This window comes from Streptomyces sp. NPDC007346, assembly GCF_040703535.1.
Classification (GTDB): Bacteria; Actinomycetota; Actinomycetes; order Streptomycetales; family Streptomycetaceae; genus Streptomyces.
In genome coordinates, this window is record NZ_JBEYKR010000008.1 from 1 (window position 1) to 57,671 (window position 57,671).

Here is a 57,671-nt window from a genome sequence, read left to right on the forward strand (position 1 = left end):
ATCTTTTAGCGGACTGTTGTTCCTCTCTTCCCCCGTTCGGTGCGGTTGCTGCGACTGTCCCGGGGCGCGCGCGGGTCTGTCCCCCCCCCCCCACCCCCGTTTTAGCTGGTCAGCAGCTTTACCAGCGGTACCACCGACCGCGACGGCCACCACTTGCGGCGGGCCGGACGAAGAACCCCAGGAGCCACAGCACCAGGACGGTCACGGCTACCCACCAGAGGGCCTTGATGGCGAATCCGGCACCGAAGAGAACCAGAGCGAGCAGAAGAACCAGAATCAGGGGAACCATGGTTATCAACCTCCGGAAATTCAGGTTCCCGGCATCGCTTTCTCTACACGCCGATGGGATATACGGATCGTCCGGGGTGGTAGGAAGGCGCGAGCGGGGCGACGGGACGGAGAGAAGACAGTGTCCGACGAGGTACGGGGATGGCTCTCCCCGAAAGCGGTGGCGGCCGAGGCCGGGGTGAGCGAGGAGTTCGACCTCTCCCAGTGCGTACGGGAGCCGATCCACCTGCTCGGCGGAGTCCAGTCGTACGGGGCCCTGGTCGCGGCCCGGCTGCACGACGCCGTGGTGGACACGGTGAGCCGGAACGTGGCCGACGTGCTGGGACGTGCGGCCGAGGAGCTGGTGGGTCGGCCGGTCACGGAGCTGATCGGCGAGGAGCAGTGGGCGCTGGCGCGGGAGAGCACGGAGGCGGCGGGCCCCTCGGAGGACGGGCCCTCGTCGTCGGCCTCTTCTTCGTCGTCGGCCTCTCCCTCGGCTTCTTCGTCGGCCTTTTCGTCGGACGGGCCCGCCGCCTCCGGGGTGCTGGCCCTCTCGCTGGAGCGGGACGGGCGGGTGCGGCACTTCGACGTGACCGTCCACCGGGTCGCGGAGCTGCTGGTGCTGGAGTTCGAACCGCGGGCGGCGGACGGGCCGTTCGTCTTCCAGAACTTCTTCCCCCGGGTCCGCCGCGCCCTGCACCGGCTCCAGGGCGCCTCCGACGTCACCGAGTGCTGTGCGGCCGCCGTCCGCGAGGTCCAGGCGCTCACCGGCTACGACCGGGTGGTGGCGTACCGGTTCGACGGAGCCGAGGGCCCCGGCCAGGTCGTCGCGGAGGTGCGCGGTGAGGGGCGGGAGCCGTGGCTCGGGCTGTGGTTCCCGGCCAGTGACATTCCGCCGCAGGCCCGCCGCCTCTACGCCCGCAACTGGATCCGGGTCATCGGGGACGTGGACGACGCGACGGTGGGGCTGCTGCCGGAGCTGCGGGAGGGGACCGGTGAGCCGCTGGACCTGTCGGGCTCGATCCTGCGTACCGTCTCCGGCTACCACCTGGAGTACCTGCGCAACATCGGTGTGGCCTCGTCCATGTCGGTCTCGCTCCTGCGCGACGGCGAGCTGTGGGGGCTGATCGCCTGCCACGGCGACGAGCCGCGGCAGCTGACCCCCGAAGTGCGGGCGGCCTGCGAGTTCTTCGGGATCGCGCTGTCGCTCCAGCTGACGGCCGTCGCCGAGCGCGAGCAGGCCGACGAGCTGTCCGGGTACCGCAGGGCGCTCGCCACACTGCTGGCCCGGCTCACCGCCCAGGCGCCGGACGCGCTGATGAGCCCGGACGTCGGACTGGCCGAACTCCTGGACGCGGACGGGGCGGTGCTCCTGAGAGGTGAGGAGGTGTCGGCGACGGGGAGTCCGCTCCCGGCGGCGCTGCCCGGCCTGCTGGAGCGGCTGGCGGGCCCGAGTCCGGTGGGCGAGGTGTGGAGCAGCGACCGGGTGCCGGAGGTGCTGGGGCTCGACCCGGCGGACGCCGAAGCGCAGGGGGTGCCCGCGGGCCTCCTCTTCCTCCCCTTCGACCGGGACGGCGACCTGCTGGCGTGGTGGCGCCGAGAGCAGCCCGCGCCCCGCCAGTGGGCGGCCGATCCGGCGCGCCCGGTGCGTACGGGGCCGGGCGGTGAGCGGCTGACCCCGCGCGGTTCCGCCGCCGTCCACCGGGCCACCGTACGCGGGCGGAGCACGCCGTGGACCCCCGCGCAGCGGGCCGTCGCCGGGGAGCTGTGGCGGGAGGTGGCGGGCCTGCTGAACCGGCACATGGCCGAGCTGGAGGCGCGGAACACGGAGCTCGCCCGGACCAACGAGGACCTGGACTCCTTCGCGCACGCGGCGGCCCACGACCTGAAGGAACCGTTGCGGGGGATCTCGAACGCCGCCGCCTTCATCGTCGAGGACGCCGGTGCCGTACTGGACGCCACCTCGCTGCGCCGCCTGACCACCGTGCGCCGGCTCGCGGAGCGCATGGACGGGCTGCTCGACTCCCTGCTGCACTTCTCCCGCCTGGGCCAAGTGGGCCTGGAGCGCGAGCTGTTGTCGCTGGACGAGGTGGTGGACGACGCGCTGCTCGTCGCCGGTGACCGGCTGGCGGAGCAGGGCGTCACGGTGGTGCGCCCGGCCCCGCTGCCCTCCTTGCGCGCGGACCGGGAGCGGCTGCGCGAGGTGCTGGAGAACCTGTTCGTCAACGCGGCCAAGTACGTGGCGGACGAGGGTGCGGCGGGGGAGCGGCGGGTGTGGGTGGAGGCGGTGCCGGTGGCCGGGCCGGACGGGGACGCGGTGACCGCCCTCGTCGTACGGGACAACGGCATCGGGATCCCCGTCGAGCAACAGGAGGACGTGCTCCAGCTGTTCCGGCGGCTGCACCGGCGCGACGAGCGCGGCGGCGGCTCGGGCGTCGGCCTCGCCGTGGTGAAGCGGATCGTGGAGCGCCACGGGGGGCGGCTGTGGCTGGAGAGCCCGGCACCCGCGCCGGGCGGCGGACCCGGGACGGCGGTGTGGTTCACGCTGGGCGGCTGACCGGGACGGGGCGGGACGGGACGGGGCGATGGGGCCGGTGGGTCGACGGGTCCGGTGGGCGGGCGGGCTACCAGGAAGCCGGCCGGTCGGTAGCCGGCTACCCGGAGCCGGCTATCCCGCAGCCGGCTACCCGGAGCCGGCCGGTCGGTCCTCGGACGTCTGGGCCATCCAGAAGTCGACCGCGCCCCGCAGGACCGTCTGGAACAGCTCGAAGTTGACGGGTTTGTAGATGTAGCTGTCCGCGCCCGCCGCGTAGCAGGCGTCCTCCTCCGTCGAGGAGGTCGACGAGGTGAAGACCACCACGGTCAGGGACGCGCACGCGGAGTGCGCGCGCAGCTCGGACAGGAGCGTCAGGCCGTTCGTGCCCGGCATGTTGAGGTCCAGCAGCACCAGGTCCGGCGTGGGGGCGGCGGGATCGAGCAGGCGGGGCACCACGGCGTCGCTGCGCGGGGCGAACTCCACGTGCAGGGAGGGGTGGGAGCGGGACAGGGCGCGCTGGATGGCCTCGGTGTCCTCCTCCGAGTCCTCCACGACGAGGATCAGTCCGTCACTGTTCATCGGGGCCCTGTCTGTTCGCCGGTTCGGGTACGGGGCGCGGCCGAGCCGGTCGCCGGTTCGGTCAAGGGACGCGGTCCTGCCGGTCGCCGTCTTCGGGTGACGGTCGCCGCCCCGGCGGTCTGGGTGTTCGTCACAGGGCCGCCCGTTCGAGGCGGTGGTCGTGGGGGAGCGGGCCCGCGCCGGGCGGAAGGCCGGTCCAGCGGGCCACGAGCAGGGCGATGTCGTCCTGCCCGGAGTCGCGGAACTCGCCTGCCTGCTGGGCCAGGCTCTCCGCGATGCGGGCGGCGCCGGAGCCGCGCAGGGCGGCGAGCCGGCCGGGCAGGACGCTCTCGAAGAACGCGCCGCCCGCCTCCCGCGACTCGGTGAGCCCGTCGGTGAACAGCACCAGGGTGTCGCCCTGGGCGATGCGTTCCTCGTGGCTCTCGTACGAGACGTCGTCCAGGACGCCGAGGAGGAGTCCGCCGCAGAGCACTTCGGAGACCGTGCCGTCGGCGCGGAGCACCAGGGGCGGGGGGTGTCCCGCGCTGCACGTGCTCAGCAGCGCCGTGCCGTCGGCCTGGGGCGTCAGCGTCGCGACGACCGCGGTGAGGAAGCGGCTCGCCCGCTCCTGGCGCAGGGCCCGGTTGAGGCGGCTGAGGGCGGTGCCCGCGTCGGTGCCCTCCTCCAGCAGGGTGCGCAGGGTGTGGCGGGCCAGGCCGGTGAGGGCCGCTGCCTCCGCGCCGCGTCCGCAGACGTCCCCGATCAGCAGGGCGATGGAGCCGTCGGGCCGGGGCACGGCGTCGTAGAAGTCGCCGCCCACGTCCAGCATGGGGTCGCCGACCGCGTAGCTCGCGGACAGGTCCCACTGGGCGGTCTCCGGGAGCTGCGAGGGCAGCAGGTGCTCCTGGAGGGAGAGGACGGCGTTGCGGCGGAGCTCGTAGAGCAGGGCGTTGTCGATGGCGAGCGCGGCCCGGGTGGCGAGGCTGCGGAGGAAGGCGCTGTTCGGCAGCCGGGCCTCCGGCCGCTGGTAGACGAAGGTGATGCTGCCGACCACCCGGCCCCGGGCGCGGAGCGTGCTGATGCTGACGACGGTGGGGTGGTGGCCCTCCCCGGCGGGGGCGGGTACGAGGCCGGGGCCGGGGTCGGCGAAGGGCGAGCCGTCGAGTGCGGTGCCGCTCAGGAACACCGTGTCCTCGTCCTCGCCCCGCCGCGCGAGCAGGGCCGCCAGCCACGGGTCGTCGCGGCCGGCCGCCTCCAGGGCGCGCTGCTGCTGGACGGCGACGTGCGTGGCCGCGACGAACTCCGGGCCCTCGCTGCGCAGCAGGTGTACGAGAGCGCCGTCGGCGACGGCCGGAACGGCGATCCGGGCCACCCGCCGCAGGGTGTCCTCCACGTCCAGCGACGAGTCCATCTGGAGCGAGGCCTCGGCGAGCAGCGCGTCGTCCGCGCCCCGGCGGGCCTCACGGCCGCGCTGGAGGATGCCGGTGTGGCAGGCGGCGATGACGTCGACGGCCTGCGTCAGGCGGCCCTCGACGGCCGCCAGGTCCGCCGAGGGGTCGACGGCGACCCCGAGCGTGGCCCAGCCCCGGTGGTCCAGCCGGAAGGTGCAGGCCACGACGGAGGCCCCCGGCGTCCGCCGCAGGAACTCCGCCTCCGGCCACACCGCGTCGTCGAGGGCGGCCACGGAGGACCGGGTCACCACGGGTTCGCCGCCCGGTTCCCGTACGGCCGCTTCCGGCATGGACCGCGTGGTCGCGACGATCACCGGGGCGTCGCTCGCGGTGCTCAGGGCGCGCATGTACCGCAGCACCTGCTTCTCGTCCCACCGCGTGCCCACCACCAGGTGGACCCCCGGGGTGGCGAGGAGCGGCGCGTAGACGTCGTCCGCCAGCGCCGCGACCTCCTCGGCCTGCGAAGCGGCCTGCCAGAGCCGGTGCAGCGCACCGGACCAGGTGTCGTCGTCCATGTCCCCGCCCTCCGGTTCCGTCTCGTCTCCCGAACGCGGCCCTGTCTTCCGTGCGCGGCCTTGTCTTCCGTGACTGCGGTGGCTGCCGTGGCTGCTGCTGTCTCGTCCGTCTCGTCCGTCTCGTCCGTCCTCGGCCAGTATGACCGGCGGGCCGGAGTTCATGCCGTGGGAGGAATCACGGGGATGGGGGCCGGGGATGCGGGGAGGCGGGGCCGAAGGGCGTGCTGTCCTGTGCGCGGCCACCCGTTCGTGGGACGCTGGGAAAAGCGGCGTACAGCTGCGAAACCTCCGATCTAGCCTCTCGGCAAGGCCACGGAAGAAGGGACCCGCGATGACCGCAGCGTTCGTCGAGAACGGCCACGCACCGGGTGCGCGCGCGTGGGACTACCTGTTGCAGACCTGGCGTGAACTGGACGTGCCCGAGGGATGGCGCGCCGAGATCGACGAGGGGCAGATCGTCTTGGTACCACCGCCGCACGCACACCACAACGGCATCGCCGCGAAGGTGCAGCGCAGGCTCTACGCGACGTTGCCCGACGATCTGGAGATCTACCAGACCCTCGGCATCCACGTGGCGCCGCTCGACAAGCTGTACGTCCCCGATCTGGTGGTCATGCCGACCGAGCTGATCGCCGCGGCCGATCCGGAGACCAGCGATCCGCTCGACGCCGCCGAGGCGCTGCTCATCGTCGAGATCACGTCGAAGGGCAACGCGCGGGAGGACCGGACGAAGAAGTACCGCGCCTATGCGCGTGCGGGCGTTCCGATGTACCTGCTGATCGACCGTTTCGACACGCGCGGGGCCATGTCCACGCTCTTCACGGAGCCGAACGAGGACGGCACGTTCAAGCACGCGGACGCGGTGCCGTTCGGCAAGCCGCTGGCTCTCCCGGCGCCCTTCGACGTGTCGCTTCCGACGGGGGAGTTCCCGGGGCCCGCCGCCTCGTAGGCGCCGGCCGCTGCCTCGTAGCCGTTGGCCGCTGGCCGCTGGACGCTGCCCCGTAGGCGGCGGCCGCCGGCCACTGGGGTCAGGCGGACGGGCCCCGTCCTCGGCCGTCCTCCGCCCGGCTCTCCTCGCTCCGCTCGGCGATGTAGGCGTCCATGTTCCGGCTCAGGTCGCCGAGCAAGGCCTCGAAGCCGGCCAGTACCTCGGGCGGGTGCCCGGCCATGACGGCGTCCAGGCGGACGCCCAGGGGGCGGAAGAACTCGTCGGCGCGCTCCTGGACGTACGCGCTGCTGCGCAGCGTGATGACCCGCCGGTCGGTGTGTTCCCGGCTGCGGATGATGTGTCCCGCCTGTTCGAGGCGGTTGAGCAGGGCGGTCGTCGCGCTCGGGGAGAGCAGGATCCGCTCGCTGAGGCGGGCCGGTGACAGCGGGGCACCCCGCTCCTCCGCCGCGGCGACCTCCAGCAGCGCGGCCGCGTCCGTGGAGTGCAGGCCCAGCCAGTCGGCGAAGAGCCGGCTCAGCTCGGTGAACTGGCCGCCGTAGGCCCGCAGCCCCTCGATCAGCCGCTCCCGCTGTGCCGCCACACCGCTGGGTGCCGATCCCTTCTCGGCCACGCTGTGTGCCGATTCCTCGTCGGCCACGCTGTGTGCCGATTCCTCCACGGCCAACGCCAACGCCACCCTTCCTCCGGGATCCGGCTCCCCGTGTCTCCGTACGGGCCGACTGGTCCAGGAACGGACCGGACCGGACTGCTCCGCGCCGCGCCTGCGGTCTTTGACAACCTATCGCCCTCAGCTTACTTTCATCATGGAACTATTCCACGATGGAAGGACTTGTTGTGCGTGAACCGTCCGCCACCCGCCAGTGGCTCGGGCTGATCGCGATTGCGCTGGGGGTGGCACTGATCGTGGTGGACACCACGATCGTGAACGTGATCGTCCCCTCGGTCATCGAGGACCTGGACGCCACCTCCGCCCAGGCGCAGTGGATCCAGGAGTCGTACGCCATCGTCTTCGCGGCGCTGCTCCTGCTCACCGGGCGACTGGCCGACATCTTCGGCGCCCGCCGGATCTTCGTCGGCGGTGTCGTCGTCTTCGGGGCGACCAGCGTGCTGGCCGGGCTCGCGCCCAGCAGCGGGCTGCTCATCCTGGCCCGGTTCCTCCAGGGCGCCGGAGCGGCGATGCTGCTGCCGACCTCGCTGTCCCTGCTGAAGGCGACCTTCACCGGCAAGGCGCGCGGCCAGGCGTTCGCGGTGTGGGGTTCGACCATCGGTGCCGCAGCCGCGCTCGGCCCGCTGCTGGGCGGCTGGCTCGCCGAGCACGTCTCCTGGCGCTGGGCCTTCGGTATCAACGTGCCGCTGTCCGTGCTGGTCGGGGCCGGTGTGCTGCTGTACATGGCCCCCTCGCCCCGGACCCGGGGCCGTATCGACGTCCCTGGAGCGCTGCTGTCCGTGGCCGCCCTCGGGCTGCTCGCCTTCGGGCTGGTCGAGGGGCGTACGTACGGCTGGATCACCACCGTGCACCCGCTGGAGGTCCTCGGCCTCAGCTGGTCCGGCGGCCCCTCGCCGGTGCTGGTGGCCCTGGTCCTCTCGGCCGTCAGTCTCTTCGCGTTCGTACGGCGGCAGATCGTCCTCGGCCGCGCCGGTGACCCGGACCGGGTCCTGATGGACGTGAGCCTGTTCTCCATCGCCTCGTTCCGGAGCGGCAACATCGCCACGCTGATCATCGGCATCGGGGAGTTCGGCGTCGTCGCGATCCTGCCGCTGTGGTTGCAGTTCACCCTCGGCTACAGCGCTCTCCAGGCCGGACTGGCCCTGGTCCCCGTGGCCATCGGGTCGTTCGTCGCCAGCGGTGCCAGCTTCGGCATGGCCGCCAAGGTCGCCCCGCTCGGCCAGTTGCGCGTCGGGCTCGCGCTGGAGGTCGTCGGGCTCGCCGGGATCGGGCTGATCGCCGCCCCGGACAGCTCCTGGTGGTCCGTCTCGCTGGTGCTCTTCCTGTACGGGATCGGCGTCGGCTTCGCGACCGCCCAGGTCACCAACGTCGTCCTCAACGATGTGCCCGAAGCCAGCTCCGGCCAGGCGTCCGGGGTCCAGAGCGCCTTCCGCCAGCTCGGCTCCGCCCTCGGTATCGCCGCCCTGACCACGGTGTTCTTCACCACGCTCAGCACCCGGCTGAACGACCGGCTCACCAGCGGCGGCCTGCCCGCGGGCGAGGCGGGCCGGCTCACCGGGGCCGTCACCGACAGCGCGGGAGCCGCGATCGGTCCGCTGGCCGCGAACCCGCAGACGGTCTCCGTCGCGGACGCGGCGCGCGCGGCGATGACGGACGGGGTCGTCCTCGGCGGTTACGTCGCCGCGGGGTTCGTCCTGCTGGGACTTGTCGCGTCCCTCCTCATCCCTTCCACCCCGGTGGAGGCCGCGCCCGCGCCCGGCCCCTCGCCGGACGCGGAACCCGCGCTGCACTGAAGGTCCCCGCGAGCCCCGGGCACACCCCGTCCCGTCCCGTACCGGATCGCCGTCGTCCTGACGGGGCGGGCGTGGGTGGTCAGACCCCGGCCGGGGCCTTCGCCGGGGCGTCGGGGTCCGTACCGCCGGGACCGCCGGGGCCACCGGAGCCGCTGGGGCCGCCGGGGCCGCCGGAGCTGCCGGGGCCGCCGGAGCTGCCGGTGTCTCCGGGACCACCGGTGTCTCCGGTACCACCAGTGTCTCCGGTACCGCCGGGGCCGTCCGCCGCTCCCGTGTCCGGCGCGGGGTGGGTGCCGCCCGTGGCGGCGACCGTGGAGGGGGCCGGGTCCTGGGAGACGTTGAACTCGGTCAGCAGGTCCCTGCTGAAGCCGAAGAAGTACGTCGCGACGAAGCCGGCCACGTACCCGACGAGCAGGCCGCCCGCGTAGATCGCGATCGTCGAGCCCAGGCCGTGGTTGCCGTCCAGGAGCGGGAACAGGGCCCAGCCGGACGGGCCGATGGCGGTCGAGCCGACCGTGTCGCCGAGCTGGTGGAACAGGCCGACGACGCCGCCGCCGAACGCGCCGCCCACGCACGCCGTGATGAACGGGCGGCCCAGCGGGAGCGAGACGCCGTAGATCAGGGGTTCGCCGACGCCCAGCAGGCCCGCCGGGAGCGCGGACCTGATCGTGCGGCGGATCGAGCCGTTACGGGGGAGGCGGAGGTAGACGGCGACCGCCGCGCCCACCTGGCCGGCGCCCGCCATCGCCAGGATGGGGAGCAGGACCGTGTAGCCCTGCTGCTCGATGAGCGTGGTGTGGATCGGGATCAGCGCCTGGTGCAGGCCCAGCATCACCAGGGGCAGGAACAGGCCGCCGAGCACGAAGCCCGCGCCCGCCCCGCCGTTGGAGAGCAGCCAGTCCGCGAACGTACCGATCGCGGACGACACCTCGCCCGCCACGTACATCAGGCCGAAGATGGTCACCAGGCCCGAGATCAGCACCGTCAGCGTCGGGGTGACCAGGACGTCCAGCGCCTCCGGCACCCAGCGGCGGCACCACTTCTCCACGTGCACGGCGAGGACCGCCGCCCCCAGCGCGCCGAGCACACCGCCCTGGCCGGGCGCGAGGGTCTGGCCGAAGGCGTCGATGTCCGCGACGCCCGGGAAGACGATGATCGCCGCCACCGCACCGCCCAGGATCGGCGTACCGCCGAACTCCTTCGCCGTGTTGTAGCCCACGAACACCGCGATCAGCGCCATGAAACCGGATGCCATCGCCGCCAGCGCGGGCGTCACGGCGGGCAGCCACCCCAGGTTGACCAGCAGTCCGTTGAGGCCCGCGATGATGCCGCAGCCGATGAGGGCCGGGATCAGCGGTACGAAGATGTTGGCGATCCGGCGCAGGAACAGCTTGAAGGGGGTGGCGTTCCTCGCCTTCTGCTCTGCCTTGATCGCCGCGCCCTGCGCCGCCAGCTCCTCGGCGGAGACGGGCGCCCCACCGGGCTCGGGCGCCGGCGCGGCCTCGCGGCCCTCCTCCACCAGCTGCTCGAACTCCGGGGTGACCCGGGCGACCGTGCCCGGACCCAGCACGATCTGGTACGTGTCGTCCTCGACCACGCCCATCACGGCGGGCAGGGCCTTCAGCGCCTCGTCGTCGACGAGGGAGCGGTCGTGCAGACCGAGGCGGAGCCGGGTCATGCAGTGGGCGATGGAGCGGACGTTCGCGGCGCCACCGACGAGCGGAAGGATCGCGGCGGCGGTGGCGCGGTTCTTGTCTTCTGTGGCCATGGTGCTCGGTGCCTTGCTGTGCGGGGGGTGTGGTGCCTGTGGTGCCTGTGGTGCTCAGGGGCGCCCGTGGTGTCCGGTGGTGTCCGGGGCGCCCCGGACGGTGGGTCAGGTCGGGCGTACGGCCGTGAGGGCGGCGCGGAGGTGGCCGGACGACTCGGTCAGGAGCCGGGCGGCTGTCGGGGCGTCGACCTGGCCGAGGACGACCAGGATCGCGTTCTTGACCTCGCCGTCGGTGGCGGCGAGCGCGGCCTCGATCTCGGCGTCGGACGCGCCGGTGGCGAGGGAGACGATGTGCCGGGAGCGAGCCCGCAGCTTCTCGTTGGAGGCGCGGACGTCGACCATGAGGTTCCCGTACGTCTTGCCGAGCCGGATCATCGTGACCGTCGAGATCATGTTGAGGACGAGCTTCTGCGCCGTGCCCGCCTTCAGCCGGGTCGAGCCGGTGAGCAGCTCGGGGCCGGTGACGATCTCCAGGCCGTGTTCGGCGGCGGCGGCGAGCGCCGAGTCCGCGTTGCAGGAGAGCCCGATGGTCAGGGCCCCCTGCGCGCGGGCGTGCTCGACCGCGCCGATCGCGTACGGCGTGCGGCCGGAGGCGGAGATCCCGACCACCGTGTCGTCGGCGCCCAGCTTCAGCGCGTCCAGGTCGGCGGCGGCCAGCTCCTTGCTGTCCTCGGCCCCCTCGACGGCCTTCACCATGGCGGACGGGCCGCCCGCGATCAGGCCGACGACCTCGGAGGGGTCGGTGTTGAAGGTGGGCGGGCATTCACTGGCGTCCAGCACCCCGAGGCGGCCCGCGGTGCCGGCGCCCGCGTAGATCAGCCGGCCGCCACGGGCCATGCGCTCGGCGGCGGCGTCGATGGCGGCGGCGATCTGCGGCAGCCGCTCGGCGACGGCGGTGGGGACGGTGGCGTCCTCGCCGTTCATGATCCGCGCCAGCTCCGGCGTGGGCAGCCGGTCGATCTCGGCGAACTCGGGGCGGAACTCCTCGGTGGTGAGCGTGGCCAGTTGGGCGCGGAGTTCGCCGTAGCCCTCGGGGGAGGCGGGGGTGGTGGTGCCGGGGGCGTCGGTGTTCGCGTCGGTGGTGGAGGTCATGGAGGGCGGCTCTGCTTTCTCGTTCTCGTACGGGTGGTGCGGGCGGTGCGGCGGTGCGTGGCCCGATCCGGGGCGGGGGACGGGCGGCGGGCGGCTGGTGCGGGGCGCCGGGTCGGATCCGCGCAGGTCAGGTCAGCGGGTGCTGCGGGGGGTGCGGCGGTGGGCCAGCGCCTCGTAGGAGGCGGCGAGGGCGGGCGCGGCCGTCTCGTACGTCCGCTGGGCCACGCCTATGAACAGGCAGTCCACGACGAGCAGTTGGCTCGTGCGGCTCGACATGGCGGCGGGGCGCAGCTCGCTCTCGCGCGCGGTGGACGTGGTGAGCACGTGGTCCGCGTACTGCGATACGGGCCCGTCGGGCCGCCCGGTGATCGCGACCGTCGTCGCCCCCCGGTCGAACGCCACCCGCAGCGGCTCGATGACGTCACCCGTCGAGCCGGAGTGCGTGATCGCTATCGCCACATCGCCGGCGCGCAGCTGCACGGCGTTGGTCACCGCCAGGTGCGGATCCGTGTGCGCGTGGGCTATGAGGCCGATCCGGAGCAGCTTCTGCGCCAGGTCCTGGCCGACCAGGGAGGAGGCCCCCACCCCGTAGATGTCGATGCGGCGGGCGGTCGACGCGGCGGCCACGGCCGCGCCCAGCTGTACGGTGTCCAGCCCGGCGGCCGTGTCCGCGAGGGTCTGCTGCTCGTCGAAGGCGAGCTTGGCGACCACCTCGGCGATCGGGTCGTCCACCGCGATGTCCGCCGTGACGGCGGGCGACCGGCCCGACTCCTGGTGCGCGGCGAGCCCGGCCAGCGCGAGGCGCAGGTCCCGGTAGCCGGGGTAGCCGAGGAGGCGGGCGGTGCGGACGACGGTCGCCTCACTGGTGCCGGTGAGTTCGGCGAGACCGGTGACGGTGAGGGCGGCACATCCGGCCGGGTCGCCCGCGACGGCTTCGGCGACCAGCTGCATGGAGCGCGTCATGGAGGGCGCGAGCGTCCGCACCTTCGCGGCGAGGGCCGCGGGGGCCGGTGGCGAGTCGCCCCTGAAAATTTCCTTCACGTCTTGGGTCACATCTGAAAGGTATTTTCAGCACCGGGGTCCGTCAACCCCTCCGTGGTCCCTGCCTCCGGCAGCACCTCGTACGCGCGGGCGCACAGCGCTTCTCGCGCGGGCGCACAATGGGGGCATGGAGCTGAACCCCCTGGAGCAGGCGCTGCACACCGCCCGCGCGCTGGTCATGGCCGATCTCGTCGCGGGTGACGTCGCCGAGGCCGACGTCGTCTCGCTCGTCGAGGACGCCGTGACGCACCGCCGGTGGTGGGTCGAGCAGTGGCCCGAGGGAGCGGAGTTCGTCGCCGGGCTGATCGCCCAGGACGTGCAGGACGCCCTGCTGGAGAAGTACGGGCGGTGGCCGCTCTGCCCCGCCTGCACCGAGGACGAGCCGCACGCGCTGGACGTCGAGCCGGAGCTGGGGCCCGACCCGCACTGGGTGTGCGTCAAGGCGGCCGTGGCCGTCGCGCCGGTGGGGGCGCTGGGCGAGGTACCGCGGCGGTGACCCTCTACATCGACCCGCCCACCTGGCCCGGACACGGGCGCCTCTGGTCGCACCTGGTCAGCGACGTGTCGTTCGAGGAGCTGCACACCTTCGCCGCCGCGATCGGCTGCCCGCCGCGCGCCTTCGAGCGCGACCACTACGACGTACCGGAGGCGCATTACGCGGACGCCGTACGCGCGGGCGCGCGGGAGATCGGTTCGAAGGAGCTGGTGCGCCGGCTCACCGCCGCCGGGCTCCGGCGGCCCAAGGGGCGGGCGGCGCCGGGGAAAGCCTGATCAGGGTTGGGACCCTGATCAGGGCTGGGACCGGGGCGAGGAGTAGGACTAGGGCTGGGTGGGGGCGGGGCCCCGCGCTCCCCCCGCTGCGCAGCCAGCCGTCTCGACCCGCGCTGTACGTTCCGGACGCGCCGACTCCGTACGTTCGGGGCGCGCCGACTCTGTATGTTCGGGGCGCGTCGGCTCCGTACGTTCCGCACGCACCGACCCCGTACGTTCCGCACCCACCGACCCCGTACGTTCCGTGCCTGCCGTCCGACCTTCCCCGGCCCCGCTCCGCGCGATCAGCCGCGAACGCGTGACGCCGCCCCCGCCCCGCTGGAGTCGCAGCGACACCGCCACGGCCGCCAGGGCCAGGACCGTCATCCCCGCGCCCGCCCACGCCGTCGCCGCGAAGCCGAAGTCCGCGTCGATCACCGTGCCGCCCAGCCACGGGCCGGTCGTGTTGCCCAGGTTGAACGCGGCCGTCGTCGTGGCGCCGGCCAGCGTCGGGGCCGCCCCGGCCACGTTGAACATCCGGGCGTTGAGCGCGGGGGCCGTGAAGAACGCCGACAGGCCCAGCAGGAACGCCAGCGCGACGACCGCGACCTGGCTGGAGGCGAACAGGGCCAGCGCCGCCAGGAACACCGTGGACGCCGTGATGCCGCTGAGCAGCACCCCGAAGAGGTGCGCGTCCGCGACCCGGCCGCCGATCACCGTACCGATCAGCGCGCCGATCCCGAACAGGCCGAGGATCCACGGCACCCAGCCCGAGTCCAGGCCCGCCACGTCCGTCAGCAGCGGGGCCAGGTAGCTGAACGCGCAGAACACCCCGCCCGCCGCGAGGGCGGTGATCACGATCGCCAGCCAGACCTGCCGGTCCCGGTAGATCGCCAGCTCCTGCCTGAGCTCCGGCTTCCTCTCCGGCAGCGGGATGTACGGGATGCGGGTGACGACCCCGACCAGCGCCACCGCCGACGCCACGCCCACCGCCCAGAACGCCGACCGCCAGCCGAGGTGCTCGCCGAGGAAGGCCCCCATCGGCACGCCCAGCACGTTGGCGATCGACAGCCCGCCGATCATCACGGCCATCGCCCGCGCCCGCTGGTTCACCGGGACCATCGCGATGGCCACCGCCGCCCCGACCGCCCAGAAGCCCGCGCAGGCGAGCGCGCTCACCACACGGGAGGCGAAGAGCACCTCGTACGTCGGCGCCAGCGCACCCGCGACCTGGCCGAGGCCGAAGACCGAGATCAGCGCGATCAGGGTCGTGCGGCGCGGCAGCCGCAGCGTGGCCACGGCGAGCAGCGGGGCGCCGACCACCATGCCGATCGCGAAGGCGGATATGAGGAGCCCGGCCTGCGGGATCGAGACGTTCATGTCGTCGGCGATCGGCGGCAGCAGGCCCGACAGCATGAACTCACTGGTGCCGAGAGCGAAGACCGAGAGGCCGAGGATGTATACGGCCGGCGGCATGGACGTGCGGCGGCGTGAGGTGGAGTCGGGCATGACAGCTCGCAACACCGGAGAGCACCTCCGCATTCCCGGCGCCGCGAGCCGACGGGTCCGCATTCCCGGCGCCGCGAGCCGACGGGCCTGTTCGGCGGGGTGGGTGCGCCCGCTATGCGGGCAGGGCGTGCAGCTTCTTGCCGTGCAGGGCGAAGACGTGCTTGCCGTCGGTGGCCACCAGCCACGCGTGGTAGTCGCCGGACTTGTCGTTGAAGGTCCAGCGCAGGGCGCCGGTCTTCGCGTCGAGGGCGTGGATGCCGCCCTGCTCGTCGAGGTCGGTGGCTCCGTAGAGGGTGGCGCCCACCCGGACGAAGTGCCGGGGAACCTGCGCGCCCGCGTCCTTGAGGGCCGTGGACTGCCAGACCTTCTTGCCGGTCTGCGGCTCGAGGGCCCGGAGCGTGCGGCCGCTGTCCGCGATGTAGAGCACGTCGTCCAGGACGGTCGGCTCCCTGAAGGTGGTGAACTGCTCGGCCTGTACGGACCACTTTTCGGAGCCGTCCGAGAGGGCGAAGGCCTGGAGCCGCTGCCCCTGCGGGACGATCACCAGGTCCTGGTGGACGGCGAAGGGGCCGTAGCTGGTCTTCGTCGTCTTCTGCGTCCACACCTGCCGGCCGGTGGCCGTGTCGCGCACCGTGAGGTTCTTCTTGAAGTCGGTGTAGACGAGGTAGCGGCCCTGTACGACGGCGTGGACGCCGTTCTGCTCGGTGCCTAGGTCGCGCTGTTCCTTCCAGGCGAGCTTGCCCGTGGTGCTGTTCAGCGCGGCGATCACGTTGGTGTGGGACGAGTTGTCGGCCTCCAGGATCTCGGCGATGACGTACACCTGCTGTCCGTCCACGGCGATCGGCCTCGGCTGCCGGTACTCCTTGCCCAGGTGGCTGCGCCAGATCTCCTTGCCGGTACCGGGGGCGTACCCGACGACGCTGCCGTCGTACTTGCCGCTGGCCAGGTACAGGATGCCGTCGCCGAGCAGCAGCGGCGCACCGGGGACCGCGCCGCCCGGCAGCGACCACCGCTTCGCGCCGGTCGCCCCGTCGAGGGCGGCCAGCGGGTCACCGCTCGCGATCACCACGCCGTCCACAGCGACGAGTTCGTCGTTGTCCCCGTAGGTCTGGGCCGAGGTCGACTCCGTCCACAGGGGCGCGGGGGCCTGGCCGTCCTCGGGTGCCTGGCCGCCCTCCGGCGCCTTGCCGTCCTCGGGGGAAGCGCTGGGCGGCGGTGGCGTGCTGCCCGCGCCGCCGGTCGCGAGCTCGTCCTCGCACCCGGTCAGCCCGGCCCCGAGCGCCGCCATCGTGAGCCCGGCCCCGGCCAGTCGGAGTATTCGCCGCCGTGAAGATCTGCCGACCGTCGTGCCGTATCCCGTGGATGTCTTGGACATGGTGTCGCCCCCCATGGAGTCGTCAGAGTGTGTGCAACTGCGATGCCAGACGTTAGCTGGCGTCAGGTGTCACCGGCCGGGGCAGGGCGCGACCGGGACGACACCGTGAAGGAACCGGAACATTTGCCGGTCGCCCGTCATGAAGAGCCGGACTCCAGCAGCTCCAGCTCCGTCGCCAGATTGTGCCGGGCCCGCTCCTCCCACGCGGCGGCCCCGTGCGGCGTACGGAACAGCCTCGGCAGCGCGAGGAGTTGCCGCAGCACCGCCGCCCGCCCCGCCCGGAACGCCTCGTCGGGGACGAAGCCGTACTCCTCCCGCACCCGCGCCGCGTAGTCCGCGTACTCCTGCGGGCCGCTCGCCAGGACCGCCAGGTCCGCGTCGCACAGCACCTCGCCGTTGCGGTCCCCGTCGGCCGGGTCGTGCGTCACGGTGAGCCGGACCAGCCGCGCGACCTCCGCCGTCACCGCCTCCGGCACCCCCGCCTCGGGCAGCGCCCGCTCGGCGAGGGCGGCGCTGCGCTCCTCGTTCTCCGTGCGGTCGGGGCGGTACACCGCGTCGTGGAACCAGGCGGCCAGGCGCACCGCGTGCACATCGGCGGCGTACCCGGCGAGCGTGTCGACGTGGTCCAGGACCGCCGTCAGGTGGGCGGTGGTGTGGTAGCGCCGCTGCGGTTCGGCCCAGCGGGCCAGGAGGTTCTCGGCGTACGGCAGCGGGTCCGGGCCGGAGTCGGGGGTGGGGCCGGGGTTGGAGTCGGAGCCGGGGCCGAGGTCGGAGTCGGGGTTGGAGCCGGGGCCGAGGTCGGGGCCGGAGCCGGGGGCGGCCGTCCCGGAGCGTGCGGCGATGAGCGTGTCCCGCCAGCGGTCGGGCAGGGCGCGGGCGTCGCGGGGGCGGGGGCTGTCCGTCATGGGGACGACCTTAGAGGCCGGCTACGGGAAACCCCCGGCGGCCCGGTCCGGCCCTTGTCGCACCGGAGCGCAGTCAATAGCGTGCGCCTGTGAAGATGGACCTGAACGCGGACCTGGGCGAGGGCTTCGGCCGCTGGACCCTGACCGACGACGAAGCGCTCCTGGCCTGTGTCACCAGCGCCAACGTGGCGTGCGGCTTCCACGCGGGCGACGCCTCCGTCATGCGGCGGGTCTGCGACGCGGCCGCGGTGAACGGGGTACGGATCGGGGCCCAGGTCTCCTACCGGGACCTGGCCGGTTTCGGGCGCCGCTCGATGGACGTGCCGCCCGACGAACTGGCCGCCGAGATCGCCTACCAGATAGGCGCCCTGCGGGTGTTCGCCGAAGCGGCCGGCTCCACCGTCTCGTACGTCAAACCGCACGGCGCCCTCTACAACCGGACCGTCCACGACGAGCAGCAGGCCGCCGCCGTCGTCGCGGGCGTCCGGCTCGCGGGCGGCGGCCTCACCGTCCTCGGGCTGCCCGGCTCCCACCTGCTCGCCCACGCCTCCGCCGCCGGGCTGCCCGCCGTGGAGGAGGCCTTCGCCGACCGGGCCTACACCGCGCGGGGCACCCTGGTCCCGCGCGGCGAACCGGGTGCGGTGGTGCACGACGCCGACGACGTCGTACGCCGCAGCGTCGGCCTGGCGCTCGACCGGGCGGTCACCGGCGCGGACGGCGGCCGGGTCCCCGTGGAGGCGCGCTCCCTCTGCGTCCACGGCGACACCCCGGGCGCCGCCGCCCTCGCCCGCCGGGTGCGGGCGGCGCTGGAGGGGGCGGGCGTGCGGGTGGAGGCGTTCACGTGACCCGTGAGGACGTGCCGGAGGCGCACGGGATGCGGGTGCTGCCCGCCGGGCCGCACGCCCTCCTCGTCGAACTCGCCGACGGCGAACGCGCCGAGGCCTTCCACGCGGAGCTGCTCCGCCGCCGCGAGCGGGGCGCACTCCCCGGCGTGCGCGAGATCGTGCCGGGCGCCCGGACCGTGCTGCTCGACGGCATCGAGGACCGTGGAGGCATGGACGGCCGCATGCCCGGCACCCGGGACCGGGCCGTCCGTCCGGCGGCCCGGTCCCGGCCCGCCCGTCCCATGGCCCGGGACCGGCTCGCCCGTGACCTGCTCTCCTGGGCTGTGCCGCCCCTCCACCGCGAGGAACGCGACGCGGTCGAGATCCCCGTCGTGTACGACGGCCCCGACCTGGCGGAGGTCGCCGCGCTCTGGGGCGTCGGCGCCGACGAGGTGCCCGCACTCCACTCCCGTACCGCGTTCCGGGTCGCCTTCTGCGGGTTCGCGCCCGGGTTCGGCTACCTCACCGGGCTGCCCGAGCACCTCCACGTGCCCCGGCGCACGACCCCCCGTACGAAGGTTCCGGCCGGGGCGCTGGCCCTCGCCGGGCCGTACACCGGGGTCTACCCGCGCCCTTCGCCCGGCGGCTGGCAGCTCATCGGGCGGATGGTGGACCCGGCGGCCCTGTGGGACCCGGCCAGGGAACCGGCGGCGCTGCTGGGGCCGGGGACACGGGTGCGGTTCGTGGCTTCGACGCCTGGGGGTGTGGCCGGGGCGGGGGACGGGGCCGGGGTCGTGCCTGGGGCCGGGGTCGTGTCCGGGGTTGTGCCTGTGCCCGGGGTCGTGCCTGGGGCCGGGGTCGTGTCCGGGGCTGTGCCTGTGCCCGGGGCCGCGTCCGGGGTCGTGTCCGTGCCCGGTTCCGGGGTCGTGTCCGTAGCGGAACCCGCCTCCGCCCCCGTGCCCGTACCCGTCCCCCCACCCATACCCCCGCCCGCACCCGCCCCCGTACCCAAGTCCCGTACGGAGACTCGCTGATGGCCTCCGTACGGGCAGGGCTCCTCCACGTCGTCCGCCCCGGCGCCCTCACCACCGTCCAGGACGCCGGCCGCACCGGCTGGGCGCACCTCGGCGTCGGGCGGGCCGGGGCCCTGGACGCCCCCGCCGCCCGGCTGGCCAACCGGCTGGCGGGCAACCCGCCGGGCGCCGCCCTCCTGGAGACCACGGTCACCGGGTGCGCGGTCCGCCCGGACCGGGCCGTGGTGGCCGTCGTCGGCGGTGCGGGGTGCCGGGTGAGCGTCGACGGGCGGCCCGTGGCGTGGGGCGCGCCCGTCCGGGTCCCGGCGGGCGCGGTGCTGGACGTGGGCCCGGCGGTGAGCGGGGTGCGCGGCTACCTGGCGTTCGCGGGCGGCCTGGCGCCGGAACCGGTGCTGGGCAGCCGCTCGGCCGACCTCCTCTCGGGCCTGGGCCCGGCCCCCCTGCGCGAGGGCGACGCGCTGTCCCTGGGCGAACCGGCGGGGGAGCCACGGGGGTGCGACGGCCCCGTCCCCTGGCCCGGCGCCCCCGCCGAGCTGGTGCTGCCCCTCCACCTCGGCCCGCGCCACGCCTGGTTCACGGCCGCCGCGCTGCGTACGCTCACCACCGCCGCGTACCGGGTCTCCCCGCACAGCAACCGCATCGGCCTCCGCACCGAAGGCCCCGCCCTGGAGCGGGCCCGCGACGGCGAACTGCCCAGCGAGGGCATGGTGCTGGGGGCGGTCCAGGTGCCCCCGGACGGGCGGCCCGTCGTCTTCCTCAACGACCACCCGACGACCGGGGGATACCCGGTCGTCGGCGTCGTACCGGAAACCGCCCTCGCCGGGGCGGCGCAGGCGGTTCCAGGAACGCGGGTGCGGTTCGTACGGGCGTGAGGAGCCCGTGCCCACCGCGCGAGTGCGGTTGCGTACGGGCCGTGAGCAGCCCGTGACCACGGTCCGTACGGGCGTGAGGAGCCCGGCGGACAGGGGCCTCACGCGCCCTTGAAGCCGCGCAGCCGCAGCGAGTTGCCGACCACGAACACCGACGAGAACGCCATCGCGGCCCCGGCGATCATCGGGCTGAGGAGCCCCGCCGCGGCGAGGGGGATGGCGGCGACGTTGTAGGCGAAGGCCCAGAACAGGTTGGTCCGGATGGTGGAGAGGGTGCGGCGCGAGAGCCGGATGGCGTCGGCGGCGGCCCGCAGGTCGCCCCGTACGAGGGTGAGGTCACCGGCCTCGATCGCGGCATCCGTCCCCGTCCCCATGGCCAGGCCCAGGTCGGCCTGGGCGAGGGCGGCGGCGTCGTTGACCCCGTCGCCGACCATGGCGACCGAACGGCCTTCCTCCTGAAGGCGCTTGACGACGTCCACCTTGTCCTCGGGCATGACCTCCGCGTACACCTGGTCGATCCCGACCTCGGCCGCGACCGACTCGGCGACGGCCCGGTTGTCACCGGTGAGGAGGATCGGGGTGAGCCCGAGGCCGCGCAGGCGCTCGACGGCCTCGGCGCTGGTGTCCTTCACCGCGTCCGCGACCTCCAGGACCGCCCGCGCCTCCCCGTCCCACGCGACCGTGATGGCCGTGCGCCCGGCGCTCTCGGCCTCGGCCTTGGCGCGGGCCAGCCCGTCCGGCAGGCGGATCTCCCACTCGGCCAGCAGTTTCTCCCGGCCGACGAGGACGGCGTGGCCCTCGATGGTGCCCTGGACGCCGAGTCCGGGGACGTTGGCGAAGTCTTCGGGGGTGGGCAGGGGGTCGGACCCGCCGAGGCGTTCGGCGGCGCCGGCCGCCACCGCCTGGGCGATGGGGTGTTCGGAGGCGTGCTCCAGGGCACCGGCCAGCCGCAGGACGTCGTTCCCCTCCGTGCCCTCGGCCACGTGGACGTCGAGCAGGGTCATCTTGCCGGTCGTCACCGTGCCGGTCTTGTCCAGGACGATGGTGTCGACGCGGCGGGTGGTCTCGAGGACTTCGGGGCCCTTGATGAGGATGCCGAGCTGGGCGCCGCGGCCGGTACCGACCATGAGGGCGGTGGGGGTGGCCAGGCCGAGGGCGCAGGGGCAGGCGATGATCAGGACGGCGACGGCGGCGGTGAAGGCCGCGGTGAGTCCGGCGCCACTGCCGAGCCAGAAGCCGAGGGTGCCCAGCGAGAGGGCGATGACGACGGGGACGAAGACGGCGGAGATGCGGTCGGCGAGGCGCTGGGCGGCTGCCTTGCCGTTCTGGGCGTCCTCGACGAGGCGGGCCATGCGGGCGAGCTGGGTGTCGGAGCCGATGCGGGTGGCTTCGACGACGAGGCGGCCGCCGGCGTTGATGGTGGCGCCGGTGACGGAGTCCCCGACGGCGACCTCCACGGGCACGGACTCACCGGTCAGCATCGAGGCGTCCACGGCCGAGCTGCCCTCGACGACCGTACCGTCGGTGGCGATCTTCTCCCCGGGCCGGACCAGGAAGTGGTCCCCGACCTGGAGTTCGGAGGTCGGGACGGTGACCTGGCCGCCGTCGCGGAGGACGGTGACCTCCTTCGCGCCCAGCTCCATGAGGGCCCGGAGCGCGGCCCCGGCCTTCCGCTTGGAGCGGGTCTCGAAGTAGCGCCCGGCGAGGATGAAGGCGGTCACCCCGGCGGCGGCTTCGAGGTAGATGTTCCCCGCGCCGTCGCTGCGCGCGATGGTCAGCTCGAACGGGTGCGTCATCCCGGTCATGCCCGCCGTACCGAAGAACAGCGCCCACACCGACCACAGGAACGCGGCCGACGTGCCGACCGAGATCAGCGTGTCCATCGTCGCCGCGCCGTGCCGGAGGTTGGTCCAGGCGGCGCGGTGGAAGGGCCAGCCGGCGTACGTGACGACCGGGGCGGCCAGCGTCAGGGAGAGCCACTGCCAGTTGTCGAACTGGAGCGGGGGGATCATCGCCATGGCGATGATCGGGACGGCGAGGACGATGGAGGTGATCAGGCGCTGCCGCAGGGTGGTGAGCCCGTCGTCGGGTTCGGGCTCCGTCTCCCGCGCCGCCGATCCGTCCTTCCCCGCCCCCGCGGGCGGTGGCGGCTCCTGCGCGGTGTAGCCGGTGGCCTCGACGGTGGAGATCAGGTCCTGTACGGAGACGTCCTCGCCCCGGTACGTCACCTTCGCCTTCTCGGTGGCGTAGTTGACGGTCGCCTCCACGCCGTCCATCCGGTTGAGCTTCTTCTCGATGCGGGCCGCGCAGGAGGCGCAGGTCATCCCGCCGATGGCGAGCTCGACGCTGCCGGAGGCGGCGTCGGTGCCGGTGGTGGCGGAGTGCGTGGGCACGGGGTCCTCCTCGGAGCCAGGGGATCGGATACCCCTAGGGGGTATCCCTTCCTCTCCCATGTATACCCCCCGCCCCTATGAAACGCAAGGAACGCCCGGGGTGCGCGAGGCGGCATTCGTCCTGTCATGGGCATGAACCTCATCACTCGACTGCGGGGTGGGCTCGCGCATCTCCGCGATCATGCGTTCAGATGGAGGGCTGCGCGGCCACTCGGCCGCCCCGTAGTCTGGCCATTGGACTAGACCTATAGCCGCGTATCGGAGGAATGGGGACCCATGAGCAACCGTGCAGTCCTGGAGGTGATCGCTCTCGACGCGGAGGACGCGGTCGCTGCTCAGGCAGGTGGTGCGGACCGCCTCGAACTGGTCACCGACATGGCCGCGGACGGCCTGACGCCGTCACGGGAGACCTTCGCGGCGATCCGGTCCGCCGTGGACATCCCGCTGCGCGTCATGCTCAGGGTGGCGGACGGATTCGCCGCCGGTGACATCGATGTGCTGGTCGGAAAGGCCCGCGAGATGCGGGCGGAGGGCGCCGACGAGTACGTCCTCGGCTTCCTCGACGCGGACGGCCACGCCGACCTGGTGGCCGTCGAGCGGATCGTCGCCGAGCTGGACGGCGCCCGGTGGACGTTCCACCGCGCGATCGACCGGGCCACCGACCGCGACGCCCTGCGCAAGCAGCTCGCGGACCTGCCGGGCCTGGACACGTACCTCACGGCGGGTTCGCCGGCCGGGGTCGACACCGGCATCCCGACGCTCCTCGCGGAGGCCGCCCGGACCGGGGAGCCGGGGTACGAGCCGCAGATCCTGGTGGGCGGCGGCCTCCAGCTCCACCACCTGCCGCAGCTGCGGGGGGCGGGCATCGACGCCTTCCACATCGGCGGCGCGGCCCGTCCTGGCGGCTGGTCGGCGCCGGTGGACGCGGCGGCGGTACGGGAGTGGCGCGAGGCGCTCGACGCCTGATCGGTCCGGGGCTCCCCGGGTGTCCGGGAGGGGTGGGACAGGGCGCGGTCCCACCCCCTCGCCGGTCTCGCTCCCAACCCTCGCCGGACCACGTCCTCGCCGGTCCCGGTCCCTCGCCGGACCCGGCGCCGTACGCACCTGCTGCGTACCCGCGCACCGCGTAGCCGCGTACCTACGCCTCCAGCGCCTACGCGCCCAGCGTCTCCGGCAACGCCGCCGCGTGCACCACCGTCAGCCCCGACACCGCACGGGTCAGCGCGACGTACAGCCGCCGCAGCCCGGTCCGCTCGTCCGGCTCGCCGTCCACCACGGCCGCCGGTTCGTCGAGGACCACGTAGTCGTACTCCAGGCCCTTCGCGAGCGACGCGGGCACCAGCGTCAGCCGCGACTCGGCGGTGGTCTCCTCACCGGGGGACAGGTACGCGTGGCCCGCCGCCTCCAGGGCCGCGCCCAGCGCCGGAATCCGGGCGTCGGCGGCGATGAGCCCGATCGACCCCTCGTGGCGCAGCGACTCCTCGCAGGCGGCGACGACGGCCGCGTCCCGCTCGTCCGCGCCGCCCACGACCTCCCGCACGATCAGCGAACCGGGCGCCTCACGCACCGACTCCACCGCCGCCAGCCCCGGCGAGATCGCGGGCAGCAGCCGGGAGGCGTACGCGATGACCTCGCGCGGCACGCGGAAGCCGGCCGTCAGCTCCTCCACCACCGCGTCCGCCTTCCCGAGGTGGAACAGCGCCTCGTTCCAGCTCTCCGTGGACCACGGCGTCGTCCCCTGCGCGAGGTCCCCGAGCACGGTGGCCGACCCGGTCGAGCAGCGCCGCCCCACCGCCCGGTACTGCATGGGGGACAGGTCCTGCGCCTCGTCGAGCACCACATGGCCGAGCGAGTGCGTACGGGCCACCAGGTCCCGGGCCTCGTCGATCAGCACCGCGTCCGCCGCCGACCACTTGGCCGACCTCACGCTCCGGGCGGGCTTCGCCCACAGGATCAGCTTCTGCTCGTCCTCGCTGAGCAGCCCCTCCGCGTGGGCGGCCAGGAACTCCGGGTCGGCCAGCAGCCGCAGCACCAGCTTCTCCGGGTCGACGGCGGGCCAGATCGCCTTCACGGCCGCCTTCACCGCCGGATTGCGGGCCACGGTGTTCTGCACCCGGTCGTCGGGGGCCTCGCCCGCCTCCTCCATCCGTACGAGGACGGCGTGCGCGATCCGCTGCGGCAGGGCCTCGTGGGCGGAGCCGTACCGGATGTCCCGGGCGAGCAGCTCGTCGACCATCTCCTCGATCTCGTACGCGGGCACGCGCCACCGCCGTGACCCGCGCACCACGACGACGGGCTCGGTGGGGGTGCTCACGTGCGAGCGGATCGCCCGGCGCAGCACCTCGGCCATGCGGGCGTCGCCCTTGACGACGGCGGCGGCCGCGTCGTCGGCGCCCCGCACCTCCACGCCCGCCGTCACCAGGTCGTCGACGGTGGCCTGCTTGACCTCCAGCTCACCGAGGGCGGGCAGGACCTGCTCGATGTAGTGGAGGAAGGAACGGTTCGGCCCGATGACGAGGGTGCCGGTGCGGGCGAGCCGGTCCCGGTGCGCGTACAGCAGGAACGCGACCCGGTGCAGGCCGACGGCGGTCTTCCCGGTGCCGGGGCCGCCCTGCACGCAGACGGTCCCGCCGAGGCCGCTCCGTACGATCTCGTCCTGCTCGGGCTGGATGGTGGCGACGATGTCGCGCATCGGGCCGACGCGGGGCCGCTCGATCTCCGCCTGGAGGAGCCGGCTGGTCCGCGCGGCCTCGGTGGGGTCGGTGAGGTGCTCGTCCTCGTACGCGGTCAGCTCGCCGGCCGTGTACCCGAAGCGGCGGCGGAGCCCCACGTCCTGGGGGTTCTTCGGGGACGCCTGGTAGTACGGCTGGGAGACTGGGGCCCGCCAGTCGATGACCATCGGGTCCCCGGCGGCGTCGTGGACGTGCCGGCGCCCGATGTAGAACCGCTCGCCCTCCGCACCCTCGGCCAGCTCGCCGCCGACCGCGTGGAGGTAGTCGAGGCGGCCGAAGAAGAGGGGGGTGTGGGAGAGGTCGGCGAGCGCCTTGATGCGGTCGTCGATCTGGGACTGGAGCACGGCGGCGTTGACCCAGTTCGCGGTGACGTCGCGGATGTCGAGGGCCTGTACGTCCTCGCGCATCGCGCGCAGGGCGGCGCGGGACGCGGCGAGATGGGCGCGTTCGTGCGCCAGGGGATCGGTGGGGGAGTCGCTTTCTGCTACGTGCGCGGGCACGGTGTTGCCTCCGGCTCTTCAACGGCTCTTGAACGGCTTTTCGACGGCTTTTCGCCGACTTCTTGCCGACTTCACGACAGCTCTTCGACAGCCTTCGACGGCTTTTGACGGCCCTCGACGGTTATCGACGGCTTCTCGACGCAGGGCGGCGGACCGGGCAGCGCTCCGGTGACATCGGAGCCGTCGGTCGGTCCGCCGGGAAGGTTCGTATCCGTAGGTGTCGGCCGGTTTCCGTCCGGTCGGCGGCGCTCCCCCGGCTGCCGGCGGCGAAAGGCCGGTACCACGGTGCGGGAGGCGGGCAGACCGGCGATTGTAGCCACAGGTCCGGCCCCGGTCGAAACGGAATACGGGCTTCGCCGGGGTCCCGGCCCCAGGGGTACCCGTAGGGGATGTGTGCGGCCCGAGGGGTACTGGAGAGCTACGCGCCCGGCGCGCGGGTTCCCTCTGCGGGCCGACGCGCCCATCCGGGTGACGGGAGCACCATGGATACATGAGCACAGCCACCCTGAACCCACGCAGGACCGGCCCCGCGCACGGCGCTACCGCGGCCACCGGTCACCACCGACCCCATCGCGCCGGAGACGCGGTGCGCGCCGTGAAGGTGTTCGTGGCGGCGGCGTTCAGCGTGATCGTCCTGGGGGAGTACGCGGAGGGGGCGGGCGTCGTCGACCGGGGGCGCTGAGCCGCCCCCAGCAGGACCCGCGCGGGCGCGCTGAGCCGTCCTGCGCAGCTCCACCGGGCCCGCCGAGCCCGCCGGGCCGTCGAGTCCCGGGCCGTCGAGCCCCGAGCCACCGAGCCGCCCTCAGCAGGGCATCAGCAAGGCCTCAGCAGGACCGCCCCGGGCGTCCGATGCGTACGGCGCCCCGGACCCGGCCCTCCCCGACCAGGGACATCGCGTCGAGCGACGCGTCGGGCACGGGCAGCAGGTGGGCGTCGACCCAGCTCTCCCCGGCGGCCGTGTTGAACCACGGATCCTCCACCACCACCGCACCCGGCACGACCCCGTGGCACAGCACCCAGTGCGGCACGTCGAACCCCTGCATGACGGCCAGCGAGACGAGGAGCAGTACGTGCTCCCGCCGGCCGACCGCGCTCCGGAGCCCGGCCAGGGACAGCCGCCGCGCCTCGATCGGGACGCCGGACTGCCCGGCGTCCGCCCGGGACGCGCGCTGGAGCACCGCCCGCCACTCCCGCTCGCTCCCGGAGAGGTGGTCGAGCAGGACCGGCTCGTCCGTGTCGAGGAACACCTCGACCGGCGACAGGGGCCACCTGCGGCGGACCGCGACCCCCAGTCCCACGGGCTCGCACGCGGGGAAGTTGGTCGCGTCCCGCCAGAGCGTGAGCTCCGCCGGCCGGTCGAGCGACTCCGGGCTCTCCGCGCCCGCCTGTGCCTGGGCGACCAGGGCGGTGACGGCGCCGCAGGTGAAGTCGGTGCTCTGCCGGTAGTACGGCGGCTCGGCGAGGCCTTCCCCGGCCAGGGTGCCTGCCTCGGCCAGGACGTCTGCTGCCTCGGCCAAGCCATCTGCCTCGGCCAGGACGTCTGCCTCAGCCGGGACGTTCTTCTCCTCGGCCAGGGCGTCTGCCCTGCCCAGCCGGCGCACATACCCGCTACCGGGCCCACCCGGACCGTGCGGCCGGGCGAGGGGAAGCCGCAACGGAGCGAACCCGGCCGCGTCGGCGTCCTCCGCGCTCGCCGTCCACCCCTCCCACTTGACCTGCACGAGGCCCTGCTCGTACGCGTACGACACCACCGCCTCGGCGGCCTTCGGCACATCCCCGACCGCGTCCACGATCTTCACGTAGGCGGTGCCGGGGCGCGCCGTCACCAGTGCGGCGGCGGCCCATCCGCCGTCGCCGTCGCCGTCGGGAACGGCCACCAGGCGGGGAGCGTGCGGGGAACGGTCGGCCGCTCCCCAGCGCTCCAGCACCTCGGGGCGGGCGATCCGCCGCAGCGCCTCCGGCCACGCGCCGGGCTCGTACGGGATCACGGCGTGGTGCGGGTGGCTCGGCGTCATGCGCGGGACCTCCTGAGCAGCCAGATGAAGTAGGGGGCGCCGACCAGGGCGACCATGAGCCCGGCGGGGATCTGGGCGGGCGCGATGAGCGTGCGCCCCAGGGTGTCGGCCACGCAGACCAGCACCCCGCCCAGGAGCATCGAGACCGGGATCGCGCGGCCGTGCCGGGCGCCGACGAGGGACCGGGCGAGGTGCGGGGCGACGAGCCCGACGAAGCCGACGACACCGATCGCGATCACGCCGAGCGCCGCGAGGACCGCGGCGACCGTGAGCGAGGCGAAGCGGGTGCGCGCCGGGCTGACACCGAGGATGCGCGGGGTGTCCTCGTCGACGGCGAGCAGGTCGAGCCGGCGGTGCATGGCGAGGAGCAGCGGCAGCGCGAGGATCAGCCCCACGGCGACCGGTACGACGTCGGGGAGCGAGCGCCCGTAGGTCGTACCGGAGAGCCAGGTGAAGATCCGGGGCGTGTTCCACGGGTCGGCGCGCAGCAGGAGGAAGGTGGAGACGGCGCTGAGCCCGTACCCGCAGCCGATGCCGACCAGGACGAACCGGTCGGGCAGGAAGCCGCCGCGCCAGGTCAGCAGGGCGATCAGCGCGAACGTGGCGAGCCCGGTGGCGACGGCGGCGGCGATGAGCAGCGGCCGGCCGCCGGGCAGGCCCGACGTCACGACGACCACCGCGCCGAGGCCGGCCCCCGCCGTGATGCCGAGCACGCCGGGCTCCGCCAGCGGGTTGCGTACCGCGCTCTGTACGGCGCACCCGGCCAGCCCGAGCGCCGCGCCCGCGAGCACCGCGGCGGCGACCCGGGGCATCCGGTCGTCGAGCGCGCGCCCGACCAGGTCGGGGGCGGTGCCCTGGACCCAGAGCACCAGGTCCCCGGTGCGCAGCCAGAGGCTCCCGGCGAGGATCCCCACGAGTACGGCCCCGGCCAGGAGCACCACCGCGACGGTCACGACGACGAGGAACGACCGGCCCGACCGGGTGGCGGCCCGCGCCGGCGGAGGCAGGCGCACCGGCCCCGCGTCCCGCAGGCGCAGCGCGAGGACCACGATGACGACGGCGCCGAGCAGCGCGGTCGGCACACCGGTGGGGACGGAGGCGGCGCCCTCGGCGCCCAGCACCGCGCGCAGCGACGCGTCCGCGAGCAGGACGAGCAGCGCGCCGAGCAGCCCGGCCCCGGGCACCAGCAGCGCGTGCCGGTGCAGGGCCCGTACGCGTACGGCGATCAGCCGGGCCAGGACCGGGGCCCCGAGCCCGACGAAGGCGATCGGGCCCGCGAGGGTCACGGCCGTGCTGGTCAGGAGTACGGCGCAGAGCACCGCGGTCGTACGGGTCGCCCGGATCGGCACACCGAGGGAGGACGCGGTGTCCTCACCCAGGCCCAGCACGTCCAGCTTCCGGGAGAGCGTGAGCGCGACGCACAGCACCACGGCCACCAGCGGGAGCGCCCGCATGGACGCGTCGATGTTGAGCTGGGCGAGGGAACCGCTGCCCCAGGCGAAGAGGCCGGTGGTGTTGCGGTCGAAGAGGATGAGGAGCATCGCGGTCGCCGCGTCCAGCGCCATCGCCATCGCCGATCCGGCGAGGACGAGGCGTGTTCCGGAGGTGCCCGCCGTACGGCCCGTGAGGGCCAGGACGAGCACCGCCGCGAGCAGGCCGCCCGCGAAGGCGACCGCCCCGGAGGCCCACAGCGGGACGGTGAGCCCGAAGGCGGCGACGGACGACAGCGTGAAGTAGGCCCCCGCGGTGACCGCGAGGGTGTCCGGGGAGGCGAGCGCGTTGCGGGTGACGGACTGGAGCAGCGCACCGGCGGCGCCGAGGGCGAACCCCACGGCCACCCCCGCGAGCAGCCGGGGCAGCCGCGAACCGGCGACGATGTCGCCGACCGGCACTCCGTCGATGTCCTCCCGCGCCCCGGCGGCGTACCGCACCAGGTCCCACACACCCGCGCCGGAGGTCCCCTGCGTCAGGTGCCAGAGGCCCACCAGCACGATCCCGACGCCGAGGACCACGAGGACGGCGACCCCGGCGAAGCCGCCGCCTGGGCCGCCGCCTGGGCCGCCGCCTGGGCCGCCGCCTGGGCCGCCGCCTGGGCCGGGGCCGGGGCCGGCCCCCGGCACCGGCGGCTGTCCGGCGGCCGGAGCGGGGGCGGGGACCTGGTCCTGTGCGCCGGTCTCGTGCACGCCGGTTTCCTGCACGGCGGTTTCCTGTGCGTCGGTTTCCTGTGCGCCGGTCTCGTGCTCGGCGGTTTCCTGTGCGTCGGCCGGTGGAGCGCTCACTTCTTGGTGAGGACGTCGACGTACGCGTCGATCGCCTGCTCGCACGAGCGCGGCCCGCCGGCGCCCCAGACCCGCGCGGGGAAGCTGTGCGCCCGGCCTTCCTTCACGGCGGGGAGCGACTTCCAGACCGGGTTCTTCCGGAGGGCCGCGACGTAGCCTCCGGCGCCTTCGTCGTTGGCGTAGAAGAGGTTCGCCTTGCCCACGCCGGTCAGCCCTTCGACGTCGGTCTGGGCCAGCCCGTAGGAGGGGTCCACGCCCCCGTCGCCGTACGCCTTGTTGATGTCGTCGGTCCAGGCGGCCTTCATCCCCAGCTCCTCGCCGATCGCGGTGAACAGGGCGCCCTGGCCGTAGGGGCGGACGGTGAGGTTGCCGCCCTGGAGCCAGCCGTCGAAGAACAGGAAGTCCTTCGTCGGCAGATCGGCGTCGGCCACCTTCTTCTTCGCCTGCGCGAGGTGGTCGTCGAACTCACCGATCACCTGCTCGGCCCGCTCGGTGCGCCCGGTCGCCTCGCCGATCAGGTTGAACACCTCCCGCACGTTGCCGATGGGGTCCTCGGGGTCGGCGCCCCGGGTGGCCATCACCGGTATGCCCCGCTTCTCCAGCGCGAGGAGGGTCTCGTCCTTGGCGTCGAACGCCTCCACGACGACGAGGTCGGGCTCGGCGGCGGCGAGGGTGTCGAGGTCGGGCTCCTCGCGGTTGCCGATGTCCGTCACGCCCTGGGGCAGCTTCTCCGCGCTGACCCAGGTCCGGTACCCCTTCGCGTCGGAGACCGCGACGGGCGTGACGCAGAGCGTGAGGGCGTCCTCGACCTGCTGCCACTCCAGGACGGCGATGCGTGCGGCGGGCTTGTCGAGCCGGACCTTCCGGCCGAGGCTGTCGGTGAGGGTGACCGGCTCGGTCGACGTCGCCGTGGTGTCCCCGGCACAGTCCTTGGACGCGGGCGCCGGGGAGGCGGCGGCGTCGGTCCCGGACGAGACGTCGGTGGTGCCGCAGGCCGTGGCGGCGACGGCGACGGCGAGCCCGGTGGCGGCTGACGCCAGGAGACGGCGGACGCGGATCATGAGAGGTCCTCTCGGTTGCTGCTGTCGCAGCCGTTGGTGTTGCTGTGTTCGCTGATCGTGGAAGTGACCGGGGCGGCGGTCGGGGCGGAGGCCGGGGCGGTGGCAGGGGCGGCGACCGGGGCTGAGGCCGAGGCGAAGGCAGGGGCGGTGGCCGGGGCGGGGTGCCGCCCGATGGGGTCGATACGGACCCGGCCGGTGCGCGGGTCGATGCCCGCCTCGACGCGGAGGTCGTAGACCTCGCCGATGTTCTTCGCGGTGAGGACGTCGGCGGGCGCTCCCGCGGCGTGGACGCGGCCGGAGCGCATGAGGACCAGCGTGTCGGCGACGCGGGCGGCGTGGTCGAGGTCGTGCAGCACGATCCCGACGGCGATGCCGTGGTCCTGGACGAGGTCGCGCACCAGGTCGAGGGTCTCGATCTGGTAGCGCAGGTCCAGGTGGTTCGTCGGCTCGTCCAGCAGCACGACGCCCGTGTTCTGGGCCAGGCAGGCCGCGAGCCACACGCGCTGCATCTCGCCGCCGGACAGCTCCCCGGCGGCGCGGGCGGCCATGTCCCGTACGCCGGTGGCGTCCATCGCGTACGCGACCGCGTCACGGTCCTCGGCGGAGAGCCCGGCGAAGCCCCGCCGGTAGGGGTGGCGGCCGAACGCCACGACCTCCGCCACCGTCAGGCCCTGGGGCGCGGGCCTCGACTGGGAGAAGAGCGTGACCTCCCGGGCGAACTCCCGCGCACTGAGCAGGGAGGCCACGCGCTCGGGAGCACCGTCACGGCCGCCGAGCGTCACCGTGCCGTCGTCCACCTGGTGCAGCCGGGCGAGCGAGCGCAGCAGCGTGGACTTCCCGCTGCCGTTCGGGCCCACCAGGGCGGTGGCGCGACCGGGCTCCAGGGTCAGCGAGACGCCGTGCACGACCGGGGTCTTCCCGTACCGGAGCACGAGTCGACGCCCGTTGAGGGCGGCCGCCGGGGCGGGCCCGGCGGCAGGAGGGGGGTGGCGCGTGAACATGGGTGGGTCCGGTCGTGTCGAGGGGCGATGGCGCACGACACCCTCGGGTCCGCGCGCCGCCGACCGGGCCACAAGCTCCCCGAGCCCGACGACGACCACACCTGGCGGGCAACAACTAAGGGTGCCCTAACTCGTGGAAGGCTATATTCCGCCTGTCGTGTCGGCAATCAGGAGCTGGCGACACCGGATACGGCGTTTCGGACACGGAGGGAGCAGGTCTAGCCGGCCACGGGGGCGGAAACCTCGGTCGCGTCGACGGCCGTAGGGAAGGCGGCACTGTCGGCGGCCGTACGGATGCCGGCCTCGGCGGCGGCTGTGGGAAAGGCGGCGTCGGCGGCGGCCGTACGGAAGGCCGCACCGGCGGCCGTACTGAAGAACGCCCCCGGTGTCGTCCCCACGACCCGCCGGAACGCGGCGATGAAGGTGCTGGGCTGCGCGTACCCCAGCTCCAGGGCGACGGACTGCACGTCGAGCCCCTCGGAGAGCAGCGTCAACGCCCGGTGGACGCGCAGCGTCTGCCGCCACTGGGTGAAGGACAGCCCCGTGGAGTGGCGGAACGCCCGGGTGACCGTACGGTCGCTGGTGCCCAGCGCCCGCGCCCAGTCCTCCAGCGACCGGGCGTCGGCGGGATCCTCCAACAGGGCCTCGGCGATGACGTCGATACGGGCGTCGCCGGGCAACTGGAGCGCGAACTGGCGCTCCGACGGCACCAGTACGTCGAACACGACGGACTCCGCCCGCGCCCGAGCCTCGGCACCGAGGTCCGTACGGGCCAGGTGGGCCAGCAGCGACTCCAGCAGCGGGGTCATCGCGATGGCCGTGGGCCCCTCGAACGCGACCGGTGTGCGGTCGGGGGCGAAGAAGGCGTCGGAGAACTCGACCCCGGCCGTCAGCCGCCCCCCGTGCACCACCCCGGCGGGCATCCACAGGCCCTGCCCCTCGGAGACGGTGAAGACCTGGTCCGCCACCCGGGACATCAGGGTTCCGCCGCGCACCCAGACCAGTTCGTGCAGGGGGTGGGTGTGCGGCTCCCACTCGGTGGGGACGCCGGGTACGTGGGACTCGGAGATGATCACGAACGGCTCCGAGGCCCCCGCCGGAACCGCCGAGGCCCGGCGCATCACGGTGCCGGGCTCGCGTGGCCACGCCCCGAATCCTGCGAGGTCAGGGGGGTGAGGGGGCATGGGAACGACTGTATCCCGACCCCACGGCGCTCCCTCGCCTCAGCTCCCTCGCCTCAGCTCCCTCGCCTCAGCTCCCTCGCCTCAGCTCCCTCGCCTCAGCTGCTTTCCTCAGCTGCTTCCTCAGCTCCCCCTCAGTTCCCCGCGAGCAGCTCGTCCGCGTCGACGATGCGGTACGCGTACCCCTGCTCGGCCAGGAACCGCTGGCGGTGCGCCGCGAAGTCCTGGTCGATGGTGTCGCGGGCGACGACCGAGTAGAACCGCGCCTCGTGCCCGTCGGCCTTCGGCCGCAGCACGCGCCCCAGCCGCTGGGCCTCCTCCTGGCGCGACCCGAAGGTCCCGGAGACCTGGATGGCGACGGTGGCCTCCGGCAGGTCGATGGAGAAGTTGGCGACCTTGGAGACGACGAGGACGCTGATCTCCCCGTTCCGGAACGCGCCGAAGAGCTTCTCGCGCTGGGCGTTGCTGGTCTCGCCCTTGATGACGGGGGCGTCCAGGTGCTCGCCCAGCTCGTCGAGCTGGTCGATGTACTGCCCGATGACGAGGGTCTGCTCACCTTGGTGCTTGCGTACGAGTGCCTCGGTGACCTTCCTCTTCGTGGCCGTGGTCGCGCAGAACCGGTACTTCTCCTCCGCCTCGGCCGTCGCGTACGCGAGCCGTTCGGAGTCGGTGAGGTTGACCCGTACCTCCACGCAGTCGGCGGGCGCGATGTAGCCCTGCGCCTCGATCTCCTTCCACGGGGCGTCGAACCGCTTGGGCCCGATGAGCGAGAAGACATCCGACTCCCGCCCGTCCTCGCGTACGAGGGTGGCGGTAAGACCCAGCCGCCGCCGGGCCTGAAGATCGGCGGTGAACTTGAAGACGGGGGCCGGCAGCAGGTGGACCTCGTCGTAGACGACCAGGCCCCAGTCGCGGGAGTCGAAGAGCTCCAGGTGCGGGTAGATGCCCTTGCGCCGGGTCGTCAGCACCTGGTAGGTGGCGATGGTGACCGGCCGGATCTCCTTCTTCGTACCGCTGTACTCGCCGATCTCGTCCTCGGTCAGCGAGGTCCGCTTCACCAGCTCGTGCTTCCACTGGCGGGCGGAGACGGTGTTGGTGACGAGGATCAGGGTGGTGGCCTTGGCCTCGGCCATGGCACCGGCCCCGACAAGGGTCTTCCCGGCCCCGCACGGCAGCACGACAACACCCGACCCGCCGTGCCAGAAGCCCTCCACGGCCTGCTTCTGGTACGGCCGCAGCGCCCAGCCGTCCTCGGCCAGCTCGATCGGATGGGCCTCGCCGTCGACGTAACCGGCAAGATCCTCGGCGGGCCAGCCCAGCTTCAGCAGGGTCTGCTTGATCTGCCCGCGCTCGGAGGGGTGCACGGCCACGGTGTCCGGGTCGAGCCGGGCGCCGACCAGCGGCTGCACCTTCTTCGACCGCAGGATCTCCTCCAGCACGGGCCGGTCGGTGCTGGTGAGCACGAGACCGTGCACCGGGTGCTTGGAGAGGGTGAGCCGTCCGTACCGCGCCATCGTCTCGGCGATGTCGACCAGGAGCGCGTGCGGCACGGGGTAGCGGGAGAACTCCACGAGGGCGTCGACGACCTGCTCGGCGTCGTGCCCGGCGGCGCGGGCGTTCCACAGCCCGAGCGGGGTGATCCGGTAGGTGTGGATGTGCTCGGGTGCACGCTCCAGCTCCGCGAAGGGTGCGATGACCCGGCGGCAGGCGTCCGCCAGCTCGTGGTCGACTTCGAGGAGCAGCGTCTTGTCGCTCTGGACGATGAGGGGTCCGGTCACGCGCTTCGGCCCTTTCTGCGGGGTGCGGCCACGGATGCGGCCAAACGTCCAGTGTGCCGCATCGGGGGGCGGGGCGGGGTGCGCTCAGCCCCCGGACCGGGGCCTGCGCTGCGGCCCGAAGCGCACCGGAACACCCGGCGAGTACAGCACGCTCACCGGATCACCGACCGGCGCGGGCAGCCCCCCGGCGGCCACCAGGTCCTCGTCGCACTCCAGCAGCTCCGCCCGGTGCAGGGGCCACCGGGGATGGACGTTGGGCAGATAGGCGGTCCGCCCGAAGAACGAACTGTGCAGGGCCCAGCGGGCGGTCAGGAAGTGCTCCAGGGGCGTGGGCTCACCGATCGCCTCCCCCGCCCGCACCACGATCCGGCTCCGGGCCCCGCGCGGACCGGGCCACCGCCGGGTGCTGGTGTACGTGAGGGTGTCGCCGGAGCGCGCGATGTCCATCCGGGACCACACGTACGGCAACCGGAACGCGGCCCGCGCCACGACGACCGGGATCAGCCGCGAGGCGTCGAGCGACCGGAAGACGACACCGCGCCGCCCGCGCCCGTCCACGGAGTACAGCCGCACGTTGGTCTCCGGGAACGTGCCCAGGTACGGGATCCCCGGCAGCCCGAGCCCACTCACCCGGTGCATCCGGAACGCCACGAGCCCCACGTACGTCACCCCGTCGAAGGTGTCCGGCACGGTCCCCGCCGGCAGCAACGGCGCCACGTCCGCCGGATCGACCGCCCAGTGCAGGAACGCCAGATCCAGCCAGGACTGCGTGAGCAGCGGAGGCATCGGCGCGGCGGGCGGGGCGGGCGCCACGGGCTCGGGGGCCACCCGCCTCGGTCCGGGGCCCTGATCGGCGAAGGACATACCCGCAGCATCGCAGACGGCCGCCGGGCCAGGAGCTTGAGCGCCCCAGCTTCTGACCCCTGGCCCCTGGCCTCCGCTGTACTCGATGATGTGCCGAGGGTCGGTGTACGTGCCGACGAGACCCGTGATCTCGACGTCGAGCCCCGTCTCCTCCTTGACCTCACGTACGGCTGTACCGGGCAGCGAGTCGCCGAGGTCCATCCCGCCGCCCGGGAGAGCCCAGAGGTCGTTGTCGCGGCGGCGCTGGAGCAGGATGCGTCCCTCGTCGTCGGTCACGACTGCCGACGCCGCGACGACCATGCTGTCGGACATTGGCGTCGTCCGCGTTGCCCACCGCGATCCGGACAGCGCATCCGTCCGCAGCTCTCTCGCGTAGCAACTCGTCGAGCCGCGGGTATGCCTCGTGCAGAAAGACAGCCCCGTAGACGAGCACGTCGATCTGCCGACGCGCTGCGGGACGTCCCGAAGTGGGGAACGTACGAGGTTCCGTCGTCCCGGTGACGCGCGTGACGATCACCGCATGAGTGAACCGCTGCGCTACAGCACCCCGCCTGTCGAGCTGCCGTTGGGGATGGAGCGGGAGCCTGTCCCGGTCGAAGGGTGTGCCGGCTGTGCCGAGTTGGCCACCGTACGCGGCCGCGCGCGTGCCGTGGGCGACATGACCACCGTGTCCGACTGCAACGTCTACCTGCGCAGGCACCCGGAGGGGCACCGATGAGGACGCGCGTCGGCCGAGTAGGCCGGTGCCCTACCCCTCCCCGTCCTCCGCCAGCTCCGCCACCCCCGTGATCCGGTGCAGCGGGTATGTACGGACCTCGTCGGCCGTGTGGTCGTACGCCGTGACGAAGCCGCCCTCCACGCGGACCGGGGCGATGACGCGCTGGCTGGCCGCACCGTCCGCGTTGACGTAGCCGATCCAGACCGCGGAGCCCGTCATCGCGGCCGCCTGGACCGTGGCCAGGGTCTCCGCGGGGGTGGTGCGGGGGAGGGTGTCGGAGGTGCGCGTCCCCGCGGCGCCCTCGGTGGGTTCCTTGCGGGTGACCGTGGCGGCCGTGTCGCCCGCGCGGATGGCCCGTACCGCCGCGCCGAGCAGCGTGGCGTCCGGGGCCGGGGGGCCTTCGGGGACCGGGGCCGGGGGTGTGCGGGGCGGGGTGCGGCGGGCGCCTGCGCGGGTGATCAGGACGTCGCCCTCGGCGGATTCGGCGGCGGGGGCGTAGCCCATCTCGCGCAGGGCTTCGAGGAGTGAGCCGGGGTCGGCCTGGGAGGCCAGGACCGTGGGGGCCAGGCGGCGCAGGCGCAGGCCCGTCGAGCGGCGGTCGGCCAGGATCTCGTTGAGGACCGCCTCGTCGTCGCAGCGTACGTACGCGGAGGCCGCACCGATCCGCAGGTGGCCGTGGCGGCGGGCCACGTCGTCGATCAGGTAGCTCAGGGGCTGCGGCACCGGCGTACGGCTGTGCGCGGCCAGGAACGCGTGCAGGTCGGCCGCCGCCTGCCCGGCGTCCAGGGCGCGGCGCACCGAGCCGGGCGTGAAGCGGTAGACCGTCGCCCCGCCCTTCGACTCGATGTCCGCCAGGACGGAGAGGGTCTCCGCCAGCGGGCGTTCCAGGGGCCCCGGCGCCACCGCCGTCAGGTCCGCCTGGAGCAGGACGTGGTCCAGCGGTTCGGGGAGGAGGGGCGCGAGGAGGGCGGCCGCCGCGTCCGGGCCCTCGTCCAGCAGGGCGCGGGCCTGCGAGGAGAGCGCGCCCCGGCCCGTGATGCCCAGCAGCTCCGCCTCGTTGAGCGTCCACAGGGCGAGCCGGGAGCGGAGGTCGCCGCCCTCCCCGGGGCTCGTCGGGCCGGCGGCGGGAGCCGGGCCGCCGCGCAACGGGCGCTCCCAGCGCAGCCGCCGCAGCAGCGTCTCCGGGTCGGCCACCGTGCCCGGCGGCAGGGCGGCGAGCAGCCCCAGCGTCCGGCGGCGCACCTCCGGCGCGGCCGAACGGTCCAGCTCCGGGCCGAGCGCGGACAGGGCCCGGCCCTTGGCGTCCTGGCCGCCGACCAGGCCCGGGACCCGGGTGGCGGGAAGCCAGGCGGTGGCGAGGTGGGTCCAGCGGTCCTGGGAGGAGAGGTCGAGCCACTCGTCGTACGCGGGCGTCGGCGCGTACCGCTCGTCGCTCTCGCCGTCGGTGGCCAGCAGGCCCGCCCCGTAGGCGAGTTCGATCCAGAAGGCGGCGAGCTGCTCCGGTACGTCCAGGGCGGTCGCCGCCCGTTTCAGCTCCCGTACGCTCAGGCCGCCCGCGCGCAGGATCGAGGGGCCGCCGCCGTTCCAGAGCTTCAGCAGCTCCTCGACGGTCGACAGCGCCGTGAAGGCCTGCCCGGCCGCCGCTCTGTCCACAACCTGTGGATCGCGTTCGGCGGTCGCGGCGACGACCGGGGGGACCGGTTCCGGTACGCGGTGGGCGCGTCCGGCGCGCAGATGGAGGGCCGCCTCGCGCGGCAGGACCACCGTGCGCGTCGAGACCGGCAGCAGCAGGCCCCGGTCGCGCAGCCACTTCACGGGGGGAGTGGGGTTGGGCGTGACCTCCCCGTACGGCGGCCCCCACACCAGCCGGTCCAGGACCGACAGCGCCTCCACGGGGGCCGTGTCCAGCAGCTCCGCCATCCGCGTCCGGTCCGTGAACAGGGCGGCGAGCGCCGCCACCGCCGAGACCGGGTCGTGCGTGGCGGGCAGCCCGGTCGCCGCCAGGATCTCCTGGAGCCGGCCCGGCGACATCCCGGCCGTCGCCTCGGCGACCGTCGGGCCGAGGCCGGTGGGGGAGGGGTGCTGCGGGGACGGGGCGAGCAGTTCGCGGGCGGTGCGCACCAGGTGCAGCCGCTCGTCCTCGCCCCAGACCAGGGCCTGTTCGCGCAGCGTCGCCAGCGCGCCCGGCAGCGCGGCGGTGACGGCCGCCCCCACGTCGTCGCGCTGCTCGCCGTCGCCCGCCCCGTCGCCGGTGAGCAGCGAGAGGAGCGTGTCGTACGGGGCCGGGTCCGGGGCCACCGCCAGCGCCTCGGCGGTCTGCAACGCGAACCGGTCCAGATGCTCCAGCGCGCGCACGACGGAGGCCCGGGTCCCGGCCCGCGTGGCGAGCTGGGTGATGTCGTTCGGCACCGGGTTGAGGAGGTCGGGGCGGGCACGCAGCAGCCCGGCCAGCGATTCGTCGCCCCGGGCGCGCAGGGCTTCGGCGAGCGTGCGCGGTGGTGTGGTCGTCCCCATCCGTCCCACGTTAGCCGCTGAAACGCTACCGTCGGGGCAGGGCCGGTAGAGGGGACGCACCGCGTGGGGATCGAGAGCGACCAGCTCGTCTACGACTACCTGAGCCGGGTCGGTGACCTGGCTCAGCAGCAACAGCTGCCGTCGGGGGCCCGGATGCGGCTCGTGGCGACGCTCCGGGGCGAGATCGACCGGCAGCGCGCCACGGAGGGCGCGGACTCCCCGGCGGCCGTACGGCGCATCATCGGCAGGCTCGGTACCCCGGACGAACTGGTGGGCGCGGCGGCGGAGTCGGGGGACGGGTCGGTGCCGTTGCCGCCGGCGAGTACGGGGGGTGGTGCGGCAGGACCCCGTACGCGGGGCGGTGCGGCCGTCCCCCGGCCTCGGAGCGGGTTCCTCCGCAAGGGCCCGAAGGAGCCGGGCTCCGCGCCTGGTCCCTCTGCCGGGGCGGGCCCGAAAGCCGGTTCCCGGTGGGGCGCGTCGCGGCGGGGCGCCGAACGGCCCGGCGGGGGTGCGGATGCGGGTGCCGCCGACAGCCGTTCCCGGGCTACGGGCCCCGGCCGCCCCCGTACGGCACCCGACAGCCGTCCCCGTATCCCGGACCCCGGCGACCCCCGCACCGCCCCCGACCCCCGCACCGCCCCCGACCCCCGCACCGCCCCCGACCCCTGCACTGCCGCCGACGGCCGTCCCCGTACTCCGGACCCCGGCCACCCCCGCACGGACCTCACCAAGACCACCGGCCCCGACGACACGGCGGCCCTCGACGACGCCCCCGCCCCCGCCTGGCCGCACCCCTCCGCCCCGCACATCCTCGGCCCCGGCCAGGAGAGCGCCGGCGAGGACGACTGGTGGCGGCTGGAACCCGGGCCCTTCGACGCGGGCACCGCCGTCCCCGGGTTCTTCGGCGGCATCGAGGCCCCCGAACTCCTCGGCAGGCGCCCGAAGTCCGACGCCCCGGAGAAGGCGGAGGCGGGGGCGGAGGGGGCGGAGAAGGACACGGAGGACGACGACGGGGCCGGTGCCGCGGAGGACGGCGACGACGAGGGGGGAACCCGCCGCCGCGCCCTCCGCATCCCGAGGCCGCGCCGCCGCAGGCCCGCCCCCGTCGCGGAACCCGTGGCCGCCGCCCCCGCCCCCCGAGGCGGCTTCGCCCACCCCCTGCTGCTCCTGGCCGCCGTGCTGCTGCTCGCCGGGGTGGTCACCGGGTCCTGGATCCCGCTGGCGGGCGGCTGGCTCATCGCGTACGGCTCGCGGACCCTCTCCCGTACGGAGGCGAAGTGGGCGGCCCTGGGGCTGCCGGGCGCCGTCGCCGCCGGGGCGCTCGTCTGGGTGTGGGGGCGGATGGACGGGCGCTGGGGCGAACCCATCGAGGACGGCGCGCTCCGCGAGGTGCTGACCGGCGCCTGGCCGGTGGTCGTCCGCGTCGCCGCCGTGGCCTCCGCGCTCTACCTGGTGTGGCGGGCGCGGAGGCGGGGGTGAGGGGGCGGGGCGGACCGTCGCCCCGCCCCGGCCAGGAGGGCGGGGCCGCGAGGCCGCAGGGGCGGGAGCGTTGCCGCGCCGGGTCCCTGGGGACCTCGCGGTGTTACGCCGGGTTCCGGAACCGGCCGTGCCTACGGCCGGTCCCCCACAGCTCGCCGTACTACTTCGTCAGGTTGGCCTTGAGCTCTTCGAGGATCTTGTCGGCCGCCGTGTAACCGATGCCCTGGATCCACAGCTGGTCGTCGACCGCGAAGACCTTGCCGTTCTTCACCGCGTCCATGTTCTTCCACAGGCCGCTGCCGGTGGTCTGGGTCTCCTTGGACTTCTTCGGGTCGCCGTACGTCGAGTGGAAGACCGCGTCCGCGTCCGCGAGGTCGATCTTCTCGGGGCTGACGTCGTAGGAGAAGCCGTCCGCCGCCTTGTCCGTGACGGCCGGGCGGCCCAGGCCCACGTCGGCGAGGATCGTGGCGATGTAGTTCTTCTTGCCGTAGATGCGGATGTCGGCGCCCTCGACGAACCGGACCATGTTGACCTCGGTGGCGGCCGCCTTGTCCTTGCCGCCGAGCTCCTTCGTCACACCGGCGACGTGCTTCGCGTAGTCGTCGGTGACCATCTTCGCCTCGGCCTTCTTGTCGAGGGCCTCCGCGTGGACCTGGAAGTTCTCCTTCCAGGGGTAGCCGGTGTTCTCCGTCATCACGGTCGGCGCGATCTTGGAGAGCTCGGCGTACTTGTCGCCGTGCCGGATCTTGCTCGTGAGGATGAGGTCGGGCTTCAGAGCGGCGATGGCCTCCAGGTTCGGGGTCATCATCTGCCCCACGTCCTTGATGCCCGCGACCTGGTCCTTCGGCAGGTAGTTCAGGAAGCCCGAGTCCACGTCCGCGTGGGTCGCGCCGACGGGCTTCACGCCCAGGGTGAGGACCGAGTCGAGTTCGGCGGTGTCCAGGACGACGACCCGCTGCGGGGCGGCCGGGACCTTCACGTCGCCCATGGCCGTCTTGACCGTCCGGGGCGTTTCGGCGGAGGACGAGGAGTCGTCGGTGGAGTCGGACGACGAACCGCAGGCGGACAGGGCCAGGGCGGCGGCCACGGTCAGGGACGCGGCGGCGAGCGTACGGGAGCGGTGCTGGAGGAGGGTCATGGCTCAGAGGGCCTTTCCGGGGGTCGGGGTGGAATCAGGAGCGGGGGCCGGGGCGGAGGCGGGGGTCCAGGGGGCGCCCGGGACGACGAGCGGCGAACCCGTCACCGGGTCCGGGACGATCACCGCCTCCAGGCCGAAGACCTCACGGACGAGTTCGGCGGTGACGACGTCCCCCGGCCGGCCCTCGGCGACGATCCGCCCCTCCTTCATGGCGACCAGGTGGTCCGCGTACCGGGCCGCCTGGTTGAGGTCGTGCAGCACGGTGACGACGGTACGGCCACGGGTGCCGTCCGAGGCGGGGGCGGCGAGCTGGCGCACCAGGTCGAGAACCTCCACCTGGTGGGCGATGTCCAGGTACGTCGTCGGCTCGTCGAGCAGCAGCAGGTCCGTCTCCTGCGCGAGCGCCATCGCGATCCACACCCGCTGGCGCTGCCCGCCCGACAGCTCGTCCACCGAGCGGTCGGCCAGCGCCGTCACATCCGTACGGGCCATGGCCTCGGTCACCGCCCGCTCGTCCGCGTCCGACCACTGCTGCCACCAGCTCTGGTGCGGCTGGCGGCCCCGGGCGACCAGGTCGGAGACGGTGATCGCCTCGGGGGCCACCGGGGTCTGCGGGAGCAGCCCGATGGACTGGGCGATGCGCCTGGTCGGTATCCGCGCCAGCTCCGTACCGTCCAGCAGGACCGCTCCGCCGCGCGGCTTCAGCAGCCGGCCGAGCGCCCGCAGGGTGGTGGACTTGCCGCAGGCGTTCGGGCCGACGATCACGGTGACCTGCCCGTCGGGCACGGCGAGGTCCAGCTCGTGGACGACGGTGCGGTCCTCGTACGCGAGGGTCAGGGCGCGGGCCGCGAGGCGGCTGGTCCGCCGCGCTGCGTCGGTCGTCGGGCTCATGCGGTGCCTCCACTGCGGCCGCGGTGACCGCGGATGATCAGCCAGATCAGGTACGGGGCGCCGACCGCCGCCGTGAGGACGCCCACCGGCAGTTCGGTGGGCGAGAACAGCCTGCGGGCGAGCAGGTCGCCGAAGACGACGATCACCGCGCCCAGCAGCGCCGAGGACAGCAGCGGGATCTGCGCGGTACGGGTCATCCGGCGGGCGATCTGCGGGGCGAGCAGCGCCACGAAGTCCACCGGGCCCGCCGTGCCCGTCGCCACGGAGGCCAGGACCACGCCGAGCGCGACGAGTCCGAGCCGTACGCGCCCCAGGCGTACGCCCAGCGCGGTGGCGGTGTCGTCGTCCATCGACACGGTGCGCTGCGCGCGGGCCGCCCACAGCACGGCGGGCAGCAGGAGCAGCAGCGTCCAGGTGAGCGGGCCCGCCTCGGACCAGCCGCGCCCGTTCAGCGAACCGGTCATCCAGATCTGCGCCTGCTGCGCGACCAGGTAGTCGCCCTTGGTCAGGAAGAGCGTGGTGACCGACCGCAGCGCGATGGCGAAGCCGATGCCGATGAGGACGAAGCGGGTGGCGTGCAGCCCGCCGCGCCAGGCGAAGACGTACACGAGCGCGGCCGCCGCGATGCCGCCGATGACGGAGAGGTAGGGCAGGAACGTGTACGAGGTGATCCCGAAGGTCATCGCGCCGACCGTGAGCGCGCTCGCGCCCTGGCTGATACCGATGATGTCGGGGCTGGCGAGCGGGTTGCGGGCCACCGTCTGGATCAGCGCCCCCGCGATCCCGAAGGCCACGCCCACCAGCAGCCCGACGGTCATCCGGGGCAGCCGGAGCGTGCCCACGACCAGCTCGGCCGAGGACGGCTGCCCGAGGAGCACCTTCACGACCTCGCCGGGCGCGACGAAGCTCTCGCCGACGCAGAGGTAGGCGACGCAGACGGCGGCCAGCAGGACGACGAGGGCGACCGCGACGACGGAGGCCCGCCGGTGCAGCAGGAACCGGCCACGCGGCCCGGCCTTCACGACGGAGTACCCGGCGGGCCGGACCCGTACGGGCGTGCCGGTCACGGGCGCGTGGGAGGCGGGCGTGTCGGTCACGGGCGCGTGGGACACGGCCGCGTCGGACACGGTCCCGCCGCTCTTGGTCCCACTGCTCTTGGTCCCGCCGCTCTTGGTCGCGTCGCTCACGCGGGCACCGCCTTCCGGCGTACGAGGGCGACCAGGAACGGCACCCCGATGAGGGCGGTCATCACACCCGCCGGGACCTCGCTCGGCGGGAACACGATCCGGCCGACGACGTCCGAGACGAGCAGCATCACCGGCCCGAGCAGCGCGGCCATGGGCAGTACCCAGCGGTGGTCGTTGCCGACGACCGCGCGGGCGATGTGCGGGACGGCGAGCCCGATGAACGCGATCGGCCCGGCGGCGGCGACCCCGACCCCGGTCAGCACGGTCGCCCCGATCCCGCCGACGATCCGGACCGCCGCGACGTTCTGCCCGAGCCCCTTCGCCACGTCCTCGCCGAGCGCGAGCGCGTCCAGGCCCCGGGCGACGGAGAGCACGAGCACGGCGCCCAGCAGGAGGAACGGCCACACCTGCTGGAGGACGTCCGCCTCCCGCCCCGCGATCGAGCCGACCTGCCAGAAGCGGAACTCGTCCAGCGCGGACGCCTTCGTCGTGAGCACGCCCATCGTCACCGAGACCAGCAGCGCGTTGATCGCCGCCCCGCCGAGCGCGAGCTTCACCGGGGTCGCGCCGCCGCGCCCACTGGCGGCGATGGCGTACACGGCGACGGAGGCGACGGCGGCGCCCGCGAAGGCGAACCAGACGTACCCGGTCAGCGTGTGGACCCCCGCGAACGCGATGGCCATCACCACCGCCACCGACGCCCCCTGGCTGATGCCGAGGATGCCGGGGTCGGCGATGGGGTTACGGGTGATGCCCTGGAGCACCGTGCCCGCGAGGGCCAGCGCCGCCCCGACCATGAGGCCGATCAGCGTGCGCGGCACCCGCATCGTGCGGATCACCTCGGCGGCGTCGGAGTTCCCGCCGTGCAGCAGGGCGTCGAGCACCTCGCCCGGCGGTAGGGAACGCGCCCCGACCGCGAGGCTCAGCAGGACGGCCAGCAGCAGCGCGACGGCGGCCGCGGCGGTCGCGGTCGCGCGTCGGGAGAGGCGGGGTGCGCGGGGCGCGACGGCCGGTGCGGGCGCTGGCGCTGACATCTGAACCAATCGGGAGGGACATCGGAGGGGTACGGGCCCCTTGGTACGGGTGGGGCGACGGGGAAACTAAGGCTTGGCTAAGTGCGAGTTCAGTCTAAGTGGCGGGATTTCGCCGGAGACGCCGGTGGGGTCGGGGCGGCGGTCCCGAGGCGGGGGTGGGGGCGGCTCAGCAGCCCGGAGGGCCGGAGGGACCGGAGACGGGGGTGGGCCGGAGGCGGCGACGGTCCCGAGGCGGGGGTGGGCCGGTCCGGAGGGCCCGTCGGCACAATAGTCCCCATGATCCCCATGGATTCCACGGCTTCGAGCCCGCACACGGCCCCCCTCCCAGCGCCCCTCCAGGCCCCCCTCTCGGCCTCCCGCACGGTCGCCCCGGCCCCGCTCACGGTCGGCTTCGACCTCGACATGACCCTCGTCGACTCCCGGCCCGGCATCGCCGCCGCCTTCCGGGCCCTGTCCGCCGAGACGGGGGTGTACGTGGACGAGGCCCTGGTGGTGAGCCGGCTCGGCCCGCCGCTGGAGACGGAGCTGGCGCACTGGTTCCCGGCCGACCAGGTGGCCGCCGTCGGCGAGCGCTACCGGGAGCTCTACCCGGACCATGCCATAGCGCCGTCCACGGCCCTCGCCGGGGCGCGGGAGTCCGTGGACGCGGTGCGGGCCCTCGGCGGCCGGGCGATCGTCGTGACGGCGAAGTACGGGCCCAACGCCGAGCTGCACCTCACGCACCTCGGGATCGAGCCGGACTCGGTGATCGGCTGGCTCTGGGCGGAGGCCAAGGGCGAGGCGCTGCGCGAGCACGGGGCGCAGGTCTACGTCGGCGACCACGTGGGGGACGTCCGCGGGGCGCGCGCGGCCGGAGCGCTGTCGGTCGCCGTGACGACGGGCCCGTGCGACGCGCAGGAGCTGCGGGCCGCGGGCGCGGACGTGGTGCTGGCGGACCTGACGGAGTTCCCGGCCTGGCTGCGGACGTTCGAGGCGGCCCGTACGGCGGCGGCCTGAGGGAGCGCGCGGCGGGCCGAGGGGGGCGTGCGGTGGGCCTGAGGGGAGCCTGCGCGCCCCGGACCGTCGTGATCCGGACGAAAGATCCAAGGAGCCTCAGGTGCGGCTCGCCGCCCGCTTGGGGGAGCTGAGCCAGACCGAGCGCACGACGCCCGCTCCGGCGATCAGGAAGCCGAGCCCCATGAACATGCAGACCCCGTACGCGATCGGGGGGAACGGCTCCGTACCGAGGAAGAGCGGCGCGACCGTGACCAGAGTGGCCAGCGCACCGACGAAAAAGACGATCGCGCCGACCTGAACGAGCCGGTCGCCGGCGCCTGAAGGAGTAGTGGTCACCCCACCAGGGTAGTTCCCAGCCCGGAGGAACACTCCGGCGACGTCTTGTCACCGGCCACAGGGCCATTAGCCTGGGACCAGGCGGGTCACGGTGACCCGCTGTACTGCTATCCGGAGCCGTTGCCCGTTGTCGTGCACGGCTCTTCCGCACATTGACGAGTACGAGGACGGGGACAGACGTGCCCACCGGCAAGGTGAAGTGGTTCAACAGCGAGAAGGGCTTCGGCTTTCTCTCCCGCGACGACGGCGGCGACGTCTTCGTCCACTCGTCGGTCCTCCCTGCCGGAGTCGACGCACTCAAGCCCGGCCAGCGTGTGGAGTTCGGCGTGGTCGCGGGCCAGCGCGGTGACCAGGCCCTGTCCGTGGTGGTCCTCGACCCCACCCCGTCCGTCGCGGCCGCCCAGCGCCGCAAGCCGGACGAGCTGGCGTCGATCGTGCAGGACCTGACGACGGTCCTGGAGAACATCACGCCCCAGCTGGAGCGCGGCCGCTACCCGGACAAGGCCGCGGGCGCGAAGATCGCCGGCCTGCTGCGGGCGGTCGCGGACCAGCTGGACGTGTGACGTAGCGCGCCGGGCTGCCGGGGCGCCGGGGTGCTGAGGACCGTCGACCCTAGGGAAACGCCAGCGCGTCCGGGCCGAGGGGCGGTACGAGTCCCTCGGCCGCGGCGCGGGTGAGCAGGGCGCGGATGGCCGCGTAGCCGTCCTCGCCGAGGTCGGCGGTGAACTCGTTCACGTACAGCCCGATGTGCTGGTCGGCGACGGCCGGGTCCATCTCCTGGGCGTGCTCCTGGACGTACGGCCGCGAGACCTCCGGGTGGTCCCAGGCCAGCCGGACCGAGGTGCGGACGGAGTCGGCCAGGCGGCGCAGGGTCTCCGCGCCGAGGGAGCGCTTGGCGATGATCGCGCCGAGGGGGATCGGGAGGCCGGTGGTGCCCTCCCAGTGGCGTCCCATGTCGGCCAGGTTGTGCAGCCCGAAGGTGTGGAACGTGAAGCGGGCCTCGTGGATGACGAGACCGGCGTCCACCTTGCCGTCCCGGACGGCCGGCATGATCTCGTCGAACGGCATGACGACGACTTCGCCGACCCCGCCCGGGACCATCTCCGCGGCCCAGAGCCGGAACAGCAGGTACGCCGTCGAGCGCTCGCTCGGCACGGCGACCGTCCGGCCCGTCAGGTCCAGGCCCAGCTCCTTGGTGAGGACCAGCGGGCCGCAGCCCCGGCCCAGCGCCCCGCCGCACGGCAGGAGCGCGTACTCGTCCAGCACCCAGGGCAGGACCGCGTACGAGACCTTCAGGACGTCCAGCTCGCCGCGCTCGGCCATGCCGTTGGTGATGTCGATGTCCGCGAAGGTCACGTCCAGCGCGGGCGCGCCGGGGACCCTGCCGTGGGCCCAGGCGTCGAAGACGAAGGTGTCGTTGGGGCAGGGGGAGAAGGCGATCTGGATCGCGTCCTCGGCCGGGGCCCGCCTCGCGCTAGCGTCCGTGTCGGTCGTCATGCCGGTTCCAACCTTCCAGATCCTCGTGGCTGTTCCAGCCCTCCAGTACAGGTGCCGCCTTCCCGAACGCCTCCGTGAGCGCCGCCAGTGCGTCACCGATGCGCCAGGCTCCCCGGTCGCGGGGGCCCACGGTGTTCGAGACCGCCCGCAGCTCCAGCACGGGCACCCCGGCCCGCCCGGCCGCCTCCGCCACCCCGAACCCCTCCATCGCCTCGGCCAGCGCGCCCGGGTGGGCGGCGAGCAGGGCGGCGGTGCGGGCGGCGGTGCCGGTCACGGTGGAGACGGTGAGGACGGGGCCGGGCGCGGCGCCGGTGGCCGCCGCCACCTTCCGTACGAGGGCGGGCGGCGGTGTGAAGCGGTCCCGGCCGAAGCCGAGCGCGGTGACGGGCAGGAAGCCGTCCGGGGTCTCGGCGCCCAGGTCGGCCGCGACGATGTCGCTCGCCACGACCAGCGAGCCGAGCGGGGCGGCGGGGGCGAACCCGCCGCCGATCCCGGCGGAGACGACGAGCCCGTACGGCTGCGGCGTCGGCGCCGGAGCCTCGTACGGCGGTGGGGCGGAGGCTGGGGTGTTTTCGTACGGCTGTGGGGCGGAGGCTGAGGTGTCGTACGGCTGCGGGGCGGACGCCGGAGCCGTGGCCAGGGCGAAGGCTGCCGCCGCGGCTGCCGCCGCCGGGCCCGCACCGCCTGCCAGGACGTCGAACGCACCGCTGCGGTGCAGCTCGGCCCCCGGCAGGGCGAGGGTGGCGTCGGTGCCCCCGAACGCACGCGTGACCGCGTCCCGTTCCACCGGGACAGCGGTCACGACGAGCACACGCACAGGGAGAGCCTCAGGGCCTCGGAGGGGGCGGGGTAACGGCGGTCAGGTCAGGACTTCTTCTTGAGCTCGAACTGCCAGATGCCGGTGAGCTTCTTGCCGCTGGTCTCCACGATGGAGACGTTCGTCTTGCTGGCGGGCTCGCCCGTCTGGCTGGCGAAGAAGGCGCTGCCGGGGATCGTCCGGTAGGTCTTCTTGAACGGCTCCTGCTCGGCCTGCTGGCCGTTGATGAAGAGCGTCCAGCCGTTCTCGGCGATCTCGGGGTCGACGCCGAAGCGGACCTTGTCGTCCATCGAGACCTCGATGGTCTTCTCGGCCTTCTGGTTGAGGCAGTCCTGGATCAGCGACTCCTTGATCGCCTCACCGTCGTTGTAGCAGGCCGCCTCGGTGTTCACCGAGTTGCTGCCGACCGTCACGGTGGCGAGCGGCGTCGGCTTGTCGCAGGCGGACAGGACAAGGAGTCCCGCGGACACGGCACCAAGAGCGACGCCGATTCGACGGCCCTTACCGGAGAAGAACGCAACGGTCATGGGCCGAAGGCTATCGGTCGCCTCCGCTCACGCCACGCGGGGGTGCGGCGTGCCGCGCCGTGGGGCGCCCAGGAGACCCCGTACGGCCGTGGCCGCGCCGAGGGCGAGAACGGCCGCGGCGACCGACATGCCGAGCACCGCGTTGAGCGGCAGCGCGATCCCGATGCCGCCGCCGACCACCCACGCCATCTGGAGCAGGGTCTCGGACCGGGCGAAGGCGGAGGTGCGGACCTCCTCGGGCACGTCCCGCTGGATCATCGCGTCCAGCGACAGCTTGGAGAGGGCCTGGGTGAACCCGGCGACCGCGCCGAGCGCGGCGACCGCCGCGGTGGAGAAGAAGACGGCGGCGAGGACCGCCGTACCCAGGGCGAGCCCCAGTACCGTCGCGATGATCACCTCGGGCCCGCGCGCCCGGAGCCAGGCGCCCACCGCCGTACCGCAGGCGTTGCCGACGCCCGCCGCCACGCCGACGATGGCGAGCGAGATGGCCGCGCTCTGGCCGGCCATCGGGTGCTCGCGCAGCAGGAACGCCAGGAAGAAGATCAGGAAGCCGGAGAGGGCCCGGTGCGCCGCGTTGGCCTGGAGACCGTGGAGCACCGGCCCGCCGACGGACCGGAGGCCGGGCGGGCGCTCCCTGGCCGGTTTCTCCCCGTTCTTCCGGGCGTCCCCGTTGTTCTTCCGGGGGGCTCCGTTCTTGTGGGGGTCCCGGCTCCTCCAGAGGCCGGCCCGGGTGCTGCCGCCGTTCGGCTGCGGGGCGGGGCGCGGTACCGGGGGCTCGCCCAGCGGTTCGATCAGGCGGGCCCGGCGCTCACCCTTGGCGGAGTCGACCTTGGGCGGCAGCGTGAAGGCGAGGAACGTGCCCGCGACGAAGATCGCGCAGGCGCCGTAGAGCGGCCAGGCGGAGCCGACGGTCTGGAGGCCGGCCCCGATCGGGGCCGCCACCCCCGTGGCCAGGAGCCCCGCCAGGGTGACTCGTGAGTTGGCTTTGACCAGGGAGAACTTGGGTGGCAGCAGCCGGGGCACGACGGCGCTGCGCACCACCCCGTACGCCTTCGAGGAGACCAGCACCCCCAGCGCGGCCGGATACAGCTCCAGGCCGCCGGTGGCGACCGCCCCCGACATGGTGAGCGCCAGCAGGGCGCGGGCCAGCATCGCGCCCGCCATCGCGGCCCGGCGGCCGTGCGGCAGCCGGTCCAGGAGCGGGCCGATCACCGGGGCGAGCAGGGTGAAGGGGGCCATGGTGATGGCGAGGTAGAGCGCGACCCGCCCGCGCGCCTCGTCCGTCGGCACGGAGAAGAAGACCGTGGAGGCGAGGGCGACGGTGATCATGACGTCGCCCGCGCCGTTCACGGCGTGCAGCTCGATGAGTTTGCCGAGGCCGGATTCCCCGGCTCCGTGGGCGTGCGTCGCCTTGCGGATGCCCCGCGCCGTGCCGGTGAACGGGGAGCGCAGGGCACGGCCCGTCGCCCGCCCCGCCCTGCGGAGCGGGCCGGGACCGTCGTGCGACCTGGCGGCAGTCACCCCGTCATAGTGCCCCAACCGTGGCCGGTATGAACGGTGATCGGCCACGGACTCGCGCGTGACGCCCTGTCGGACCAGCGGAGCCGGGCGCGGCGCGGGCAACGGCACGGGCGCGGTGCGGGTCATGACCCCGGGCGCGGTACGGGTACGGGGCAGGCGCGCCGTACCCGTCCTGCGTACGGCGCAGGCGCGGCGTACCCGTATCGCGTACGGCGCAGGCGCGGCGCGGGCGACGGCGCAGGCGTGGCGCGGGTATGGGGCGGGCTTGGTACGGGCGCGGTGTGGGTACGTCGCGGGTACGGCTGGGCGGGGGCGGCGCAAGTCTCAGGGGGGTGGGCGTGGCCGGATATCGAAGTGCCCGCGCACGCCTGTGGGCAGGTCCGGAGCGGTCGGGGAAGAGACGGATACGGCACGTTTGGGACGGGCAGGTGGGCGCGGGGCGGCGGAGAGGGTAGCGTGCGTAACGCGCCACCGGCGGTTGTTCTTGGCCGCGCGCCTCTCCGCGATCCCGCAGAATGGGTGGCAGAAGGCGCGCCCGAGGCAGGCACAACGGGTGTGGACGTCGACGCGGCCCCCAGGTCCGCTCCGCCCGCAACTGTCTGGCCGAAAACGGCAATCGTGCAGCAGCTGGCGCGCTCGTGAGACTGGCGTATGGAGAGAAGCGAGACCTGTGAGTGCTGCGACGACGCGAAGCCGTACGGCCCGTACCCCCGTTCCCGACCGCCTGTGCGCCGAGGCGGTAGACCTCGCGCGCGCGGCGGCGGAGGAAGCCGCCGCGCCCGGCGTGGTCGGTGAGCATGTCGGTGTGGTCTCCGAGGGGGACCGTGTCGTCACGCACTACTTCGAGTCCAAGGAACCCGGCTACCGGGGCTGGCGCTGGGCCGTGACCGTCGCGCGGGCCTCCCGCGCGAAGAACGTCACCCTGGACGAAACGGTGCTGCTGCCGGGGGACGACGCGCTCCTGGCGCCGGAGTGGGTGCCCTGGAGCGAGCGGCTGCGCCCGGGGGACCTGGGCCCCGGCGACCTGCTGCCCACCGAGGCGGAGGACCCGCGCCTGGAGCCCGGCTGGACCGGCGAGGACGAGCCGCCGCCGAACTCGGTCGTCTCCGAGGAGCTGGCCGAGCTCGTCGACGCGGAGGACGCGGAGCTGACGGACCGGCCGGTGGCGATCAGCCGGGGCTCCATCGCCGCGGTCGCCGACGAGCTGGGCACGCGGCGGGCACGGGTGCTGTCGCGGTTCGGGCTGTACGAGGCGGCCGACCGCTGGGACGAGGAGTTCGGCCCGAAGACCGCGATGGCGCAGGCGGCTCCGGCGACGTGTGTGAGCTGCGCGTTCCTGATCCCGATGGCCGGTTCGCTGAAGCAGGCCTTCGGGGTCTGCGCCAACGAGATCAGCCCGGCCGACGGCCATGTGGTGTCGCTGGCGTACGGGTGCGGGGGGCACTCGGAGGCGGCGGTGATGCCGACGCCGCCGAAGCCGGCGGAGCATGCGCTGGACACGATGCGGGTCGACGAGTACGCGCTCCGTCCCGCGCGCGACGGCGGCTCGGTCCCGGCGGAGCCGGACGGCGACTCGGAGGACCTGGGCCACTCCTGAGGCCCGCCTCCTGCTCCGGCCTTTCGCTTGAGTGGGGGCGGCCACCACCCCTGCCTGGGTGGGGGCGGCCACCACCCCTGCTTCGGCGGGGCCGCCACCCCTCCTGCCTCGGCGGGGGCGGTCACCACTTCAGCCCGTCCGGCGTTTGAGGACGGAACCCTGGCCTGGGTGGGCGTACACGGATCAAGGGCCCTGGGGCACAGCACCCCGCAGAGGCGCCCCGCACCACGCCGACGGTTCCGTCCTCAAACGCCGGACGGGCTGGGGCCGGTCAGGCTGAGGCGGCCCGCGCGGCCGGAGACGCGGGTCCGGACGGTTTGGGGGCCCGGCCCGCACGCACGGTACCTTCGGGCGCACACTGGGCGGCAGGCACAGGCACGCCACCCACAACACGGCGGACGGAGTCGACAGCGTGAGCATGAATGCGACCGAGGGGGCCGATCCGTTCGGGACGGCGCGGCTGCGGCGCGGCGTGCTCGACGCCTGGGGCGCGGGCCCCGCCCGCTTCCGGGAGGACGCCAACGCCGAGGAGGACCTCGCCCTCGGCGGCTACCGCGACCGCCTCGTCGTCGAGCTGGCCCAGAACGCCGCCGACGCCGCCGCCCGAGCGGGCGTCCCCGGCAGGCTCCGCCTCACCCTGCACCCCGCCGCCCCCGGCGACCCGGACGCCCGCTGCGTTCTGGCCGCGGCCAACACCGGCGCCCCCCTGGACGCCACCGGCGTCGAGTCCCTCTCCACCCTGCGCGCCTCCGCCAAGCGGGAGGGCCACGAGTCCGCCGTGGGCCGGTTCGGCGTCGGGTTCGCCGCCGTCCTCGCGGTCAGCGACGAGCCGGCCGTGCTCGGCCGCCACGGAGGCGTGCGCTGGTCCCTGGCCGAGGCGCGCGAGATGGCCCGCCAGGCGGCCGTCGGCTCCCCCGGCCTCGGCGACGAGCTGCGCCGCCGCGACGGCCACGTACCTCTGCTGCGCCTCCCGCTGCCCGCCGAGGGCTCCGCACCCCAGGGGTACGACACCGTCGTCGTGCTGCCCCTGCGCGACGGCACCGCCGAGGACCTGGCGGCCCGTCTGCTGGCCGCCGTGGACGACGCCCTGCTGCTCACCCTGCCCGGCCTGGACGAGGTCGTCATCGAGACCCCGGACGGCGTACGGACCCTGAGCCGCTCGGCCCACGGCCCGTACACGCACATCGACGACTCCGCGCACGGCCCACGCCGCTGGCGCACCGTCTTCCACCACGGCCCGGTCGAGCCGGCCCTCCTCGCCGACCGCCCGGTCGAGGAGCGGCTGCGCCCCCACTGGTCGGTCACCTGGGCGGTCCCGGTCGACGGGGCCGGCGCCCCGCTCCGCCCCCGTACGGCCCCGGTCGTGCACGCCCCGACGCCCACCGACGAACCCCTCGGCATCCCCGCCCTGCTCATCGCCTCCCTGCCCCTGGACACCGCCCGCAGGCACCCCGCACCCGGGCCGCTCACGGACTTCCTGGTGGAGCGGGCGGCCGACGCGTACGCGGAGCTGCTGGGCGCCTGGCGGCCGGTGTCGACCGGCACCATCGACCTGGTCCCCGGGCCGCTCGGCAAGGGCGGCCTCGACGGGGCCCTGCGCGGCGCGATCCTGGCCCGGCTGCCCCGGATCGCGTTCCTGGAGCCCGCCGCGCCCCGGGAGCCCGAGGCGGAGGGCCGCTGGGCCGACGACTGGGAGCAGGACCGGCACCGGGACCGTACGGACGACACCACCACCGCGACGGACACGGGCACGGACGCGAGCACGGGCACGGGTTCGGACGCGGGCACAGGCACGGACGCGGGCACGCGTTCGGACGTGGGCACAGGCACGTACACCGGCACCGGCACCGGCACCGACGCGGACCTGGGCACGGACGCGGACGCGGGCCTGGCCACCGCCTCCACCGCCCTGCGGCCCGTCGAGGCCGAGGTGGTCGAGGGGGTCGGCGCCGAGACCGTACGGGTCCTCGCCGAGGTGCTGCCCTGTCTGCTGCCCGCGGGCCTGGAGCGCCGCCCCGAGCTGCGTACCCTCGGCGTCGCCCGCGTCCCCCTGACCGAGGCTATCGACCGCCTCGCCGGCCTGGAGCGCGACCCCGCCTGGTGGCACCGGCTCTACGACAGCCTCGCGGGCATCGACCCCGACCGGCTCTCCGGCCTCCCGGTCCCGCTCGCCGGCGACCCGGAGGACGAACGGGCGGGCCGTCGTCCGCGCACCACCATCGGCCCCCGCCAGGTGCTGCTGCCCCTCCCGGACGCCCTCACCGGCCCCGTCCTCGCCCGCCTGGCGCGCCTCGGCCTCAAGGTCGCCCACCCGGACGCCGCCCACCCGCTGCTGGAGAAGCTCGGCGCCCTGCCCGCCACGCCCCGCGCCGTCCTGACGACCCCTCAAGTGCGGGCAGCCGTCGCCGGATCGCTGGACGCGGGCGAGATCTGGGACGAGGACGCGCTCGACGGAGACGAGCTGGCCGAGACCGTCCTCACCCTCGTCCGGGACGCCGAACTCTCCCCCGGCGACGAACCCTGGCTCGGCGCGCTGGCTCTCCCCGACGAGGACGGCGAACCGGCCCCCGCCGGTGAACTCGTCCTCCCCGGAAGCCCGTTCGCGCAGATCATGCGCGAAGGTGAACTCGCCCTCGTGGAGGACGAGTTGGCCGAGCGCTGGGGCGAAGCGCCCCTGACCGCCTGCGGGGTGCTCGCCACCTTCGCTCTCGTACGCGCCACCGACGTCGTCCTGGACCCGGACGAACTGGAGCCCCGCGACGGCGACTTCGCCGAACCCGACGACGCCGGGCTGCTGGACGCCGTCGACGTGTGGTGCGAGGACCTGCTCGACCAGCTGCCCGAGACCCCGGTGCCGCCGGTCGCCACCGAGATCGTCGCCGTACGGGATCTGGACCTGGTCGACGACGACGCCTGGCCGCAGGCGCTCGCCCTCCTCGCCCGGCCGCCGCTGCGCGACGCGCTGACGCAGCCGGTGCGGGTGCTGCTCCCGGACGGGACGACGCGGTCCGTGCGCCCGTACACCGCCTGGTGGCTGCGCGACCACCCGGTACTGGACGGCCGGCGCCCCGCCGGACTGCGCGCGGCCGGCGGTGACCCGCGCCTGGCCGGGCTGTACGACGCGGTGGACGCCACTGGGTTCGACGACGCCCAGGTGCTGCGGGCCCTGGGGGTGCGGACCTCGGTCGCCGCGCTCCTGGACGAGCCGGGCGGCGCGGCCGAGCTGCTGGGGCGGCTCGCCGACGAGGACCGGCCCGTCACCCCCGTACAGCTGCACGCGCTCTACACGGCCCTGGCCGAACTCGACCCGGACCAAGTGACGTTGCCCGACGAGCTGCGGGCGGTGGTGGACGGGGAGGTGGCGGTGGTCGACGCGGCGGACGCCGTGATCGCGGACGCCCCGGACGTGCTGCCGCTGACGGAGGGCCTGCCGCTGCTCCCCGTGGCCCCGTCCCGCGCCGCCGAGCTGGCCGACCTCCTCCAGGTGCGGCGGCTGGGCGAGACGATCGAGGCCGGGGTGACGAGTGAGGGCGAGGAGCACCGCGTACCGGAGCCGGTCCGCGTCCTGCTCGGCCCCGCCACCCCGGACACGTACGTCGAGCACCCCGAGCTCCGCGCGGGCGGCGTCGAACTGGACTGGCGCCGCACCCGGGACGGGGTCGTCCACGCGTCCACCCTGGAGGGCGTCGCGGCCGGGCTGGCCTGGGCGGCGGGCCAGTGGCCCCGCCGCTTCGAGGTCGCGGCCCTGCTGGAGGACCCCTCACGCACGGAGGAGCTGGCGCGGGACCGCTGGTTCGACTGAGGGAGCCCGTCCGACTGAGGGAGCCCGTCCGACCGAGGGAGCCCGAGTGGGCTCGGACAGCGATGCCCCCCGGGAGGCCGAGCCTCCCGGGGGGCATCCCCACGTCCGTGGCCGCCCTACGCTCCGAAGCGCCGGCCCACCAGGCGCCAGCTGAACTCCAGCAGGGCCGCCGCCGCCACCGCGATGCCGACCGCCGCCCACGGCATGGTCGTGCCGACCAGCTTCAGGGCGAAGAACTCCTGGAGCCACGGCACCGCGAGCACGATGAGGAAGCCGAGCCCCATCGCCGCCACCAGGCCGATGCGCCACCAGGTGTACGGGCGGGCGATGATCGCCAGGACCCACATGGAGGTCAGGAACAGCGTCAGCGTCGCCGCGCTCGTCTCGGCCTCCAGGGCGCCCGGCCCGGAGTAGTGGTGGCGGGCCACCAGGTACGTGGTGAAGGTGGCCGCCGCCGCGATGATGCCCGAGGGGATCGCGTACCGCATGACGCGGCGTACGAAGTGGGGCTGGGCGCGCTCCTTGTTCGGCGCGAGGGCCAGGAAGAACGCGGGGACGCCGATGGTCAGCGTGGACAGCAGCGTCAGGTGCCTGGGCAGGAACGGGTACTCCACCTGGGTGCAGACCACCAGGATCGCCAGCAGCACCGAGTAGACCGTCTTGGTGAGGAAGAGGGTGGCGACGCGGGTGATGTTGCCGATCACCCGGCGGCCCTCGGCGACCACCGAGGGCAGTGTCGCGAAGCTGTTGTTCAGCAGCACGATCTGCGCCACGGCGCGCGTCGCCTCGGAGCCGGAGCCCATCGAGACCCCGATGTCGGCGTCCTTGAGGGCCAGCACGTCGTTGACGCCGTCCCCCGTCATCGCGACCGTGTGGCCGCGCGACTGGAGGGCCGCCACCATGTCCCGCTTCTGCTGCGGGGTGACCCGGCCGAAGACCGCGTTCTGCTCCATGGCCGTGGCCATGTCGTCCGGGTCGGTGGGCATCTTGCGGGCGTCGAGGGTGTTCTCGGCGCCGGCCAGGCCCAGCTTGCCGGCGACCGCGCCGACCGAGACCGCGTTGTCGCCGGAGATGACCTTGGTGGCCACGTTCTGCTGGGCGAAGTAGGCGAGCGTCTCGGCCGCGTCCGGCCGCAGCCGCTGCTCCAGGACGACCAGGGCGGTGGGCACATCCCCCTCCGCCGCGTCCGGTGCGTCCAGCTCGCCGCCCGGCAGCCGGGCCAGGAGCAGCACCCGCAGGCCCTGCTCGTTGAGGTGCTCGATCTCGGTGAGGGTGGGGTCGCCCTCGGGGAGCAGGACGTCGGGGGCGCCCAGCAGCCAGGCGGAGGAGGAGCCGTCGGCCTCGGTGAACGCGGCGCCGCTGTACTTGCGGGCGGAGGAGAACGGCAGCGCGTCGGTGACCGTCCAGCCGGCCTTGTCGCCCTCGCCCGCCGGGTAGGCGTCGATGATGGCCTGGAGGCTGGCGTTGGGGCGGGGGTCGGAGGAGCCGAGGGAGCGCAGCACCTGGTGGACGTAGGCCTCGTCGCTCCCGCCCAGCGGCCGGACCTCCGTGACGTCCATGCCGCCCTCGGTGAGCGTGCCGGTCTTGTCCAGGCAGACCACGTCGACCCGGGCGAGCCCCTCGATGGCGGGCAGCTCCTGCACCAGGCACTGCTTGCGGCCCAGGCGTACGACGCCGATGGCGAAGGCCACCGAGGTCAGCAGCACCAGCCCCTCGGGGATCATCGGAACGATGCCGCCGACGGTCCGGGCGACGGAGTCCTTGAAGTTGTTGTCCTTCACGACGAGCTGGCTGATGATCAGCCCGATCGCCGTGGGAACCATCATCCACGTGATGTACTTCAGGATCGTGCTGATGCCGCTGCGCAGCTCCGAGTGGACGAGCGTGAAGCGCGAGGCCTCCTCGGCGAG

43 protein-coding genes and 5 pseudogenes (1 of these 48 running past the window's edge) are annotated in these 57,671 nt (G+C 74.1%); 16 read left to right on the forward strand and 32 right to left on the reverse strand.

Annotated elements, in window-relative coordinates; all coding sequences use genetic code 11:
• Window positions 1-118: 118 nt before the first annotated feature.
• On the reverse strand, window positions 119-289 hold the full coding sequence (locus AB0917_RS04295; protein ID WP_366817931.1) for a hydrophobic protein: 171 nt from the start codon (window positions 287-289) through the stop codon (window positions 119-121).
• A 120-nt stretch (window positions 290-409) separates the two neighbouring features.
• On the opposite strand from AB0917_RS04295, the gene AB0917_RS04300 reads away from it, so the two are divergent.
• The gene (locus AB0917_RS04300) at window positions 410-2,824 is read left to right on the forward strand and encodes an ATP-binding protein (RefSeq protein WP_366817932.1); all 2,415 of its coding nucleotides are present in this window, start codon (window positions 410-412) and stop codon (window positions 2,822-2,824) included.
• 126 nt (window positions 2,825-2,950) lie between these two features.
• Here AB0917_RS04300 and AB0917_RS04305 read toward each other — a convergent pair whose 3' ends face one another.
• Complete coding sequence (locus tag AB0917_RS04305; RefSeq protein WP_366817933.1) at window positions 2,951-3,382, reverse strand: response regulator; 432 nt, start codon at window positions 3,380-3,382, stop codon at window positions 2,951-2,953.
• Window positions 3,383-3,512: 130 nt separating this feature from the next.
• Window positions 3,513-5,327: a SpoIIE family protein phosphatase gene (locus AB0917_RS04310; protein WP_366817934.1), complete on the reverse strand. Its 1,815-nt coding sequence runs from the start codon at window positions 5,325-5,327 to the stop codon at window positions 3,513-3,515.
• Window positions 5,328-5,658: 331 nt separating this feature from the next.
• Between AB0917_RS04310 and AB0917_RS04315 the strand changes: the two genes are divergently transcribed.
• Entirely contained in the window at window positions 5,659-6,276 is a 618-nt protein-coding gene (locus AB0917_RS04315; RefSeq protein ID WP_366817935.1) for a Uma2 family endonuclease, read from the forward strand.
• 79 nt (window positions 6,277-6,355) lie between these two features.
• On the opposite strand, the gene AB0917_RS04320 is transcribed toward AB0917_RS04315, so the two are convergent.
• A complete protein-coding gene (locus AB0917_RS04320; RefSeq protein ID WP_366817936.1) occupies window positions 6,356-6,913 on the reverse strand; it encodes a MarR family transcriptional regulator in 558 nt (185 codons plus the stop codon).
• Between the two features lie 182 nt (window positions 6,914-7,095).
• Between AB0917_RS04320 and AB0917_RS04325 the strand changes: the two genes are divergently transcribed.
• A complete protein-coding gene (locus AB0917_RS04325; protein ID WP_366817937.1) occupies window positions 7,096-8,736 on the forward strand; it encodes a DHA2 family efflux MFS transporter permease subunit in 1,641 nt (546 codons plus the stop codon).
• Window positions 8,737-8,815: 79 nt separating this feature from the next.
• On the opposite strand, the gene AB0917_RS04330 is transcribed toward AB0917_RS04325, so the two are convergent.
• The 3 genes from AB0917_RS04330 to AB0917_RS04340 all read right to left on the reverse strand — a co-directional run bounded on the left by AB0917_RS04330 (window position 8,816) and on the right by AB0917_RS04340 (window position 12,649).
• Window positions 8,816-10,504: a PTS transporter subunit EIIC gene (locus AB0917_RS04330; RefSeq protein WP_366817938.1), complete on the reverse strand. Its 1,689-nt coding sequence runs from the start codon at window positions 10,502-10,504 to the stop codon at window positions 8,816-8,818.
• Between the two features lie 105 nt (window positions 10,505-10,609).
• Complete coding sequence (gene murQ, locus AB0917_RS04335) at window positions 10,610-11,596, reverse strand: N-acetylmuramic acid 6-phosphate etherase (RefSeq protein WP_366817939.1); 987 nt, start codon at window positions 11,594-11,596, stop codon at window positions 10,610-10,612.
• Between the two features lie 132 nt (window positions 11,597-11,728).
• Window positions 11,729-12,649, reverse strand: a complete 921-nt coding sequence (locus AB0917_RS04340; RefSeq protein ID WP_366817940.1) for a MurR/RpiR family transcriptional regulator — start codon at window positions 12,647-12,649, stop codon at window positions 11,729-11,731.
• A gap of 115 nt (window positions 12,650-12,764) precedes the next feature.
• On the opposite strand from AB0917_RS04340, the gene AB0917_RS04345 reads away from it, so the two are divergent.
• Window positions 12,765-13,133, forward strand: a complete 369-nt coding sequence (locus AB0917_RS04345) for a hypothetical protein (RefSeq protein WP_366817941.1) — start codon at window positions 12,765-12,767, stop codon at window positions 13,131-13,133.
• The gene (locus AB0917_RS04350; RefSeq protein WP_366817942.1) at window positions 13,130-13,408 is read left to right on the forward strand and encodes a DUF4031 domain-containing protein; all 279 of its coding nucleotides are present in this window, start codon (window positions 13,130-13,132) and stop codon (window positions 13,406-13,408) included. The genes AB0917_RS04345 and AB0917_RS04350 overlap by 4 nt, the downstream gene beginning before the upstream one ends.
• A gap of 276 nt (window positions 13,409-13,684) precedes the next feature.
• Here AB0917_RS04350 and AB0917_RS04355 read toward each other — a convergent pair.
• The 3 genes and pseudogenes from AB0917_RS04355 to AB0917_RS04365 form a co-directional block, all read right to left on the reverse strand.
• A pseudogene (locus tag AB0917_RS04355) lies at window positions 13,685-14,863 on the reverse strand (Cmx/CmrA family chloramphenicol efflux MFS transporter); the annotation flags it as partial.
• A 145-nt stretch (window positions 14,864-15,008) separates the two neighbouring features.
• Window positions 15,009-16,271: a PQQ-binding-like beta-propeller repeat protein gene (locus AB0917_RS04360; RefSeq protein WP_366817943.1), complete on the reverse strand. Its 1,263-nt coding sequence runs from the start codon at window positions 16,269-16,271 to the stop codon at window positions 15,009-15,011.
• A gap of 137 nt (window positions 16,272-16,408) precedes the next feature.
• Window positions 16,409-17,176, reverse strand: a complete 768-nt coding sequence (locus AB0917_RS04365; protein WP_366817944.1) for a hypothetical protein — start codon at window positions 17,174-17,176, stop codon at window positions 16,409-16,411.
• A 95-nt stretch (window positions 17,177-17,271) separates the two neighbouring features.
• Here AB0917_RS04365 and AB0917_RS04370 point away from each other — a divergent pair, with 95 nt between their 5' ends.
• The 3 genes and pseudogenes from AB0917_RS04370 to AB0917_RS04380 all read left to right on the forward strand — a co-directional run bounded on the left by AB0917_RS04370 (window position 17,272) and on the right by AB0917_RS04380 (window position 19,906).
• Window positions 17,272-18,021, forward strand: a complete 750-nt coding sequence (locus AB0917_RS04370; RefSeq protein WP_366818019.1) for a 5-oxoprolinase subunit PxpA — start codon at window positions 17,272-17,274, stop codon at window positions 18,019-18,021.
• Window positions 18,022-18,050: 29 nt separating this feature from the next.
• Window positions 18,051-18,746, forward strand: a pseudogene (locus AB0917_RS04375) (allophanate hydrolase subunit 1); the annotation flags it as partial.
• A gap of 287 nt (window positions 18,747-19,033) precedes the next feature.
• Window positions 19,034-19,906, forward strand: a complete 873-nt coding sequence (locus AB0917_RS04380) for a biotin-dependent carboxyltransferase family protein (RefSeq protein ID WP_366817945.1) — start codon at window positions 19,034-19,036, stop codon at window positions 19,904-19,906.
• 98 nt (window positions 19,907-20,004) lie between these two features.
• Here AB0917_RS04380 and AB0917_RS04385 read toward each other — a convergent pair whose 3' ends face one another.
• Window positions 20,005-22,296 carry a heavy metal translocating P-type ATPase gene (locus tag AB0917_RS04385; RefSeq protein WP_366817946.1) on the reverse strand — a complete coding sequence of 764 codons (2,292 nt, stop codon included), beginning with the start codon at window positions 22,294-22,296 and terminating at the stop codon, window positions 20,005-20,007.
• A 276-nt stretch (window positions 22,297-22,572) separates the two neighbouring features.
• Here AB0917_RS04385 and AB0917_RS04390 point away from each other — a divergent pair, with 276 nt between their 5' ends.
• Window positions 22,573-23,262, forward strand: a complete 690-nt coding sequence (locus tag AB0917_RS04390; RefSeq protein ID WP_366817947.1) for a copper homeostasis protein CutC — start codon at window positions 22,573-22,575, stop codon at window positions 23,260-23,262.
• A gap of 187 nt (window positions 23,263-23,449) precedes the next feature.
• Here AB0917_RS04390 and AB0917_RS04395 read toward each other — a convergent pair whose 3' ends face one another.
• Window positions 23,450-25,528, reverse strand: coding sequence for an ATP-binding domain-containing protein (locus AB0917_RS04395; RefSeq protein ID WP_366817948.1), 2,079 nt, complete (start codon window positions 25,526-25,528; stop codon window positions 23,450-23,452).
• A gap of 490 nt (window positions 25,529-26,018) precedes the next feature.
• Between AB0917_RS04395 and AB0917_RS04400 the strand changes: the two genes are divergently transcribed.
• Entirely contained in the window at window positions 26,019-26,210 is a 192-nt protein-coding gene (locus AB0917_RS04400) for a hypothetical protein (RefSeq protein WP_366817949.1), read from the forward strand.
• A 142-nt stretch (window positions 26,211-26,352) separates the two neighbouring features.
• Here AB0917_RS04400 and AB0917_RS04405 read toward each other — a convergent pair whose 3' ends face one another.
• The 9 genes and pseudogenes from AB0917_RS04405 to AB0917_RS04445 form a co-directional block, all read right to left on the reverse strand.
• Window positions 26,353-27,543 (reverse strand): peptidase C39 family protein, encoded by a 1,191-nt coding sequence (locus AB0917_RS04405; RefSeq protein WP_366817950.1) that lies wholly within the window; start codon window positions 27,541-27,543, stop codon window positions 26,353-26,355.
• Window positions 27,540-29,555: an iron ABC transporter permease gene (locus AB0917_RS04410; protein ID WP_366818020.1), complete on the reverse strand. Its 2,016-nt coding sequence runs from the start codon at window positions 29,553-29,555 to the stop codon at window positions 27,540-27,542. Before AB0917_RS04410 ends, AB0917_RS04405 begins: the two co-directional genes overlap by 4 nt.
• Before the next feature lie 263 nt (window positions 29,556-29,818).
• Window positions 29,819-30,883, reverse strand: a complete 1,065-nt coding sequence (locus AB0917_RS04415) for an iron-siderophore ABC transporter substrate-binding protein (RefSeq protein ID WP_366817951.1) — start codon at window positions 30,881-30,883, stop codon at window positions 29,819-29,821.
• A 155-nt stretch (window positions 30,884-31,038) separates the two neighbouring features.
• A pseudogene (locus AB0917_RS04420) lies at window positions 31,039-31,884 on the reverse strand (ABC transporter ATP-binding protein); the annotation flags it as partial.
• A 218-nt stretch (window positions 31,885-32,102) separates the two neighbouring features.
• On the reverse strand, window positions 32,103-33,068 hold the full coding sequence (locus tag AB0917_RS04425; protein ID WP_366817952.1) for an AraC family transcriptional regulator: 966 nt from the start codon (window positions 33,066-33,068) through the stop codon (window positions 32,103-32,105).
• 131 nt (window positions 33,069-33,199) lie between these two features.
• Window positions 33,200-34,843 (reverse strand): DNA repair helicase XPB, encoded by a 1,644-nt coding sequence (locus AB0917_RS04430; RefSeq protein ID WP_366817953.1) that lies wholly within the window; start codon window positions 34,841-34,843, stop codon window positions 33,200-33,202.
• Between the two features lie 84 nt (window positions 34,844-34,927).
• A complete protein-coding gene (locus tag AB0917_RS04435) occupies window positions 34,928-35,629 on the reverse strand; it encodes a DUF2071 domain-containing protein (RefSeq protein ID WP_366818021.1) in 702 nt (233 codons plus the stop codon).
• Window positions 35,630-35,875: 246 nt separating this feature from the next.
• Window positions 35,876-36,019, reverse strand: a pseudogene (locus AB0917_RS04440) (NUDIX domain-containing protein); the annotation flags it as partial.
• A pseudogene (locus AB0917_RS04445) lies at window positions 36,003-36,158 on the reverse strand (XRE family transcriptional regulator); the annotation flags it as partial. The pseudogenes AB0917_RS04445 and AB0917_RS04440, both read right to left, overlap by 17 nt.
• A gap of 69 nt (window positions 36,159-36,227) precedes the next feature.
• Between AB0917_RS04445 and AB0917_RS04450 the strand changes: the two are divergent.
• The gene (locus tag AB0917_RS04450) at window positions 36,228-36,425 is read left to right on the forward strand and encodes a hypothetical protein (protein WP_366817954.1); all 198 of its coding nucleotides are present in this window, start codon (window positions 36,228-36,230) and stop codon (window positions 36,423-36,425) included.
• Between the two features lie 30 nt (window positions 36,426-36,455).
• On the opposite strand, the gene AB0917_RS04455 is transcribed toward AB0917_RS04450, so the two are convergent.
• Window positions 36,456-38,939, reverse strand: coding sequence for a helicase C-terminal domain-containing protein (locus AB0917_RS04455; RefSeq protein ID WP_366817955.1), 2,484 nt, complete (start codon window positions 38,937-38,939; stop codon window positions 36,456-36,458).
• Between the two features lie 63 nt (window positions 38,940-39,002).
• Between AB0917_RS04455 and AB0917_RS04460 the strand changes: the two genes are divergently transcribed.
• Complete coding sequence (locus AB0917_RS04460; protein ID WP_366817956.1) at window positions 39,003-40,418, forward strand: hypothetical protein; 1,416 nt, start codon at window positions 39,003-39,005, stop codon at window positions 40,416-40,418.
• A gap of 160 nt (window positions 40,419-40,578) precedes the next feature.
• Here AB0917_RS04460 and AB0917_RS04465 read toward each other — a convergent pair whose 3' ends face one another.
• From AB0917_RS04465 to AB0917_RS04480, 4 genes are all read right to left on the reverse strand, one after another.
• Window positions 40,579-41,556 (reverse strand): iron-siderophore ABC transporter substrate-binding protein, encoded by a 978-nt coding sequence (locus AB0917_RS04465; RefSeq protein ID WP_366817957.1) that lies wholly within the window; start codon window positions 41,554-41,556, stop codon window positions 40,579-40,581.
• Between the two features lie 3 nt (window positions 41,557-41,559).
• Window positions 41,560-42,447 carry an ABC transporter ATP-binding protein gene (locus tag AB0917_RS04470; protein ID WP_366817958.1) on the reverse strand — a complete coding sequence of 296 codons (888 nt, stop codon included), beginning with the start codon at window positions 42,445-42,447 and terminating at the stop codon, window positions 41,560-41,562.
• Window positions 42,444-43,514 (reverse strand): iron chelate uptake ABC transporter family permease subunit, encoded by a 1,071-nt coding sequence (locus AB0917_RS04475; protein WP_366818022.1) that lies wholly within the window; start codon window positions 43,512-43,514, stop codon window positions 42,444-42,446. The genes AB0917_RS04470 and AB0917_RS04475 overlap by 4 nt, the downstream gene beginning before the upstream one ends.
• 116 nt (window positions 43,515-43,630) lie before the next feature.
• Entirely contained in the window at window positions 43,631-44,668 is a 1,038-nt protein-coding gene (locus tag AB0917_RS04480) for an iron ABC transporter permease (protein ID WP_366817959.1), read from the reverse strand.
• Between the two features lie 285 nt (window positions 44,669-44,953).
• Between AB0917_RS04480 and AB0917_RS04485 the strand changes: the two genes are divergently transcribed.
• On the forward strand, window positions 44,954-45,664 hold the full coding sequence (locus AB0917_RS04485; RefSeq protein WP_366818023.1) for an HAD family hydrolase: 711 nt from the start codon (window positions 44,954-44,956) through the stop codon (window positions 45,662-45,664).
• Window positions 45,665-45,760: 96 nt separating this feature from the next.
• Here AB0917_RS04485 and AB0917_RS04490 read toward each other — a convergent pair whose 3' ends face one another.
• Window positions 45,761-46,000 carry a hypothetical protein gene (locus AB0917_RS04490; protein WP_366817960.1) on the reverse strand — a complete coding sequence of 80 codons (240 nt, stop codon included), beginning with the start codon at window positions 45,998-46,000 and terminating at the stop codon, window positions 45,761-45,763.
• Between the two features lie 179 nt (window positions 46,001-46,179).
• Between AB0917_RS04490 and AB0917_RS04495 the strand changes: the two genes are divergently transcribed.
• Window positions 46,180-46,563 carry a cold-shock protein gene (locus AB0917_RS04495; protein WP_006126557.1) on the forward strand — a complete coding sequence of 128 codons (384 nt, stop codon included), beginning with the start codon at window positions 46,180-46,182 and terminating at the stop codon, window positions 46,561-46,563.
• Window positions 46,564-46,612: 49 nt separating this feature from the next.
• On the opposite strand, the gene AB0917_RS04500 is transcribed toward AB0917_RS04495, so the two are convergent.
• Genes AB0917_RS04500 through AB0917_RS04515 form a run of 4 tightly spaced genes read right to left on the reverse strand, consistent with a single transcriptional unit; the run spans window position 46,613 to window position 50,362 of the window.
• Window positions 46,613-47,497 (reverse strand): 1,4-dihydroxy-6-naphthoate synthase, encoded by an 885-nt coding sequence (locus AB0917_RS04500; protein ID WP_366817961.1) that lies wholly within the window; start codon window positions 47,495-47,497, stop codon window positions 46,613-46,615.
• Entirely contained in the window at window positions 47,475-48,314 is an 840-nt protein-coding gene (locus AB0917_RS04505) for a futalosine hydrolase (RefSeq protein WP_366817962.1), read from the reverse strand. The genes AB0917_RS04500 and AB0917_RS04505 overlap by 23 nt, the downstream gene beginning before the upstream one ends.
• A 47-nt stretch (window positions 48,315-48,361) precedes the next feature.
• Window positions 48,362-48,841: a DUF2771 domain-containing protein gene (locus AB0917_RS04510; RefSeq protein WP_366817963.1), complete on the reverse strand. Its 480-nt coding sequence runs from the start codon at window positions 48,839-48,841 to the stop codon at window positions 48,362-48,364.
• Between the two features lie 27 nt (window positions 48,842-48,868).
• A complete protein-coding gene (locus AB0917_RS04515) occupies window positions 48,869-50,362 on the reverse strand; it encodes an MFS transporter (RefSeq protein ID WP_366817964.1) in 1,494 nt (497 codons plus the stop codon).
• 670 nt (window positions 50,363-51,032) lie between these two features.
• On the opposite strand from AB0917_RS04515, the gene AB0917_RS04520 reads away from it, so the two are divergent.
• Both AB0917_RS04520 and AB0917_RS04525 read left to right on the forward strand, forming a co-directional pair.
• On the forward strand, window positions 51,033-51,959 hold the full coding sequence (locus AB0917_RS04520) for a DUF3027 domain-containing protein (RefSeq protein WP_366817965.1): 927 nt from the start codon (window positions 51,033-51,035) through the stop codon (window positions 51,957-51,959).
• 418 nt (window positions 51,960-52,377) lie between these two features.
• Entirely contained in the window at window positions 52,378-55,761 is a 3,384-nt protein-coding gene (locus AB0917_RS04525; protein ID WP_366818024.1) for a molecular chaperone Hsp90, read from the forward strand.
• Window positions 55,762-55,877: 116 nt separating this feature from the next.
• Here the strand turns inward: AB0917_RS04525 and AB0917_RS04530 are convergent, their stop codons facing one another.
• Window positions 55,878-57,671 carry the 3' portion of an HAD-IC family P-type ATPase gene (locus AB0917_RS04530; RefSeq protein ID WP_366817966.1) on the reverse strand. It continues 684 nt past the right edge of the window, so only the last 1,794 of its 2,478 coding nucleotides appear in the window; the start codon falls outside the window, past its right edge; the stop codon is at window positions 55,878-55,880.

Coding starts and splice junctions, on each gene's coding strand:
- AB0917_RS04470 (WP_366817958.1), bottom strand. CDS start 42,447: ATGAGCCCGACGACCGACGCAGCGCGGCGGACCAGCCGCCTCGCGGCC.
- AB0917_RS04525 (WP_366818024.1), top strand. CDS start 52,378: ATGAATGCGACCGAGGGGGCCGATCCGTTCGGGACGGCGCGGCTGCGG.
- AB0917_RS04465 (WP_366817957.1), bottom strand. CDS start 41,556: ATGACCCTCCTCCAGCACCGCTCCCGTACGCTCGCCGCCGCGTCCCTG.
- AB0917_RS04345 (WP_366817941.1), top strand. CDS start 12,765: ATGGAGCTGAACCCCCTGGAGCAGGCGCTGCACACCGCCCGCGCGCTG.
- AB0917_RS04510 (WP_366817963.1), bottom strand. CDS start 48,841: ATGACCGTTGCGTTCTTCTCCGGTAAGGGCCGTCGAATCGGCGTCGCT.
- AB0917_RS04455 (WP_366817955.1), bottom strand. CDS start 38,939: ATGGGGACGACCACACCACCGCGCACGCTCGCCGAAGCCCTGCGCGCC.
- AB0917_RS04365 (WP_366817944.1), bottom strand. CDS start 17,176: ATGACGGACAGCCCCCGCCCCCGCGACGCCCGCGCCCTGCCCGACCGC.
- AB0917_RS04450 (WP_366817954.1), top strand. CDS start 36,228: ATGAGTGAACCGCTGCGCTACAGCACCCCGCCTGTCGAGCTGCCGTTG.
- AB0917_RS04390 (WP_366817947.1), top strand. CDS start 22,573: ATGAGCAACCGTGCAGTCCTGGAGGTGATCGCTCTCGACGCGGAGGAC.
- AB0917_RS04310 (WP_366817934.1), bottom strand. CDS start 5,327: ATGGACGACGACACCTGGTCCGGTGCGCTGCACCGGCTCTGGCAGGCC.
- AB0917_RS04435 (WP_366818021.1), bottom strand. CDS start 35,629: ATGCCTCCGCTGCTCACGCAGTCCTGGCTGGATCTGGCGTTCCTGCAC.
- AB0917_RS04425 (WP_366817952.1), bottom strand. CDS start 33,068: ATGCCCCCTCACCCCCCTGACCTCGCAGGATTCGGGGCGTGGCCACGC.
- AB0917_RS04415 (WP_366817951.1), bottom strand. CDS start 30,883: ATGATCCGCGTCCGCCGTCTCCTGGCGTCAGCCGCCACCGGGCTCGCC.
- AB0917_RS04480 (WP_366817959.1), bottom strand. CDS start 44,668: ATGTCAGCGCCAGCGCCCGCACCGGCCGTCGCGCCCCGCGCACCCCGC.
- murQ (WP_366817939.1), bottom strand. CDS start 11,596: ATGACCTCCACCACCGACGCGAACACCGACGCCCCCGGCACCACCACC.
- AB0917_RS04305 (WP_366817933.1), bottom strand. CDS start 3,382: ATGAACAGTGACGGACTGATCCTCGTCGTGGAGGACTCGGAGGAGGAC.
- AB0917_RS04295 (WP_366817931.1), bottom strand. CDS start 289: ATGGTTCCCCTGATTCTGGTTCTTCTGCTCGCTCTGGTTCTCTTCGGT.
- AB0917_RS04400 (WP_366817949.1), top strand. CDS start 26,019: ATGAGCACAGCCACCCTGAACCCACGCAGGACCGGCCCCGCGCACGGC.
- AB0917_RS04325 (WP_366817937.1), top strand. CDS start 7,096: ATGGAAGGACTTGTTGTGCGTGAACCGTCCGCCACCCGCCAGTGGCTC.
- AB0917_RS04315 (WP_366817935.1), top strand. CDS start 5,659: ATGACCGCAGCGTTCGTCGAGAACGGCCACGCACCGGGTGCGCGCGCG.
- AB0917_RS04360 (WP_366817943.1), bottom strand. CDS start 16,271: ATGTCCAAGACATCCACGGGATACGGCACGACGGTCGGCAGATCTTCA.
- AB0917_RS04370 (WP_366818019.1), top strand. CDS start 17,272: ATGGACCTGAACGCGGACCTGGGCGAGGGCTTCGGCCGCTGGACCCTG.
- AB0917_RS04485 (WP_366818023.1), top strand. CDS start 44,954: ATGGATTCCACGGCTTCGAGCCCGCACACGGCCCCCCTCCCAGCGCCC.
- AB0917_RS04380 (WP_366817945.1), top strand. CDS start 19,034: ATGGCCTCCGTACGGGCAGGGCTCCTCCACGTCGTCCGCCCCGGCGCC.
- AB0917_RS04330 (WP_366817938.1), bottom strand. CDS start 10,504: ATGGCCACAGAAGACAAGAACCGCGCCACCGCCGCCGCGATCCTTCCG.
- AB0917_RS04405 (WP_366817950.1), bottom strand. CDS start 27,543: ATGACGCCGAGCCACCCGCACCACGCCGTGATCCCGTACGAGCCCGGC.
- AB0917_RS04500 (WP_366817961.1), bottom strand. CDS start 47,497: ATGACGACCGACACGGACGCTAGCGCGAGGCGGGCCCCGGCCGAGGAC.